Raw genomic sequence first — 54,441 nt, 5'->3', positions numbered from 1 at the left:
CACTGCGCGAGGGACGCGGCGGTGGTCATGCCCTGGTTGCGCTGCGAGAACTCGTCGGTGGCGACCAGTACGTAGTTGACCTCGTCCACGCCCGCCGAAGCGAGCGCGCGGTCGAGGCCGCGCCGGTTGAGCACCAGGCCGATGTAGGAGACGTCCGCGCGCCGGGGGACCGCGTCGAGCACGGCTTCGGCGTCGGCCATCTGCGGCACCCGCGCCGGGTGGGCGAACGCGACGGCCTCGACGCGGCGCACTCCCGCGGCGATCGCGCGCGTGATGTACTCGACCTTCACCTCGGTGGACAGCAGGGTCTTCTCGTTCTGCAGCCCGTCGCGCGGGCCGACCTCCACGATCTCCACGACACCCTCGGTTCCTCTAGCGAAACAGCGTTTCCAAAGCATAGGATGCGGCCGTGACTGGGGCACTATCCGACATCAGGGTGATCGAGACGGGCACGCTGCTGGCCGGCCCGTTCTGCGGCCAGCTTCTCGGCGATTTCGGCGCCGAGGTCATCAAACTCGAAGACCCGGGCAAAGGCGACCCGATGCGCCAGTGGGGCCGGGAGAAGCCGCACGGGCAGTCGCTGTGGTGGCCGGTGGTGGCCCGCAACAAGAAGTCCGTCACCTGCAACCTGCGCGTCAAAGAGGGCCAGGACCTGGTGCGCCGCCTGGTCGCCGACGCGGACGTGCTGCTGGAGAACTTCCGCCCCGGCACCCTGGAGCGCTGGGGGCTGGGCTGGGACGAACTGTCCGCGATCAACCCGCGGCTGATCCTGGTCCGGGTCACCGGCTACGGCCAGACCGGACCGTACGCGCCACGGGCCGGGTTCGGCTCGATCGGCGAGGCGATGGGCGGCATCCGCTACGTCACCGGCGAACCCGACCGGCCACCGTCGCGCTCCGGCATCTCGCTGGGCGACTCCCTCGCCGCCACGTATGCCGCCTACGGCACCCTGGCCGCGCTGCACGCCCGGGAGCGCACCGGCGTCGGTCAGGTCGTCGACTCGGCGATCTACGAGGCGGTGCTGGCCATGATGGAGTCGCTGCTGCCCGAGTGGGCGGTGGCGGGCTACCAGCGCGAGCGCACCGGCGCGGTGCTGCCGAACGTCGCGCCGAGCAACGCCTACCCGACCGCCGACGGCACCGAGGTGCTGGTCGCCGCGAACCAGGACACCGTCTTCGGGCGGCTGTGCGAGGTCATGGGGATGCCGGAGCTGGCCGCCGATCCGCGGTACGCCACGCACGGCTCCCGCGGCGCGCACCAGGCCGAGCTGGACGACCTGATCGCGGCGTGGACGCGTACCCAGCCCGCGGACAAGCTGCTGGCCGCGCTGCACGAGGCCGGGGTGCCCGCGGGCGGCGTCTACACCGCCAAGGACATGCTGGCCGACCCGCACATCGCCGCCCGTGAGGCGATCGTGCGCGTGCCGCACCCCGACTTCGGCGAGCTGCCCATGCAGAACGTCGCCCCGCGGCTGTCCGCCGACCCCGGCTCGGTGCGCTGGGCCGGGCCCGCCCTGGGCCAGCACAACGACGAGGTCTACGGCAACCTGCTGGGGCTGTCCGAGCGGGAGCGGGCCGAGCTGCGGGAGCGGGGCGTCATCTGATGGCGCTGGACGCCGACTACGCGCAGGCCGGATTCGCCCGGCGGCTCGGCTGGGGCGTGCGGCCGGCGGTGCTGCTGGTCGACCCGGTGGCCGCGTACACGGCGGATGGTTCGCCGCTGCGGCTCGACACCGGGCAGGCCGCGCTGGAGGCGATGGCCGCGCTGCTGGCGGCCGCGCGCGCGGCCGGGCTGCCCGTGGTGCTGACCGGCGTGCGGTACGCCGACGCCAGTTGCGCCGAGGCCCCGCTGTTCGCCGCGAAGGTGCCCGCGCTGGCGGCGTTCGCCGCGGGCAGCCCGCTGGGCGAGTTCCCGCCGGAGGTGGCCCCCGCCGCAGGGGAGCACGTCGTGCTCAAGCACTACGCGAGCGCGTTCGCCGGAACCTCGCTGCCGGCCTGGCTGACCGCGAACCGCGTGGACACGTTGGTCATCGGCGGCTTCTCCACCAGCGGCTGCGTGCGCGCCTCCGCGGTCGACGCGCTGCAGCACGGGTTCCGGCCCATGGTGGTGCGCGAGGCCTGCGCCGACCGCGACCCCGGCCCGCACGAGGCCAACCTGTTCGACCTCGACGCCAAGTACGCCGACGTGGTCGGCCTGGCCGAGGCGCTGTCCCGGCTGGTCCGACCGCAGTAGGACGCCCCGGCCCGGTGCGCGGGCCGGGGAGTGTCCAAAGCAGGTCAGGACTGCGGCATCAGCACGGTGTCGACGAGGTACACGGTGCCGTTGCGGGTCTGCACGTTGCCGCAGACCACCTTCGCGCTGTCGTTGACCTTGAAGTCGGCGCCGCTGCCGGACACGGTCAGGTCCTGGCCCTCCAGGGTCTTGTGGGTGCCCGCGAGCTGCTCGGGCGCGGTCTTCCCGGCCACCACGTGGTAGGTCAGGATCTTCGTGAGCAGTTCCTTGTCGGCCAGCACCTTGTCCAGGTCGGCCTTCGGGATCTTCGCGAAGGCGTCGTTGGTCGGCGCGAAGACGGTGACGGCTTCGGCGTTGTTGAGCGTGTCGACCAGGCCGGCCTGCTTGACCGCGGTGACCAGCGTGGACAGCAGCGGGTTGCCCGAGGCGGCGGTCGCCACCGGTTGCTGGGCCATCGCCTCGAAGCTGCCCGGGTTGTTCGGGTCCTTCGGTACGGCCGCGCAGCCGGACCCGAACTCCTCCGCGGCCATCGCGGCGGTGTCCGTGCCCGTGGGCTGGGTGGCCATGGTTTCGGTGCCGCAGGCCGTCAGGGCCAGCGTGAACGCAAAGGTGCCGGCGGCCGCGAGCGCGGTCAGCCTCCTCTTGCCGAGCATGTCGGTGTCCTTCCTCCGGTGAGACTTCAGGAGGGATTCGGCACCGGGCTCGGCATGGTTTGGTCAGATCGCCGGATTTTTTATTTTTCTACTTTCTGAGCACTTTGAGAGATTTTTTCGGGTGCCTGATAAAGCCCGTCGATCACGGACGCGTACTTGCGGACGATCGCCGCGCGGCGCAGCTTCAGCGTCGGCGTCAGCTCGTCCCCGCCCGGCGCCCACACCGCGTCGAGCACCTCGTACCGCTTGATCTGCTCGACCCGGGACAGCTCGGCGTTGCCCGCGGCGACCCCCGCGGCGATCGCGTCCGGCACCGCCGCCGCGCCGTGCCGGGCGGTGAACGACGCCACGGCCTCCGGGTCGGCCACGATCAAAGCCACGTTGTACGGACGCCCGTCACCGACCACGACCAGCGCGCCGATCAGCGGGCACGCCGACTTGACCACGCCCTCGATGTTGGCCGGGGACATGTTCTTGCCCGCCGCGTTGATGATCAGTTCCTTCTTCCGGTCCACGATGGACACGTAGCCGTCGGCGTCGATCGTGGCCACGTCCCCGGTGCGCAGCCAGCCGTCGAGGTCGAACGCGTCGGCGGTGCGGGCGAGGTCGCGGTGGTAGCCCCGGGTCACCAGCGGTCCGCGGATCAGCAGCTCGCCGTCGTCGGCCAGGCGCACCTCGACCCCGGGCGCGGGGATGCCGACGGTGCCGGGACGGATCGCGCCGGGCGGGTTGAGCGTGCTCGCGCCGCAGGTCTCCGACATGCCCCAGATCTCGCACACGGGCAGCCCGAGGGCGAGGAAGAACTCCAGCACCGGTACGGGCAGCGCGGCCGCCCCGCACATCGCCCAGCGCATGCGGTCCATGCCCAGCCGGGCCAGCACCCGGCCGAGCACGAGCCGGTCCGCGACCCGCGCCAGCGCCCGCGAGGCCGGGCCGCCCCGCCTGCCCCGGCCCCAGCGCAGCGCCAGCCGGAACGCCCACCGCCGTGGCGCGGGCGCGTCGAGCAGGGCGTCGGAGATGCGGGCGCGCATCTTCTCGAACACCCGCGGGACCGCCGCCCAGTACGTCGGGCCCACCTGGGCCAGGGCCGCGCCGAGCTGGGTCAGGTCGGCCAGGCAGGTGATGCGCGCGCCGTAGAGCAGCTGCAGGTAATGGCTGGCCAGGCGGTCGGCGACGTGCGCCGCGGGCAGGTAGGACAGCCCGTGGTCGGCGCGGTGCAGCGGGAACAGCGCGGTCACCGCGTCCGCCTCGGCCAGCAGGTTGGCGTGGGTCAGCTCGACGCCCTTCGGCGGGCCGGTGGTGCCCGACGTGTAGATGAGGGTGAGCAGGTCGTCGGGCTGCACGGCACGCCACGCGGCGTCGAAGTCGAAGCCCGGTTCGGCCAGCGCGCACAGCTCGTCCAGGGTCATCGTGCCGTCGGGCCGGCCGTCCACGCAGACCAGGTGGTCGTAACCGGCCCCGCTGGCGGCGATGCGCGCCGCGTACTGCTGCTCGCAGATCACGATCCGAGCCTGCGCGTTGTCGAGCACGTGGGCGATCTGCGACGGTGAAGAGGTGTTGTAGACCGAGAACGGCACCGCGCCGAGATGGATCGCCGCCGTGTCGGCCAGGTGGAACTCGGGCCGGTTGGCCAGCATCAGCGCCACGGTCTGCCCCCGGCGCACCCCCGCACCCGCCAGGCCCGCCGCGATGGCGCGCACCCGCGCGCCGTATTCGCGCCAGGTCAGCTCCACATCAGAGCCGTAGGCCCCGAGCGCGACGGCGTCGGGCTGCACGGCTGCGGTGGCCTGGAACGCCGCACACAGGGTCGTGGGGGTCATGCTGTCCTTTCCGGAACGGGTCAGCGTAGGTGCAGCAACTGCATGGCGCGCACCGCGGCGGTCAGTGCGCGGGCGTAGCGGGCCTGCCCGGGGCCGGCCGGCGGGGCGAGGTTCAGCCGCTGGTGGGCGATGGTCTGCGAGGCGGTGTAGGCGAGCAGCCCGGCCGTCCCGTGGCGGCGGCCGAGCCCGGACGACCTCATGCCGCCCATGGGCGCGTCATGCGAGGCGTACGCGGCCGCGTAGCCCTCGTTGATGTTCACGGTCCCGGCCCGCAGCCGCCGGGCCAGCGCCCGCGCCGCGCCGTTGTCCCGGCTGAACACGGCGGCGTTGAGGCCGTACTCGGTGTCGTTGGCCAGCGCGACCGCGGCATCGTCGCCGGGCACGCCGAACACGGCCACCACCGGCCCGAACGTCTCCTCGCGATACACCGCCATCGCGGGTGTCACCCCGGCCAGCACGGTCGGTTCGTGGAACAGCGGGCCCAGGTCCGGGCGCGCCGCGCCGCCGGCCAGCACGACCGCGCCGCGGGCCGTCGCGTCGTCGAGGTGCCGGCGGACCGTGGCCAGCACCCGGGGCAGGCTCAGCGAGCCCATCTGCGGGCCGTAGTCCAGGTCGGCCGCCAGCCGTAGGCCGCGCACCAGCGGCAGGAAGCGGTCCAGGAACGCGTCGTGCACGCTCTCGTGCACGATGATGCGCTCGGCGGACAGGCACAGCTGCCCGGCGCTGGCGAAGCAGGCCCGTACGGCGGCCTGGGCGGCCTGGTCGAGGTCGGCGTCGGCGCGTACCAGCAGGGAGTTCTTGCCGCCCAACTCCAGCGAGCAGCCGATCAGCCGCCGCCCGGCACGGGTCGCGATCGCCCGGCCCGCGGCCGTGGAACCGGTCAGGCACAGGTGGTCCGCGCCGTCGAGGATCGCGTCGCCGATGTCGGCGGGCTCGCCGGTGACCTGCTGCCACACCCCGTCCGGCAGGCCGGCCTCGGTCATCAGGTCCCGGGTCCAGGCCGCGGTCCGCGCGGTCTGGGTGTCCGGCTTGTGCACCACCGCGTTGCCGGCCAGCAGCGCGGGCACGATGTCGGTGACGGCGAGGGCCAGCGGATAGTTCCACGGCGTGATCACGCCGACGACGCCGAGCGGGTGGCGCACCTCGACCGCGTATGTCAGCAGCGGCAGCGCACCGCCGCGGCGGCGGGGCCGCAGCAGCCGCGGCGCGCGGCGGGCGTAGTAGGTGCTGACCAGCGCCGCGTCGAGCACCTCCTCGTGTGCGTGCAGCCGGGCCTTGCCCGTCTCGCGCTGCACCAGGTCGAGGATCTCGTCCTGGCGGCGCAGCAGCAGCGCGGCGAAGCGGCGCACCGGCCGGGCGCGCTCGAGCGGCGGCAGCGCCGCCCAGCCGACCTGGGCCGCGCGGGCCCGGGCGTAGGCCAGCGCGACGTCGTCGGCAGTGGACTGCCGCACGGGCGGGAGGGGCTCGCCGGTGAGCGGCGCCAGCGGAACGGCGTCGGCCCCACGGCATACAGGGGTGCCCATGCGTGCACGGTAGCCGTTCGCGGCGCAAACGCAAGAGGTCGCCACATTTAGCCAGGTCAACGCAAGATAAATCAAGCGCGCTTGACTTTTATTGACGTGGTGATGAGGGTGGACGCCGTGCTGAACCTCGTGACCTCGACGGTGGAGCGCGGCGTCGCGACGCTGACGCTGGACTCCCCGCACAACCGCAACGCCCTGTCCGCGGCGCTCGTCGCACAACTCGGCGATGCGCTGGCCGCCGCGGCGGCCGATCCCGGCGTGCGCGCCGTGGTGCTCACCCATACCGGCCGGGTCTTCTGCGCCGGCGCGGACCTGACCGAGGCCGCCGGCGGCGGTATCGCCGAGGGCACGGCGCGCCTGCTGGGGTTGTTGCGCGCCATCGTCGAGCTGCCCAAGCCGGTGGTGGCGCGGATCGACGGCCAGGTGCGCGCGGGCGGGCTGGGCCTGCTCGGCGCGTGCGACATCGCGCTGGCCGGGCCCACGGCTGGATTCGCGTTCACCGAGGCCAGGCTCGGGGTCGCCCCTGCCGTGATCTCGCTGACCACGCTCACCCGGATGCCCGAACGCGCCGCCGCCCGCTACTACCTGACCGGCGAGGTGTTCGACGCCGCGGCTGCGGTCGCCTGCGGTCTGGTCACCCAGGCCGGGGACGATGTGGACACGCTGCTGGCAGAGGTGCTGGTGGGGCTGCGTGCCGCCTCACCGCAGGGACTGGCCGCGTCGAAGCTGCTGACCACGGCGGCGGTGCGGCGCGCCCTGGACGAGCACGGGGCGCGGCTGGCCGAGGAGTCGGCGCGGCTGTTCGCCACGGATGAAGCGATCGAGGGCATGACCGCGTTCCTGCAGCGGCGCAAGCCGTCCTGGGCAGCCTGACCTGCGTATCGATATGTTGGCATAAATCATTTCTTGTCCCGTCAGGGGAAACGGTGTTCCACTGTGCGAACCAGATTCCCTCGATGAGAGGAACATCGATGTTCAGACGAGCGATCCTCGTACTGGCAGTGATCACCGCCGCGGTGGCGGGCGTGGGTTCGCCCGCCGCGGCCGACAGCTCCACCCCCGGTGCGTACGCCGTGGGTTATGTCGACGCCTCGGTCAGCGCCTCCGGGCGCTCCTTCAGCGCCCGGATCTACTACCCGGCGGCCGCCGCGGGGCAGAACGCGGCCGTGGCCGCCGGACGCTTCCCGGCCATCGCGTTCGGACACGGCTTCCTGCAGGGCGTCAGCAAGTACTACAGCACCATGCAGCACCTGGCCTCCTGGGGCTTCGTGGTGGCCGCGCCGACCTCGCAGGGCAGCCTGTTCCCGAGCCACAGCGCTTTCGCCGACGACCTCAACGCGCAGCTCACCTGGCTGGTCGCGCAGGACACCACGGCGGGCTCCCGGTTCAACGCGCACATCGTCACCACCAAGCTGGGGCTGTCCGGCCACTCCATGGGCGCGGGCGCGAGCGTGCTGGCCGCAGCCCGCAACCCCGCGGTCACCACGGTGGCCAACCTCGCCGCCGCGGAGACCAACCCGTCGGCGGCCACCGCCGCGGCTTCGGTGCGGGTGCCGATGATGCTGGTCGCGGGGGAGAGGGACGGCACCGCGCCGATCGCGAGCCACCAGCGCCCCATCTACCAGGCCAAGCCCGCCCCCAAGCAGCTGCGCACCATCGTCGGCGGCTTCCACTGCGGCTTCATCGACTCCTCGTCGGTCTTCTGCGACAGCGGCACCATCAGCCGGGCGACCCAGCTGCAGATCACGCGGCGGGTGCTGACCGACTGGTTCCGCTACTACCTGGCGGGGGACACCACGGCCTACAACGCCGTCTGGGGACCCGGCGCGACGAGCGACCCACAGGTCGTCTTCGAGGGCGTCGCCTAGGTGAGCACGGGGGGTGCCGGGTGCGGCCGCCGATCGCGGATCGCACCCGGCACCACCGCCGGTTGTCCGCGCGGCCGGAGCAGGGCGCGGCGGGATTCAGACTCGGCCCGCCGCGTAGACGCGCGCGCCGAGGTCGGCCAGCACAGCGTTCGCCGCACGACGGCCGGAGACCAGGGCGCCCTGGATCGAGCTGGTGTCGCGGTGGTCGCCGCACACGTAGCGCCCGTAGCCGTGGCGCACCGGGCGGCGCATCCGGTGCGGTGCGGGCATCGCCGGCAGCGCGTGCGGGATGCGGTACGCGTCCAGGAACTGCCAGCCGTCGGTCGGCACCTCGTACAGCACGGACAGCCGGGCTCGGATCGCCCGTTCCAGCTCGTCGACCGGTGTGGCGGTGTCCAGGGTGGACGTCGCGATCAGTGCCCGGCCGTCGGTGGCATACCCGGCCGCGGCCGCCGTGAGCACCACGGTGTTGGTCAGCAGGCCGCCGCTCCCGGGGTCCACGGTCAGCATCGGATGGGCGGACGGAGCCCCGAAGCAGGCGTGGTAGAAGGTGGTCACCCCGTGCCAGGCGGGTGCGCGCAGGCCGGGCAGCAGTGCCGCGGCGGCGGCCCCGTCCGTGGCCACCACGACGGCCCGCGCGACGATCTCGTCGCCGCCGTGCACCGCCACGCCGTGCGGGGTCAGCCCGTCGACCCGCGCCCCCGTGTGGATCGTCCCGGCGGGCAGCCGGGCCGCGAGCAGCCGGGGCAGGGCCTGCATGCCCCGGGCGGGCACGGCCGCGCCGCCGCGCAGGAACATGCGCCACATGAGATGGAAGAAGCGGCCCGAGGTGTCGAGCCGGTCCTCGAGGAACACCCCGGCCAGGAACGGGCGCAGCACCCGGTCGACCGTCACCGGCGACAGGTCGGCCGCCTTGAGTTCGTCGAGGGTGGTCAGGTCGGGTTGGCGCAGCACCGCGGCGGTCGAGCCGAGCGTGTCCCGGGCCGCCAGCTCGACCAGCGTCAGCCCGTCGGCGGGCGGCACCAGTCCGGCGGCCAGCGCGAGGGCCGCGGTCGGGCCGGGACGCAGGTGGTGGGTGCGCCCGCCCCAGTGCACCGCGAGTCCGCGGGTGAACGGCCGCAGGTGCAGGTCGGCCAGGTCGCACTCGTCCTGCAGCGCCGGGTACGCCGGGCAAAGGGTCTGGAAGCCGCGGTCCAGCAGGAAGCCGTCGACGGTGTCGGTGCGCACCCGCCCGCCGATGTCGTCGGCCGCCTCCAGCACGGTCACCCGCAGGCCTGCCTCGGTGATCCGCCGGGCGGCGACCAGGCCGGCCAGGCCTGCGCCGACGACGGCCACGTCGCAGTGTTCCGCCATGTCCTCAGGCTAGGCCGCCGCACCTGCGGCGCAGCGGGTTTCGCCGGAGTGCGTCGATCGATCGCAACATGGTTCCTCTAGCGAAACGCCGTTTCCCGTACATAGGATGCACGGCACCGGGCCGGACCGCCCGGTCGAGCCCTGGAGGTCAGGCACATGGCCGCACCCGTCGTCGACGAGCAGGTCCGCGAGATCGCCGCGTATCCGGGGCGGCCACCCGTGCGGGTCACCCGCGGCCGCGCCGCCCCGTTCGGCTGGTGGCCCGCGGTCTGCATCGCCCTGGTCGCGCTGATCGACCGGATCGAGTACAACCTGCTCGCCGGGGCGCTGCCGGCCATCCAGCGCGAATTCGGGTTCGACGACGGTGCGGCGGGCGCCATCGCCACCGCCGGGGCGATCGCCGCGGTGCTCCTGCTGCTGCCCGCCGGGCGGCTGGCCGACACCGGGCGGCGCACCTGGACCGTGGCCGCCGTGGTCGCGGTGTGGGCGCTGCTCACCCTCGGCACCGGCCTGGCCGGCTCCTACGCCATGCTCTTCGGGGTGCGGGTGCTGCTCGGTGCGGCCGGTCAGCTCTACAACCCGCCGTCGTCCAGCCTGCTCGGCGACCTCTACCCGGGGCCGAGCCGGGCCCGCGCCTACGGCCTCGAACGCGCCGCCTACTTCGCCGGCCTGCCGATCGGGGTCATCGCGGGCGGGGCGCTGGCGAAGGCGTACGACTGGCGCACCGGCTTCTTCCTCGTCGCCATCCCCGGCGCGGTCATCGCGGTGCTCATGCTCACCGTGCGCGAGCCGGTCCGCGGCGTCGGCGACCGCCTGAGCTCCTGGTACGCCGACCCCGCCGGGGGCACACCGGCCCAGCGGTCGCCCGCGGTGCCGGACGGCTCGACGGCTGCCGTGGCGGAGGCCACCGGTCCGGCCGGCGGGGCGCCGGAGGCAGGCCCTGCGGTCGCGCCCCGGAGCGCGGGAATGTCGGGACTGGTCACGCAGGTGCGTGAGCTGTGGGGGATCCGCACGCTCCGTTCCGTGGTGAGCGGGCTGAGCATCCTGTTCTTCGGGTTGGGCGGGCTGTTCTTCTGGATGCCGTCGTTCTACCAGCGCGAGTTCGGGCTCGACGAGGCCGCCTCGGCCGCGGTGGGCGGCGGCGCGGGCCTGGTCGGCATCCTCGCCGGCATCGGCCTGGGCAGCTGGCTCGGCGACCGCGGGCACGGCCGCCGTCCAGGCTGGCGGGTGCTGCTGGGCGGCTGGTCGTTGCTGTTCGGCACCGTCGCGCTGGCCGGGGCGGTGGCGGTCGGCCCGTTCGTGCCGCAGGTGGTCTGCTTCGGACTCGCCAACGTCGGCTTCGCCGGGGCGATCGCGAACCTGACGGCGGCCAACGCCGACGTGGTCGCCGCGTCCCGGCGTGGCCTGGGCTTCGCGGTGCTCCAGTCGGTGATCACCCTGGGCGGCGCGCTCGGGCCCTGGCTCATCGGCGAGGCCTCGGACGCCACCGGCTCGCTGCGCCTGGCGTACGCCGTGGTCATCGCGCCGCTCGTGGTGGGCAGCCTGATCGTGCTCCGTGCCTGGCGCAGCTACGACGCGGACGCCGCCGCCGCACTGTCCACACACGACGTGCACTGACCTGGAAGATCGCTCGACTTGCCGGGCAAGGGGGCGTATGGGCGTGCAAGATACGCACACCTGCCGGGCAAGTCGGACGATCAAGGCCAGGGGATCCTGGTGAGATGCGGCGGCCTCTGCTGACCTGACCCCGCCGGGCCCGTCCTTGTCTTCCCCGGTCGGGCCCGGCGGCGTCAGCCGCGTTCGAGGACCAGCAGGTTCTGCGCGGTCACCACGGCGACGGCCAGGGTCTTGTAGCCGACCTGGTCGAACAGGACCGTCATCCGGTCCTTCTCGTAACCGAGCACCATGCCGGTGCCCCAGTCGGCATGGCGCACCGTGCTGTGCAGCGGATACGGCAGGCCGTCGTCGGGCAGCACCTCCGAGGTGCCCTCGTGGCAGCTGTCGCAGTGCCCGCAGGTCTGGTTGAGCTGCTCGCCGAAGTAGCCCAGCAGCGCCTGCACCCGGCAGCCGCGCATCTCCGCGAACCGGCGCATCATGTCGGTGCGCGAGCGCTGGCCCGCCTGGTACCGCCCGTGCTCGGCGATCGCGTCGCGGGCCGCCTGATCGGGCAGCGGTGCGAAGCGCGGCACGCTCAGCTCGCCCTTGTTCCCCGTTGCCACCGCGCCGACCTGCTCCAGCAGGCTGAGGTGCGCGGCGAGCTTGCGGGCGGGGTAGCCGGTGGTCTTGGCCAGGGCCGTCTTGGTGATCGGGCCGCTGTGCAGAGCCGCGGCGACGGTGCGCAGCTCGGCGAGGTCGGGCGCGCCGCCGTTGAAGAAGCGTTGCAGGGCCACGTCCTCGGCCCGGTGCAGCAGCAGCGCGTGGGCGGGGTCGCCGTCGCGGCCGGCCCGGCCGATCTCCTGCAGGTAGCTGTCGGGGGAGTCGGGCAGAGCCATGTGCACCACGAAGCGGATGTTCGGCTTGTCGATGCCCATGCCGAAGGCCGACGTGGCGACCATGATCGGCACCCGGTCGGCGAGGAACGCCTCGTGCGCGCGGGCGCGCACCCCGGCCGCCAGGCCGCCGTGGTATGCCGTGGCCTCGTGACCCGCCTCGTTCAGCCGCTGGGCGAGTTCCTCGGCGGCGCGCCGGGTCGCCACGTACACGATGCCCGGTGGGGTGGCCTCCTCCAGCAGCTTGAGCAGCCGCCGCCAGCGGTAGTCCTCGCTGGGGCAGTGGGTGGCCTCCAGGAACAGGTTGGGCCGGTCCAGCCCGGTCAGCACCACCTTGGGCTTGCGCAGCCCGAGCCGGGCGATGATGTCCTCGCGCATCGGCGGCGAGGCGGTGGCCGTCAGCGCCACCACCGGCGGGCGGCCCAGGGCCCGGATCAGGTGCCCGATGGTCAGGTAGTCGGGCCGGAAGTCGTGGCCCCAGGACGAGATGCAGTGCGCCTCGTCCACCGCGACCAGCGCCGGGCGCAGCGCCTTCACCTCGGCCATCCGCTCCGGTGAGCTGAGCTGCTCGGGCGTGATGAACAGGAAGCGCGCCGTGCCCGCCCGCAGCTCCTGCAGGGCCGCGGCCTGCTTGGCGGGTGTCTCCACGGAGCTGATGCGCACCGCCCGCAGGGCCGGGTTGCCCCGGTCGTTGAGGTTGGCGATCTGGTCCTGCTGCAGTGCCAGCAGCGGCGAGATGACCACCGTCGGTCCCTTCAGGAGGGACGCGGTGACCTGGTAGACGGCCGACTTTCCGCCACCGGTGGGCAGCACCACCACCGCGTCGCGGCCGCGCAGCAGGGCGCGCATGGCGTCCAGCTGCGCGGGCCGCAACCGATTCCAGCCGAAGTGGTCACGGGCGGCGCGACGCAGGCGCAGGGAGCGGAATAAGAACATCATCGCCGCGACTCTAACCAGTTCCGCCGACATGCAAACGTCATCGGGATGCCGTCCGTAGACGCGTATGGATGAAGATCAGCTATCGACAGCGCCCGTGACCAGGTTCGCTATCGCGGCGGCGGCCTCTGGCAGATTTTCGTCACCGGGGCAGTCGGTGAACGTGACGATGACCGTTCCGTCGCCGCCTGTCCGATCCACGGTGACGGAGTACTGAAAGGCGTCGGCGCACTTGGTCGGCGCGGTGGGGCGGGCGGCCTCGGCGTCCAGCCGCGGGTCGGCGGCGAGGGTCTGCAGCTGCTCCCGCTCCGAATTGGTCAGTTCGCCTGATTTGCGGGTTCTGGCGCGGTCCGTTGCGGTCCAGGCGCCCGTCGGGTCGACCGTGATCTGATCGTCGACGCCGGCGATGCCGCCGGTGCGGTGCACGACGACCGAGGCCGGACTGGGCGAGACCTCGGCCCCCGCGCTGGGCGAGGCGCCGGGATCCGGGGGGCCGGGCGCGCAGGCCGTGGTGAGCGACAGCAGTGCCGCCAAAGCGGCGAAACGCAGTGCGGTCATGTGCCCTGAGACGTCCCGGGTCGCGGGTCGGTTGCCTGCCGGCGGTGCTCCATTCATGTGTGCCAGTCTATGCGGCCTGGTGGGCCACCGGGGCCGGCGACCATGGCCTGCACTCCGACCCAGTCCGTCGCATCCATCAGCAGCTGTGCGATGCCCGCGGCCACCGGGGGCGCCGCGGCGTCCGGGCATTCGGCGTATCCGATGGTGACGTTGCGGTCCGGGTGCACCACGTACACCCAGACCCGGAAGGCGTCCGGGCAAACGACCGGCGGGTGGCTCTGCCGACCCTCGTCCCGCAGGCGCGGATCGGCGAGCAGCGCCGTCAGCTGCGCCTGCTGCTGCGAGGTCAGCACGCCGGTCGCCTTGTCCCGGCCGCCCCGGTAGGTGCGCCACGAGCCGTCGGGCAGCACCATCGCACTCTCGTCGCGGAAGGGCCGTCCCCCGTTGCGGACCACGTTGATGAGCGCGCCGTGCTCGACGGGGTCGGGTTCGCGCGCGGCGTGCTCGACGCCGGAGCACGCGGCGAGGACCGGCAGCAGCGCCGCGATCACAACTGCCGGCAGAGACCGGCGGCCGGGACGGAGACCGTGCGGCCGGGTGGATGTCGATGAACGGTGCACACGGGGCAATCTACTCAACCGGGCGACCGGGCGCGCGCCTGCGACACGGCCGAGTCCCGGGCGGGCGGCCGGCAACCGGGCCGATCAACCGGACAGACCGGCGCGTGCCCGCAACGCGGCCAGGTCCAGCACGGTCACCGACATCCGGCTGGTGCGGATCCAGCCGGCGGCCCGCAGCACGCCCAGCGCCTTGCTGACCGCCTCACGGGACGCGCCCACCCAGCCCGCCAGCTCGTCCTGGGACAGCGGCAGCGCGATGGCGATCGCGTCCCCGTCCGGGCGGCCGAACCGCTCGGCCAGCTCGACCAGGCGCGCGGCGACCCGGCCGGTGCTGTCCTGCGCGCCGAACTCGACCCGCTTGCGGTCGGCGTCGCGCAGCCGCTCGGTGAGCAGCCGCATCAGCAGAAACGCCACCCGGCCGTGGGCCTGCAGGTATGCCTCGAACTCCGGCAGCGCCATGACCAGCGCGGTCACCGGCTCCAGCGCGGTCAGCGTGGCAGAACGCGGCGCGCGGTCGACCGCCGACAGCTCGCCGAGCAGCGCGCCGGGTCCGCGTACGGCGAGCACGACCTCGCCGCCCGCGGCGGTGTGCGAGGACGCCTTGACCCGTCCGGCGCGCAGCATGGCGACCCAGTCGGAGCGGTCGGCCTCCCGGCACAGCACCTCGCCCCGGCTCCACCGGCGCAGGGCGCTGCGCCGGGTGAACTGCTCCTGCTCGGCGGGGGTGAGCAGGCTCCAGAAATCACCGCTCACGCCCTCTCCTCGCTGCGCTCGTCGGCGGCATGGGCGGGGGCCCGCACCGCGGTGTGCATCCCCGTGACGGCGTATGCGCGTACCGTGGCGATCCGGCCCTTGACCGGCAGGTCGCCCAGCGGCTGCACGATGATCGCGCGCCCGGCGGCCAGGCGGGTCGCCTCGCCGATGACGACCTGGCCGGGCTCGGCGAGGGTCTGCAGGCGGGCCGCGACGTTGACCGCGTCGCCCATTGCGTTGAAGCCTCGCAGCTGCTCACTGCCGATGTTGCCGACCAGCGCCGGGCCGGTGTTCGCACCGACCCGGAAACGCGGCCAGTCGGGGTGCCCGGCGGCGATCGCGTCGACCCCGCGCTGCATGGCCAGTGCCGCGCGTACGGCCCGCAGCGCGTGGTCGGGCTGCCGGGCCGGGGCGTTGAACAGCGCCAGCAGCGCGTCGCCCACGAACTGCACCACGGTGCCCCCGTTGTCGAGGATCGCCGGCACCGCGACGCCGTGGTAGCGGTTGAGCATCCGTACGATCTCGGCCGGTTCGACGCCTTCGGAGAACGTCGTGAAGCCGCGCAGGTCGGCGAAGAGCGCGGTCACCTGGACCACCTCGCCGCCGAGCGCGGCCTGGTCGGGGTCGGCCAGCAGCGCCGCGGCCACGTCCGGCGACAGGTAGTGCCGGAACAGGGTGCCCAGCGTGCGCGACACCTCCCGCTCGGCCGACAGCGCCGCGGCGGCCCGGTCGAGCACCGCGGTCTGGCCCTCGGTCAGCCCGAAGCGTTCGGCCAGCCGGGCGGAGACCGGCCCGGTGGCCGCCCCGGTGCGCTCGCGCTCCTGCAGCGCGGTGACCAGCTCCTCCAGCGCCGCACCGTATTCGGCGCGGATCGCGCGAGCGGTCTGGTCCAGCGTGATCGCGTCGAACAGGCCTGCGCTGCCGCCCTCGCGGCCGTACTGCACGTAGGCGCTGTACGCGACGAAGCCGAACGCGAACGCCAGCAGCAGGTGCCACTCCCACCAGGACAGCTGCCACTTGTACGCCAGCAGCACCGCCACGCTCGACTCGGCCAGCAGGGTGAACGCGGTGACGATGCTGATCAGCATGGCGGCGGGCTTGCGCCGGTGCATGGCGAAGTAGCGCAGCGCGGCGACCAGGTAGAGCACGACCGTGGCCGCGGTGACCCAGGCCATCGCACCCTGCACGTCGCGTGGGCCGGGCCGGGCGCTCAGCGGCGGCAGGTCCAGCAGCTCGATCACGCCCCAGCCCAGGATCAGCAGCCACAGTCCGAGTTGGAGCCAGGGCCGGGCCCGCAGCACCGCCGCGCCCCGGGCCCCCTCCAGCGGCAGCGACGAGACCAGCGCGAACACCGACGCGACGGCCAGGCCCACGGGCTGTGACATGTCGAAGCCGACGGTGGGGTGATGCACCAGCACGCCGGGCGTGGCCAGTGCGTGCAGCAGCAGGAAGCCGGCGCTGGCCAGGAACGCCAGTGACACCAGCAGCAGCCGCGCGTCGGCCCGCTTGCGTGCCACGGCCGAGATCCGCAGGCCCAGCACCACGTTGACCGCGGCGACCACCAGCACCAGCCAGAAGTGGCTGTGCGCGTCGTGCCAGGAGATGTCGGCGCCCGGCACGGCCAGCAGCAGCCACAGCCCCGCCATCGGCAGCGCCAGATGCAGCAGCCAGACCAGGGCGCGCACCGGCTGGACGGCGGGAGGGAGGAAGGGCCGCGACACGCCGACACCCTACGCCCCGCGACACCGCCGCAGAACTGTCGCGAATCCGCTGTGTGGACTAGTACGCAGACCGCCGCCCGCATCCGCGGTTGGCTGGACCCGTCGCCGGTGCTGTGTCCGGCGGCGTTAGGAGCTGACCATGAAGCGCAACGGACCTCTGCTCACGCTGCTGGCCGGACTCGCGCTCGCGGCCGTGCTGATCACCGTGAACCTGACGGTCACCGCACGCGGCGGCGACGACCCGGACCCGGTCGGGTTCGGCGCCGCGCCGGCCACGACCGCGCCCGCCGAGTCCGCGCCGCCCGCGGCCCCGCCTACGGCGGACGCGTCCCCGGCTGCGCCCGCCGCCAAGGTGAACGCCGTCTGGGCGGGCACCGTCGACGGCGGCGGGGCGACGATCGCGATCTCGGTCACCGACGGCGTCGCGGTGGCATACCTGTGCGACGGCAAGAAGGCCGAGGTGTGGCTGCAGGGCACTGCCGCGGACGGCAAGCTGACGCTCACCGGCAAGAAGGGCGCCACCCTCACCGGCACCTTCGGCGGCGGCAAGGCCACCGGCACGGTCACCGCGAACGGCCGGAAGTGGACCTTCACCGTCAAAGCGGTCGCCAAACCGTCCGGCCTATACCGTGCCACCGCGACCGTACGCAACGCCAAGGTCGTCGGCGGCTGGATCGTGCTGCCCGACGGCAGCCAGGTCGGTGTCGTCACCGTCGACGACGTGCCGCAGCCGGCACCCGCGATCGACCCGGCCACCGGGGCGGTCACCGTCGACGGCGCGGCGCTGACCGCCGAGCCCGTCACCGGCGCGCTGACCACGAACTGACATGGACGAGCGTCGCCGACAACTCGTGGCCGTTCGCGCCACCGGCAAGCAGGAAGGGAAAAGGGCATGAGCGAGCAGTGCGAGCGAATCGGCAGGCTCGGTGATGCCGCCGACGAGCGCAGCGAGGAGAAGGCATGAGCGAGCAGACCAGGCGCACCAGGGTCTCGGCGGCAGGGCTGTACGTGCCGCTGCTGCTCGGCGCGGTGGTGACGGTGACCCTGGGCGTTTACGGCAGCGTGCACACCCCGACCGGGATCGCGGTGAACGTGGCCGGCTTCTCCGGCCCGCAGACGGTGAAGGTGTGGCTGGCCAGCGGGGCGGCGCTGCTCGCGCTGGTACAACTGGTCAGCGCGTTCGCGATGTGGGGCAAGTTCGGGTCGCGGGTGCCGTCCTGGATCGGGACGCTGCACCGCTGGTCGGGCCGGTTCGCCTTCCTGCTGACGGTGCCGGTGGCCGTGCACTGCCTGTATGCGCTGGGCTTCGCCACCTACGACACCCGCACTCTGGTCCACTCGCTGCTGGGCTGCTTCTTCTTCGGCGCGTTCACGGTGAAGATGCTGAGCCTGCCCAAACGCGGGCTGCCCGGGTGGACCCTGCCGCTGCTCGGCGGTGCGGTGTTCACCCTCCTGATAGGACTGTGGCTGACCTCGTCGTTCTGGTACTTCACCACGATCGGGGTGCGTTTCTGATGCGGGAGACCGAGATGCACGACGACACCACCACCACCACCACCACCGGCGGCTGCGCGGCCGGCTGCGCCTCACGCCGGGCCGTGCTGGCGGGCGTGGCCGGGGCGGCCGCCCTGCTGGCAGGCTGCCAGACCTACGGCGAGAACACCGCGGCCGAGCCGCTACCGACCGAGCCCGTCCCCGGCACGACCGGCCCGGCACCGGGCACCACTGGCCCCGGCGCCGCACCGGGCACCACGGGTCCCGGCCCCGCACCGGGCACCACGGGTCCCGGCGCCACCGCTGCGGCCCCGCCGAAGGCCAAGCCGCTGGTCGAGGCGGGCAAGGTGCCGGTGGGCGGCGGCGTGGTGCTCGAAGCCGAGCGTCTGGTCGTCACCCAGCCGCAGCAGGGCGTGTTCAAGGCGTTCTCCGCCGTCTGCACCCACCAGGGCTGCATCGTCACCAGCGTCGCCGACGGCGTCATCGAGTGCGGCTGCCACGGCAGCCGCTTCCGTGCCGCCGACGGCTCCGTGGCCGGGGGCCCCGCCAACCGCCCCCTCCGCGAAATCGCCGTCAAGTCCGACGCCACCGGCGTCTTCCGCGCCTGACCTCAAGAAGGAAGGCACCTTCTTGTCGTTGTCGGTGGGAGGTAGACGGCGCGGGGTGATGTTGAAGGGCTGCTGGTTCGTGCGCCATGATCGTGTGATGGCCGTACCTGATCTGCTGCGCGAGTCTTGGCACGATCCTGTCTTCTGGGCGCGTTATCAGTTCGCGCACGACGACGGACCCGGCTCGGACCGGCTCGGTGACCTCGCGGACCTGCTGGCCGAGCAGGAAGCCGCACTCGACGACGAGGACGACGAGGACGAGCCCGAGATGACCGCCGTATTCGACGTCGGCGGCGGCCACCGGCTGGTGCTGGAACTCAGCCCGGTCCTCGGGTATCACAGTCTCGGCATCCAGGGGCCCGGTGACGCCGAGGACGCCTGCCTCGGCTGGGACGATCAGGCGCACTGGCACCCGTACGCGCTGCGCTGGTCGGAACTGGACCTGACCTGCCGTGCGCTGGCCGCGCGGGATCCACTGCTGCCGCACCCCGGCCCGGCCCTGGCGCTGCTGGCCCGGTTCGCCGCCGTGTTCGACGACGACGCGGCGCAGGCCGAGGCCATGGTCGACGCGGCGTTCGACTCGCTGCGTCCGGACGGCTGGCACGGCTACTGGCCGCGTGCCGCCGACTGGCTCGCGCGCGCCGACTTCCGCGGCGCGGGCGTGGTCTGGCAGCGGGACGAGAACGGAAATCAGTGGGCGCACCAGCCCGGCGGTGGCGAGCCTGAGTTTTACAGCGTCCGCACCACGCCACCCGGCAGCGGAGACTTCCCGCACGACCGGTTGCGCGCCCTGCTCGCCGCGGCCGCGGCGACGGTGGCGGTGGCGGGCAAGGACCCGGCGGGGGAGGACGGTGACGGCCACGCCCGGTAGGGAGCCGGGCGTGGCCGCGGGCCGGTCAGACGCGCGAGCTGGCGCTGACGGTGAAGCCGGTGTTCACGGCCGCGCCGGCGTTGGTGTAGCAGCTGACGTCACGGACGTACAGATCGACGCCGGCGATGGTCCACGGGAAGTTCAGCCCGCAGAAGTTCGAGTTCGAACCGGCCGCGGTGACCTGCACGGTGAGCGGCGCGAAGCCGATCTGGCGGAAGGTGACCAGGGACAGTCCGGGGCCTGCCGAGATGAGGGTGTTCGCGCTGTAGCCGAGCACCGAGTTGAAGTTGGTGAACGCCGGGCCCACCGGTGGCGCGTTCCAGAGGTAGCCGAACTTCTGCGGCGGGAAGCCCGCGCCGTAGAGCGATGCCTTCTGCTGGTACGACACCGTGAAGCGGCTGTTGACCAGCGCGCCCGCCGAGTTGAAGCAGAACACGATGACCTCTTGCTGGGCCGGGATCGAGGTCCAGTTTCGGATCTTGCAGCGGGTGCCCACGGTGCCGACGGCGGTCACCTGCGCGCTGCCGTCGATCGGCCCGCCGGAGCCGATGTTCGGGAACTTCACGCTCCACTGGCCGACACCCAGCGGTGTGACCAGGTTGCCCGCGCCGGACGCGTTGTACTGGCTGATGATCACGCCGGTGGGCTGGGTGTCCACGTAGCCGTAGGGCCCGGACGCGCCGGGGCCCGAGCTGGTGGTGAAGATGGCGCTGAACCCGCTGTTGTCGGGCACCCCGCCCACCCGGTAGCAGCGGATGATCGCGATCTCGTTGGCGCCCGACGGGCCCCAGGCCTCCGCCTGGCACCAGCGGGGTCCGTTGCTGATCGCGGTGACGTGCACGACGCCGCCGCTGAACCCCTGACCCGGGAACGTGACCTGGTAACGGCCGACGGCCAGCGGCACGACGGTGGTGGCCGCCGGGTAGGTTCCCCCGGGCACCACCGCCGCGCCGTTCCACAGGACGAAGCCGAACCGGTTGGGCACGGCAGCCTGCGAGGGCGTGCCGGCGACCAGCAGCGTGCCGAGCATGGCGACGATCCCCACCAGGGTGGAGAGCACGCGAGTCGGTCTTAGCATGTCCGATACCTTTCCGTGACGGGACGGTAACTCGATACATGCAAACATGTGGATCTAACGATCTCAACGAATCTGTCGGAACCCGACTGGCGAATGAATGCCGGCGCGCGGTCGCCGCGGCGCTACAGGTCCTCGGCGCGGTACTGCTCGACGATCCGGTAGCCCATCGAGTCGTAGAGGCGCATGGCGATCGTGTTGTGGCCGAAGACGTTCAGCCCCAGCCGGGCGTCGCCCGCCGCCGCGGTCGCCTGCTCGCCGACGAGCATCGCCGCCCGCCCGTAGCCGCGGCCCCGGTGAGCCGGGTCCACGTCCACGCCGAATACGAAGCTCATCCCGGGCAGGAATGCGTGACGCAGCCAGATCGTGCCCACCACCTCGTCCCCGGCGGCCACGCACCAGAAGGCGTGCCCGGCGGTGCGCAGTCCCTCGGGGAGCAGCTCGTCGTGCTCGGCGACGGACGCGGCCAGCGCGTCGGCGGGGGAGCGGCTGCCCGAGGCGGCCATCTCCTCGGCGTATGTCCGGATCGTCTGCTCCCGCCACGGCCCGAAGTCGGCCGGGGTCATCGGCCGTCCGGCGACCCCGGCGGGCAGGGAGACCTCGGCGGTCACCGTCTTGACCATCTGCTGCGCCCGCAGCGGGTACGCGCCGAAGAGCGCGTCGACGGCGAGGTCGCCGGGCGCGACCACCACGGCCAGGCGGCTGCCGCCGTCCGACGTGGCGCGTTCCCTGGCCCACGCCACCAGCGCGCGGCCCAGCCCTCGGCCGCGGTGCTCGGGTGCCAGCCACAGGTCGTGCAGGCTGCGCTGCTCCGGGCGGCGTGGTCGGGACCCGCCGAGGGCCAGGAAACCGGCCGTCGTGCCGCCGGCTTCGACCGCGTAGACCCGCCCGCCCGCGTCGTCACGCTGGTTGGCGAGGCTGCGTTCGACCTCCCGGTCGACCGTCGCCGGGTCGGTGTAGCACCGGACATACCGCTCCCGCAGCCGCCGCACCCACTCCGCCCGCCACTGCTCGATCTCCGGCCCGGTCGCTTCGCGCACGCTGAACATGCCGCGACCTTACGAGGACGGGCCCCCGGAACCGTCGGCGCGGGTCGACCGTTGACCACCGTGGTGCCGGCGATCATGCCGGGCGACGGCGGAAGGCAGTGGGCGATGACGACGATCGGGTTGATCGGCAGCGGGAACATCGGCGGCACCGTGGCCAGGCTGGCCGTGGCCGCCGGGTATGACGTGGTGCTGAGCAACTCGCGGGGGCCCGAGACGCTGGCCGACCTGGCCGCCGAGCTGGGCCCGCGGGCCCGCGCGGGCACCGTCGCCCAGGCCGCTGCAGCGGGTGACCTGGTGCTGGTCAGCGTGCCGCTGCACGCCTACGACAGCGTTCCGCCGGAACCGCTGACCGGCAAGGTCGTGATGGACACCAACAACTACTACCCCGAGCGCGACGGGCAGATCGAGGTCCTCGACGACGGCAGCGCCACCAGCAGCGAGCTGCTGCAGCGCCACCTGGCGGGCGCGCACGTGGTGAAGGTGTTCAACAACATCTACTTCAAGCACCTGGGTTCGCTGGCCCGCCCGGCCGGTGCGACAGACCGCTCCGCACTGCCCATCGCCTCCGACGACCCCGCTGCCAAGACGGCCGTGACGGCGTTCCTGGACGCGATCGGCTACGACGCCGTCGACGTCGGGCCCCTGGGCGCGGGCGGCCGCATGTACCAGCCAGGCACCCCGGCCTACGGCACCCCCTACGGCCCGTTCAGCGACGACCACGGCACCCCCGCCCCCGCGGCCGCCGTCCGCGCCGCCGTCAACCCCGCCTGAGAAAGGAAGGGCACCTTCACATCGCCATACGTTGTAGAAGGTGCCCTTCCCAACGCGCGGTAGGCGGTGCCTGCGGAAATCTCGGTGCGGTCGGGTTCGGCCCGTGGCAGGATCGGCCGCGTGCCCGCGCCCCACGGATTCGACTTCGCCGTACGCGCCGACGGAACCGTCGCCGTGTCACACCACCGTGCCGTGGTGACGCTGCTGCGCGGGGAGCGCGCCAAGCGTTTCCTGGACGAGGTGCGGGCCGGTGACCCGCAGGAGGTCATGGCCCGCTGGACCGGCAACTACCGGCACGGCAACGAGCGCACCGCGCGCAACCACCCGCGCAACGCGGGCCGCTGAACGCCTCGCCGGACGTGCAGCGCCAGCCGGCCGGCGGACGCCACGGCGGCCGATTCACGCGTCGCGGGTCGAACGGTTCAGGCTTGCACGCCCACGCTCTGTTCGTCGCTGTCCGCGCTGACGGTGACGGCGTCCGGCACGGCCGGCCGCGGTTCGGGGTCCGCCGTCCTGCGCCGCTTCACCAGCAGCACCGACAGAGCCGCGAAGCCGAGCACGATCAGGGGCAGGACCATGGTCGACTTCATCGCCGCGGTGAAGCCCTCGTGGAACGTGGTCAACGCGAGCTGCGCGATCTCCGGCGGGGCGCCCGCGGGCAGGTGCGCTCCGCTCTGACCTGCGCCGACCTCGATACCGCGTGATCCGGCCTCGTCGAACGCGGCGACGAACCGGTCGCGGAACGGCTCGGGCAGTGCGGCCGCGTCGGTCCGGGCCTGTGCGGCCAGGTCGACGGCGAGCCGGGCCTGGAGCAGCGCGCCCACCGCGGCGGCGCCGATGACCGCGCCGAGCTGGCGGGTGGTGTTGAAGACGCCCGAGGCGGCGCCTGCGAAGCGCGGCTCGATGTCGCGCATGGCGATGGTCTGCAGCGGCGCGAATACGCCGCCGAGGCCGAGGCCCGCGACGAGCAGGCCGGGCAGGAGGTCGCCGCGGTCAGAGCCGGCCTGCGCGGCGAGCACGACCCAGGTGAGGCCGACCGTCCACAGGGTCATGCCGGCCAGCAGCACGTACTTGCCGTGGCGGTCGGCCAGGCGGCCGGCGACGGGCGCGACGAACATGGAGATCAGTGACATGGGTGCGGTGGTGAGCCCGGCCTGCAGCGCGGTGAGGTCGAGGACCGACTGCAGGTAGATGGTGAGCGGCAGGAACAGTCCGAGCATGCCGAAGGAGACCGCGGCGACCACGGCGTTCATCACGGAGAAGTTGCGGTCGGCGAACAGCCGCAGCGGGATCAGCGGCTCCTGGTCGCGCCGGGTGTGCGACTGCCAGACGAACAGGGCCAGGATCAGCACTCCGGCGGCGATGACCATCGGGATGGTGACCGGGCCCCACACCCGTCCCCAGTCGTGCGACTCGCCCTCGATGAGGCCGTAGCAGATGCCGAACAGTCCCGCGGTGACCAGCGCGGTTCCGGGCAGATCGAGCCGGTGGCGGCGGTTGAAGCGCAGGTCGGGCATGATGACCGCGGCCATGACGAGGGCGATCACGCCGACGGGCACGTTGACGAAGAAGATCCAGCGCCAGCCCCACTCGGAGACCAGCCAGCCGCCCAGGGTCGGCCCGGCGACCGTGGCCAGGCCGGCCACGCCGCCCCAGACGCCGAACGCGGCGCCGCGCCGCTCGGCGGGGAAGATGGTGGTGATGACGGCGAGCGTCTGCGGGGTCAGCAGCGCCCCGCCGAGGCCCTGCGCGATGCGGAACACGACGAGCTGGGCCGGGTCCTGGGCCAGCCCGCAGGCTATCGACGCGACGGTGAACAGGGCGAGGCCGATCATGAACAGCCGCTTGGGGCCGTGGATGTCGCCGAGCCGTCCGGCGGTGATCAGCAGGACGGCGTACACCAGGATGTAGGCGTTGAGGATCCACAGGATCTGGTTCAGCGTCGCGCCGAGGTCGTCGATGAGGTCGGGGATCGCGATGTTCACGATCGTCGTATCCAGAAGGATCATGAAGAAGCCCAGGCAGAGCACCGACAGGATGAGCCAGGGGTTGCGCGGCGGGGCGTCGTCAGCCGGTGTCTCACCGGCCGTGCGCTGAGTGATCATGGCGCGTCTCCTGTCTGCGTCCGAGCGGGTGGAGCATAGTCCTCGAGCGATGACTTCCGCCGTACCGTCCGCCTGTCGGGGTGGCGCTGCGGATTGGTCACCGAACAGTGCGATCAGGTGTACGCAGAGTGATAAATTGACATATTCAAGGTAATGCGTAAGGTCTGATTCGACCGCTACGGGAGCCACGTAGCAGCGCGGGAGTGGGGCAGCCTGCCGCGGCTGAAGTCGAAGTCCGACCATGCGTGCGTTCGCGTGCGGTGCGACGGCCCCGGGCTCCCTCGGTATCCGCCCACGCGTGCATGGCACTCCGTACGAAGGAGTTCCCATGTCCACCACACTCGCCTCTCGGCGGCGGGCCGCACTCTACGGGCTGATCGTGGCCGTAGCCTCGGTCCTGCTGCTCACCACGGCGCTGGCGAAGATCGCCGACGCGCACGGCAACATCGTCAGCCCGGCCTCGCGCAACTACGGGTGCTGGCAGCGCTGGGGCAGCGACTTCCAGAACCCGGCGATGGCCACCCAGGACCCGATGTGCTGGCAGGCCTGGCAGGCCAACCCGAACGCCATGTGGAACTGGAACGGCCTGTTCCGCGAGGGCGTGGCCGGCAACCACCAGGGCGCCATCCCGGACGGCCAGCTGTGCAGCGCCGGCCGCACCGAGGGCGGCCGCTACAACGCCATGGACACGGTCGGCGACTGGAAGGCCCAGTCGATCGGCACCAACTTCAGCGTCAAGCTCTACGACCAGGCCAGTCACGGCGCGGACTACATCCGCGTGTACGTGACCAAGCAGGGGTACAACCCGATCACACAACCGCTGGGCTGGGGCAACCTGGAACTGGTCGGCCAGATCGGCAACACCCCCGCGTCGCAGTGGACCCCGGAGAGCGCGGGCGGCGTGTCGATCCAGGTCGGCGGCTCCGCCAGCGGGCGCTCCGGCCGGCACATCGTGTACACCATCTGGCAGGCCAGCCACCTGGACCAGTCGTACTACTTCTGCAGCGACGTGACCTTCGGCGGCGTCACGCCCAGCCAGTCGGCGTCCCCGTCGGCTTCGCCGAGCCGCCCGCCGTCGGCTTCACCGTCGCCGAGCCGTCCGCCGTCGGCCAGCCCGTCGGCCTCGCCCAGTGCGCCGTCGTCCCCGCCGCCGCCCGGTGGTTGCTCGGCGACGTACTCGCTGACCGGCCAGTGGCCGGGCGGCTTCCAGGGTGAGGTCAAGGTGACCGCGGGCTCGTCCGCGATCACCAAGTGGACGGTCACCGTAGCCTGGACCAACGGCCAGCAGATCACCAACGCCTGGAACGCTACGGTAACGACCAGCGGGTCGACGGCCACAGCCAAGAGCGTCGCCCACAACAGTGCACTGTCCGCGGGAGCCAGCACCACCTTCGGCTTCCTCGGCAGCTACACCGGCTCCGCCAACGGCGCCCCCACCCTCACCTGCTCACCCACGTGACAGAAGGAAGGGCGTCGTCGGCTCGCGTCAGCGAGACGAGCAGCAGCTCGGCACATCGCCATGTGTTGTAGAAGGTGCCCTTCCCGACCTCGCACACCGTGCGGGCAGCGCCCCCGTGGCGCTGCCCGCACGGGGTCCGGTCAGGACGTCGCGGCCGCCTGCTTGAGCCGTGCCTCGCGCTCGGCGGTCCGGCCCAGCTCGATCAGGTAGGCATGCCGCTCGCCGCGCGCCACCAGCAGCGCCCCGGCGATGAAGAGCGCCAGTGGGAATGCGATCAGGAACACCCACTGCCCGGGCACGAGCAGCACGGGCGGATCGAACCGCTGAGTCGAAACGAGGAATCCGTTGAACACCGGTGGCACGACGACGTACAGCGCCAGCGCGGGCGCGAACATCGCCACCAGCCGGCGGCACACCGGCGCGCTGGCCCGCAGCAGGCAGTACAGGATCACCAGCGCGCAGATCATGCCCGGCACCAGCGTGATGACGCCGCTGACGTGGTGGCCGCCGAGCCAGCCGGGTGCGTTGTAACCGCCCAGCGCGCCGATCGAATAGCCGCCGTCGCCAAAGCGGGTCACCACCGCGAGCATCGCGTCGACCGAGGGCAGGATCGCCAGCACGGCGAAGGCCGACGACATGACGACGGCACGGCGGACGCCCAGCGCCCCCTGCGGGCGGGCCCTGCCCCGCGCGGTGAGAGCCAGCGCGGCGCCGCCGCTCAGCACCAGCATCCACCAGACCTCCACCAGGTGGCTGGGCCAGGTCGGGTAGTCGACGACCTCCACCGCCACCTCGCTGAGCCCCGCGGCCCAGGCGCCTGCGGCCGCGACGAGACGGAACCTGGTGAACGCGAAAGCAACGGCCACCGTCCAGCCGGCCATGGCGAACCACCACTGCCCGGGCAGGATGAGCAGACGCCCGTCGACGCGCCAGCCGCCGAGCACCTCCGCGCCCACGACGCCCAGCCGGTAGGTGAGCAGCATGAAGCACACGACCAGTCCGAACACCGCGGCGGCGGGGGCCCAGTGCCGGTCCGTGGAGCCCGCGCCGCGCCCGCCCACCCGAAGCCAGACCGCGCAGCGGACCAGGTTCGCCGTCTCGCGCAGGCCGGGGTAGCGCTGCTGCGGTGCCGACCCGGCCATGAGCACGCCCATCATCTCGTCCTCGTACTCCCGCCGGTGCGCGACCGGGAACAGGGCGAGCAGGCGTTCGTAACGCCGTTCGAGCCGCGGATCGTGGCCGGTCATGCCACTCCCGTCCCCGGGCGCAGGGAGAAGCCGGACAGCCGGGCGGCGGCCGCGTCGGCGTTGCGGCGCAGGCGCACCGTCTCGGCGGCCAGGCGCTCCTGCCCGACACCGGTGAGCCGGTAGTAGCGGCGGAGCCGGGACGCGACGATCTCCTCGCGGTCGACCTCGATCAGGCCTCCCTCGCGCAGCCGGTCCAGTACGGAGTAGAGGGTGCCGGTGTGCAGGCGGACCTGCCCGCCGGAGATGTCGAGCACGTCCTCGATCACGGCGTAGCCGTGTTTGGGCTCGGCCACCAGCGCCGTGAGGATGAGGAAGGCGGGCTCCCCCATGGATAACTCAGCCATGCCGGGAGCATATACGTCTTGCAAACATATGCAATGGACGAAGATATGAGCAGGTCGTGTCCGGACAGTCGTGATCGGAGGCGATCGCGTCGCGGGACGTCAGATGCGCGGCCGCACCGTCGTGGCACGCGCCGAGCGGGAGCTTCCGGGCCGCTGGCGGGTTACGCGACCTGGTACCGCGGGCCGTCGTGACCCTACGTCCCTGGTGTCGCGTATGAGATGTTTTGTCCCGTTGCTCCTGATCGGGGTTGTACAACCGTGCGGGCCGCCGGTCGCATTCCGGCAGCGGCAGGTGATCTATCCGATAACCCGGATGCTGGGGATCCGGGTCGCCCCGAAGGTACCGTTCCGCCCATGTTGATCCAGGATCAGGCCGTGGCGTCCGCGCCCTGGACCGGCCTCACCGTCGGGCAGTCCACCGGGATCGCCCCGCTGCGCCGTCCGGCGGCCCCCACCGTGCCCGGCACCCGTGCGGTCGTCGAGGAGTACCTGGCCAGGCTGGCGGATGGCGACGCGGAGCACATCGCGGAGCTGTTCGCGGAAGAGGTCGAGTGCTACGTGGCCGCGGCCGAGGCGGCGCCGTGGATGGCCAGCCGCGGGCTGGCCGCCGACTTCCTGCGGCTGACCATGCCGCGGTTCGAGCTCGGCCGCAGCGCGGTCGAGGCGGACAGGCTGCTGGTCGACGGTGCCGACGCGGTGGTGCTCGGCCACTTCATCCACGTGATCAAGCCGACCGGCCGCAGGCTGTCCACGCCGGTCGCGATCCACCTGAGCGTGTCGGCCGGGCGCATCCGCTCGATGCACCTCTACGAGGACAACGTCGCGCTCGTCTCGCGTATCCGTGGCAAGCGCCCCATCACCTCCTCGGCCTGTGCCGCGGCCAAGAACGCCCTGAGCTGACCGCCCGCCGCGGCCCGGTGTGCCGCGCTCCCGGCCCGATCCGTGATTCGCGGGACGGGCCGGTCCGTCGTGTGGACCAATGGGGGAGTCGGTCGAGACCCCGGCCGGCACCGGTCAGCACGAGGGGGCGTCGTGGGTCGGCTCGACGGCAAGACGGCGGTGGTGACGGGCGGGACCACCGGTATCGGGCTGGCGGCCGCCCGGCGGCTGGCCGCCGAGGGCGCGCACGTGTTCCTCATCGGCCGCCGCGAGCAGCAGGTCGCCGAAGCGGTGGCCGGGATCGGCGCGAACGCCACCGGGGTCACCGGGGACGTCACCTCCGACGCGGACCTGGACCGGCTCTACGCCGCGGTCCGGCGGCGCGGCAAGGGCCTGGACGTGGTGCTGGCCAACGCCGGCGGCGGCGAGTTCATGCCGCTGGACCAGGTGACGCCGGAGCACTTCGACGGCACCTTCGACCTGAACGTCAAGGCGCTGCTGTTCACCGTGCAGAAGGCCCTCCCGCTGCTCGGCGAGGGCTCCTCGATCATCCTGACCGCGTCGACGGCGGGTTCCAACGGCGAGGCGGCGTTCAGCGTGTACGGGGCCTCGAAGGCGGCGGTCCGCTCGTTCGCCCGTTCCTGGGCGATGGAGCTGAAGGACCGCGGCATCCGCGTCAACGCGTTGAGCCCCGGCCCCGTGGAGACGCCCGGCATCAACGGCCTGTTCGCCGACGAGCAGCAGGCGCGGCAGCTCAAGCAGACGTTGATCGACCGGGTGCCGATGGGCCGCATGGGCCGCCCCGAGGAGGTCGCCGAAGCGGTGCTCTTCCTCGCCTCCGATCAGAGCAGCTTCATCACCGGCATCGAGCTCTTCGTCGACGGCGGCATGAACCAGGTCTGACCCGGGCGGGCCGCCGGTCGGGCCAGGGGGGACCGCAGGTGACGGCAGGACGCTCGAGCGCGAGGATGGCGGTATGACCAACGAGACGACGGTGAAGCTCACGCACGGCGCGGTGATGCCGCGCATCGGGCTGGGCACCTGGCCGATGGACGACGCCCAGGCCGCGAGCTGCGTGGTGCAGGCCGTCGAGGCGGGTTACCGGCTCTTCGACACGGCGGAGAACTACGGCAACGAGCGTGGCGTCGGGCAGGGCATGCGGAACGCCGGCCTTCCCCGGGAGGAGCTGTTCGTCACCAGCAAGTTCAATGCCCGCTGGCATGGCCGCGACCTGGTGCGCCGGGCGTTCGACGCGTCCGCCGGCCGGCTCGGCGTCGACTACGTCGACCTGCTGATGATCCACTGGCCCAACCCCGAGCAGGACCGCTACGTCGATGCCTGGAAGGGTATGGTCGCGCTGTTGGCGGAGGGCCGGTTGCGCGCCGTGGGCGTGTCGAACTTCAAGCCGGCCCACCTGGAACGGCTGCGCGCCGAGACCGGGGTGCTGCCTGACGTCAACCAGGTGCAGCTCAGCCCGCGTATCGCCCGCAAGCTGCCGCGCGCCTACCACGCCGAACACGGCATCGTCACGCAGTCGTGGAGCCCGCTCGGCCAGGGGCGGGAACTGCTGGCCGATCCGGTGATCGGAGAGGTCGCGGCCGGTCACGGGCGCAGCCCGGCGCAGATCGTGCTGCGCTGGCACCTTCAGCTGGGGCTGACCGCGGTGCCGAAGTCGGCCGATCCGCAGCGGATGCGCGACAACCTGGCCGTCTTCGACTTCGCGCTGAGCGAGCCGGAGATGGACCGGATCTCGGGCCTCGACCAGGGAGAGCGGGCGGCGGTGGACTCCGACCTCGTCGGACACTGAGCGCCGCCGTGGGCCGGGACCTGCTGATCGGCCTCGGCGTGGCGCTGCTGGCGTCGTGGCTGCTGCTGGTCGTGGGCCTGCTGCTGGCCCGGCCGAAGGGGCCGCTGCTGGCCGAGGCGGTGCGGCTGCTGCCGGACCTGCTGCGGCTGCTGCGCCGGCTGGCCGCCGACCGCACCCTGCCGCGGGGCGTGCGCGTCCGGCTGGCGCTGCTGATGGCGTATCTGGCCGTGCCGTTCGACCTGATCCCCGACTTTGTGCCGATCATCGGGTACGCCGACGACGCGATCATCGTCGCGCTGGTGCTGCGCTCGGTGGTGCGCCGCGCGGGGCTGGACGCGGTCCGCCGGCACTGGCCGGGCACCGACGACGGCTTCACGGCGCTCACCCGGCTGGCCGGGCTGGGCAGGCGGCCCGGCTGATCCGGCGCCTGCACTTCGAGGTCGCGGTGCCGGACAGCACCGCCGACCCGATCAGCGGCGGCGGCTTCATCAAGGGTCTCGACCACATCCCGCAGATCTGCGGCGTGCCCGGCAACGTCTTCCTGCAGGGACAGACGTACACCGCGGCGCCCTGCTGACGCAGGCATGACGACGGTGGCCGGCGCGTCGCCGGCCCCCGTTCCGGTCAGCCCAGCGGGCCGCGCTCGACGCAGAACTCGTTGCCCTCCGGGTCGGCCAGCACGACCCAGCCGCGCCCGTCGGGGCGGCGCTGGTCGGAGACGATCGTCGCGCCGATGCCGACCAGGCGCTCGACCTCCTCGTCGCGGCTGCGCTCCTGCGGTTGCAGGTCCAGGTGCACGCGGTTCTTGCCGGTCTTGCCCTCCGGCACCGGGATGAACAGCAGATTGACGCCGTGCGGGCCGACCAGGCGGCCGTTGGGGTCGCCGGGGCTGTTCGGGTCTTCGGGGTCCTCCTGCCAGCCGGTGACCTTCGTCCAGAACAGGGACTGGGCGTAGCAGTCGTGGCAGTCGACGGTGATGCTGTGCAGAGCCATGGTCATGCCGCCCATGATCACATGCCGAGACCCGGTCCCGGGGGCGTCGCCTGGAGCGCCCGCGTCCCGGCCGATCAGTAGCAGGAGCCCGCCGGCTGACGGCTACTCCGGCTTGGTCTGCCTGCTCATCAGCGTGGCCAGGGCGACCTTCGGGTCGACGCCCTCGTGGCAGATCCGCTCGACCTGCTCGGTGATCGGCATCTCCACCCCGTGCGCGTGCGCCAGGTCCCGGATGGCCAGGCAGCTCTTCACACCCTCGGCGGTGTACCGGGTGGCCGCCTGCGCCTGCTCCAGGGTCAGCCCTCGGCCCAGGTGCTCGCCGAAGGTGCGGTTGCGGGTCAGCGGCGAGCAGCAGGTGGCGACCAGGTCGCCCAGCCCCGACAGACCGGCGAAGGTGAGCGGGTCGGCGCCCAGCGCCACCCCGAGCCGGGTCGTCTCGGCCAGGCCGCGCGTGATCAGGGTCGCTTTGATGTTCTCGCCCAGGTCCATCGACGTGGCGATGCCGTAAGCCAGCGCGATCACGTTCTTGACCGCCCCGCCCAGCTCACACCCGATGACGTCGTCGTTGGTGTACGGCCGGAAGTAGGGCGTGGTGATCGCCTCCTGTACCGCGGTCGCCCGGGCCAGGTCCGTGCAGGCGACCACGGCCGCGGCAGGCTGGCGGACGACGAGTTCGGGGGCGATGTTGGGGCCGGTGACCACGGCGACCCGGCTCGGGTCGATCCCGGTGGTCTCCACGATGACCTCGCTCATCCGCTTCGTCGTGCCCAGCTCGATCCCCTTCATCAGGGAGACCAGCGTCGCGTCGGCGGGGATCAGTCCGGACCACGCGGCGAGGTTGGCGCGCAGTGTCTGCGAGGTCACCGCGAGCACGACCAGGTCGGCTCCGGCCATGGCCGACGCCGGGTCTGCGGTCGCCGTGACATTTCGCGGCAGCGCGGCCTCGGGGAAGTAGTCGGGGTTGCGGCCGGTGGTGCGGATCGCCTCGGCGATGGACTCACGGCGGGCCCACATGGTCACCTCGCCGCCGGCCTCGGCCAGGATCTTGGCGAAGACACTGCCCCAGGAACCCGCTCCCATTACCGCGGTCCGCACGCCGTCGCCGCCTCTCCCGCCGCGGCAGCCGCCGGGCCCGATCCTCGCCGCCGGGCGGATCCCGGCCGTCGTCGCAGGGAATCATGCCATGTGGGCCTGGCCGGGCGATGCGGTCGACGTCAGGGTGGCTTCGCGGCGCCGCGCGCCGCGCGCGAGGTCCTGCCCGGTCGTCCTGTCGGTCGCCGAGCGCGCCGACCGGCTGACCCCCGACGCTCGGCCGGTGCACAGGCGGCGGCCGCCGGTCAGGCGGGGCGGGGTCCGTCGGACGCGCCGCGGCTGTCCCGCAGCGCCTGCTGCACCCGCAGTTCCATCTCGTGCAGCGCCTCGATGGCCCGCAACTGTCCCGCGATCTCCGGGTCGGTGGTCGCGGGGCCCAGCCCGATGAGGCCGCACCGGTCGCACTCGACCCGCGCGGCCGTGGCCGGGCAGGGGGTGTGCGTCGCGCAGTCGACGCAGGTGTGCGTGGCGTCGAGAGCGAGCACCTGATCCGAGGCGATCGAGTCCAGGAAGCCGCATTCGGCGCACTGCCAGGTCACCTGCTGGCCCCAGTCGACGTCGCCGGTGTCGCTGAGCTCGTAGTCGAGGCGCTCGGCCGGCCCGACGAGGTCGCAGCCGCGGCAGCGCACGTATGGACGTGGTCTCATGGCGCGCTCTCCCGTGATCGCCCGACAGTGCGATGTGGACGTTAAACCGGTAACGGTTTCAGTGCGCCCACCGATCGGACATCGTTGCGGAGCGAACAACCAAGGCGTTCGGTCGATGGCGGCCCGGCCGTGTCCGTGCGGTGGCAGGTCCAGCCATGCCAGATGAACAGCGGGCGAACAGTGGAAGGCCGGTCGGCGACATCGGTTGAGCAGAGTGGCGTACCGGCCTACCGTCACGGACGTGCCGCTGATCATCATCGATCGTCTCGTGCCCGCCCGGGCCATGTGCCTGGCCGACGAGCTGCTGGTCGATCTGCCGCAGCGGTGGTCGCACACCGCCGGGGTGGCCGGTCGCGCGGCCGACCTCGCCGCCGCCGTCGACCCGGCCGACCGGGACCTGCTGCTGTGCGCGGCGTGGCTGCACGACATCGGCTATGCCGCCACGGCTCGCGACACCGGGTTCCATCCGCTGGACGGGGCCCGCCTGCTGCGGCGCAGGGGCTGGCCGGTGCGGCTGTGCGCGCTGGTGGCGCACCACTCCGGCGCTTCCTTCCTGGCTGCCGCGCAGGGCGTCGCCGGCATGGCCGAGTTCGGCGACGAGCGCTCGGCGGTGACCGATGCGCTGGCCTGCGCCGACCAGACCACGGGGGTACGCGGGGAGCCGGTGTTCCTGGAGGACCGGTTGGCCGAGGTGCTGCGGCGCCACGGGGCGTTCTCGCCGCACGGGGCCGCCCACGTGGGCCGGGCGCCGTACCTGCGGGCCGCGGCGAGCCGGGTGCAGGCCCGCCTGCTGACCGCCGCGGAGGCCTGATCCGATCGGGCGGAGCCCGCCCCTGGGCCCGCCCGGTGGACCGTTACCCAACAGCAATCGAAGCCGGTCGCGTCGTGGACGGCTGCTTCCTTAGGTTCGCTGAATGCCCGCAGAGACCCGAGAGCAGACCACGACCGCACCGGCCGCACTCCCGGGCAGCGATCCGGTCTCGCCGCCGTGCGGCCGCGCCCGGGCCGTGGAATGGGCGCTGTTCTGGATCGGCATGCTGTCGCTGGTCTTCGCCAACCACAAGGTGACCTGGGACGCCCGTCGCCGCTACGACGCGCTGGACCAGCTGCTCAGCGGCGAAGGGCTGTCCGAGGACCGGTACTCGCTGCTCGGGCCGCTGTTCGCGACGCCGATGTGGCTGGCGGGGCAGGTGGCCGGCCGCCCGGACGGCTGGCTGGCGTACTTCAACCTGGCGGTCTTCGCCCTCGGCCTGCTCGCGCTGCACCTGCTACTGCGGGGGCGGATCGATGCCGGGCTGCTCCGGCGGTTCCTGCTGCTGCTGGTCGTCGGGAGCATGATCCCCGCGCACATCTCGAACTTCTACGCCGAGACGTTCTCGGCGACGACCGTCGGCGTCGGCGTGCTGGCCGCCTGTCTCGCCGCCACGCACCCCTGGCAGCGGCGGCTCGGCTGGGCCGGCATGGCGTTCGGCACGGCCAACATCGCGGCGACGATCCCGGCGCTCGCGCTGACCGCCGCCGACCGCGCGGTGCGGCTGCGCCGGCTGCGGTATGCCGTGCCGGTCGTGGCGGCGGTGCTGCTGGTGCTCGGGGAGGCGTGGCTGCGCCGCGGCGACCCGCTGGACCAGGGGTACACCGGCGAGCGCTTCGACTACCCGATGGCGCTGGGCGTGCTGGCGATCCTCTTCTCGTTCGGCAAGGGCCTCGTCTGGTTCGTGCCGGGCCTGTTCCTGCCGATCGGGCGCAGGCTGCGCGGGCTCTACGACCCGGACGCGATCGACCTGTGGGGCGCCTACCGGTCGTGGCTGATCTACGTCGGAGCCATGATCGCGGTGTACGCCAACTGGTGGGCGTGGAGCGGCGATCTGTACTGGGGGCCGCGCTTCTTCCTGCTCGCCGTCCTGCCCGCGGCGCTGGCCCTGGCGGTCTGGCTGAGCCGCCCCGAGACCCGCGCCTGGGCGAACCTGGTGCTGCTGGGCGCGCTGTCGCTGTCGGTGTGGGTCGGCGCGAACAGCAGCGTATTCGAGTCCAGCGGCGCGCCGCGCTGCTACGACAAGGCGAACCTGCAGGAGGACTACTGCCGCTTCGGTGTCGTCGAGAGCGACCTGTGGTACCCGCTGACCGACTGGCCGGGCCACCTGGCCGCAGGCCGGTACGCGCAGCTGGCCTTCTTCGGCGTCGTCTGGGCCTGGCTCGCCGCCCCGGTGCTGGCCCGCCTGGCCCGGTCGGCGGCCGGGTGGCTACGCGCCCACCCGATGCCGGCTCCCGCCCAGTGGCGCTGGTGACCGCGAGCGCAGCGGCTCGACCGCGACGGCCGCGGTGAGCGCGGCGACCAGCGCCGCAGTGGCGGGCAGCAGGCCACGTCCGTCCGGCTCGGACAGGCTCGCGGTGGACTCCAGCCGGGCCAGGATCGCACCCGCCAGCAGCGTCACACCGAGCGCCGGCAGTCCGGTGACCTGGACCCCGGCATACGAGTCGGGCCGTGGCACCGACCGCACCACGCCGCCCGGCCCGGTCCAGCGGACCAGCAGGTGGCTGCCCGAGGTGGCGAGCACCGGCCGTGCCGCGTCGGCCGGATCGAGCGGTTCGCCGAGCAGCGCCTGCAGGTGCTGCCTCAGGCAGGGCTGGAGACCGTGCCGCTCCTGCAACCGGCTCAGCAGCCACGACGAGCCCTGGATGCGCGGGTTGACCTCCAGAAACGCCACGTCGCCGCCGCACACGGCGATGTCGGCGCCGAACAGGCCGCGGTGTCCCTGCGCGGCCAGCCACTGTCCGATGCGCTCGGTGTGCAGGTATGCCTGCGCCAGCGCGCCGGGGTCGACGCGCGGCACGGCGAAGTCGCTGCCGCAGTAGCCGCCGAACGCGTAGCCTAGCTGCGCGATGCCGCTGATCTGCAACGATGCGGGCAGCAGGCGGACGCCGTCGGCGTGCACCACCCCGGCCACGTTGATCGTCACGTCCCCGGCGTAGCGGGACAGCAGCCACCGGGTGACGTGCGGGTACGCGTGCCGTGCGGCGGCCAGCTCGGCGGCGTCGCGTACCAGATAGGTACCCTGCCCGCCTGCGCCGTTGGGCGTCTGTGCGATGAACGGCGCGTCCAGCCGCCGGGCCACCGCGGTGAAGTCGAGCTCGTCCCGGTCGAGCGCCAGTGCCTCGGGCACCGGCACGCCGAGATCCTGCAATGCCGCGCGGACATGGACCTTGTCCTCGGCGAGCCGTTCCACCACCTCGAGCGGCCCGGCCGCCAGCCGCACCCGGCCCGGCCAGGCCGCCGCGGCGTTCTCCCAGGCGGTGCTGGCGCGCGGTGGCACCAGCAGGATCGGCCGATCGTCGGCCGGGGTCTCGGCCAGCACCTTGGGGACGAAGTCGGCCAGCCGGGCCACGTCGCCGAAACGCCAGCGGCGGCGTACGCGGTCCAGCTTCTCCAGCGACAGCGCCCGGGTGCCGGGCAGGTCGCCGTCGGCGTCACCGGACAGCACACAGACGCATGAGGGGTGTTCGGTCAGCGGCGCCATCATGCCGGGGTACGCGCTGGCGGTCACCAGGCGGTAGTCGTGCAGGTCCCATGCCATGGCGGCAACTGTGGCCGATCGCGGGCGGCGGCGCGGCGCGCAACGGGCGTACTTCCGGCGAACGGTACGGGAACTCTTCGGCACGGCCCGGTGCGCTGGGGCGACGCCTCGGCACGGACGGTGCGCCGCGACTTCGCCTCGGTGCGAACGTCCCGCCGGGCGTCGTCAACGCTCGACGGGCGACGGCGCGTGGCCGGCAGCGCGTGTGATGCCGGCGGATGGCCCTGCGGCAGCGACGCGCAGCGTGGGGGAGTAGGCCAGCAGCGCCACCCCGGCCGCGATGGCGGCACCCGCCAGGGTCAGCGTCCACAGCGCGCTCAGTCCGGCCGGCGGGGCCTCGTCGAACAGCAGCGCGCCCCACAACCAGCTCAGCACCGGATCGGCGACGGTCATCGCGGTGAGCGCCGCGGGGAGCGAGCCGCTGCCGAACGCCTCCTGTGCCAGCACCGCCGCGACCAGTCCGGACAGGCCGAGCGCGTACACCGGCCAGTCCAGCGCGGTCGTCACCGGGCCGCGGACGGCGAGCTGGTCGGCGACGACGACGGTGAGCACGGCGGTCGTGCTGAACCCGGTGCCCGCGGCGACACCCGTCAGCGCGGTGCGCGCGGTGCGGCCGAGGCGGCTGCGGGCGACCGTCAGCAGCACGCCGATCAGGACGATCGCGGCCAGCAGCACGGCGGGCAGCGGCTCACGGCGTACCGTCTGCGCGACGCCGCCCCGGGTCAGCACCAGCACCGCCAGACCCGCGCAGACCGCGGCCGTGCCCAGCCAGTCCCGGGCCGCGGGCGGCCGGCCGGTGCGGGTGTACGACATCGGCAGCGCGAACATCAGCTGCACCGCCAGCAGCGCCTGCACGATCGCGATGGAACCGGTGTGCAGCGCCGAGGCGTGCGCGGCGAAGCCCAGCACGTTGCAGCCGAGCCCGGCCAGCCACACCGGGCTGCGCAGCAGCCTGGCGACCGTGCCCAGCACCGGCAGCCAGTGCCCGGCGGTGTCGCCGCGGGCCTGCGCCACGGTCCGGGTCACCCGGTGCTGCAAGGCCGCCGCCGCCGCGAACAGGGCGGCCGCGAGCAGACCCAGGATGGTGCTGAGAATGGTCATGGATCCGCTCCGCCCGTCCGCACGTCGCCGTGACCGGACGGCGTGCGGGCATCATGACCGGACGGCGCGTACGGTGATCGACTCTTGCGCCGCCGCTCGGTGAACGGTGGGCGTCGGCGAGCGCAGCGGCAGGAGGACGAGCAGGCCGAGCGTGATCCAGACGTACGCGCTCCCGCCCAGGAAGCCCCCGGGGCCGGAGAAGTCGTACCACCACAGCCACACCACGCTGCTGCACAGGATCACGTACGCGGCCCCGGCCGACCACAGCAGCCGCCGACGGCGCGCCGGGTCCGGCTCGCGCAGCCCCGCGCCGATCACGAGGACCAGCGCGGGCACCACCCAGACCAGGTGGTGCACCCAGGTGACCGGGCTGACCAGGCAGGCGGCGAGACCGGTGAGCGCGAACCCGCCCCAGACGTCGCCGGCGCGGGCGGCCCGGCGCACCCGCCAAGCCCACAGCGCCAGCACACCCACCACCGTGAGCAGCCAGAACACCGGATGCGGCGAATCGGGGTCCAGGCGGGCGATCACCCCGCGCAGCGACTGGTTCGAGATGTAGAACAGGTCGCCGACCCGGCTGGTGTCGCCGAGCGTCTCGGTCCAGAACCGCCACGACGGACCCGGCGCGATCAGCGCCGCCAGCAGCGTCGCGGCCGCTGCGGTTCCGGTCGCGATCACGGCGGCTCGCCGCCGCCCGGCCAGCAGCAGATACCCGATGAAGATCGCAGGGGTGAGCTTGATCGCGGCGGCGATCCCGATGCCGACGCCCGCCCAGCGGCTCCGACCGCTCGTCAGCAGCCGGGCGTCGGCGAGCACCAGCGCGACGAGCAGCAGGTTGACCTGCCCGAAGCTGACCGTGTCGCGAGCCGGTTGCAACGCCGCGAGCAGGCACGCGGCGATCCCGAAGGCGAACAGCCGCGGCCACCGCTGCTCCCGGGCGATCGGATCGACCAACCAGTACAGCAGGAACGCGCAGGCCACGGCCGTCAGCGCCACGTTCACCGCGATGACCGTGTGCCAGCCGAGCAGGCTCATCGGCAGCATCGCCACGGCCGCGAACGGCGGGTACGTGAAGCCGTAGTGGGTGCCCGGCACCAGGTAGTCGTAGATCACGCCGCCCTCGTGCACCCAGTCGTCGACGGTGCCGTAGTAGACCAGCACGTCGAACCAGCCACGGTGCCCCGGGATCAGCGCGATGAACAGGCCGACGGCGGTGGCCAGCAGGAGCACGCAGAGCAGGCGGGCGCGGGAGGTCTTCACCATGCGGCGGGTTCCGTTCCTCGGTAGGGGCGCACCGCTGCGGGGACGATGTCGCTGGTGAACAGGAAGACCACCGGCACGGCCAGCAGCGCCCCGGCCACCGCCGCGGCCAGCTCGTCCGCGGACGGGGTGAAACCGCTCGGGAACACGGTCACGGTCAGGGCCAGGCAGGCGAGCGCGGTCCAGCGGCGCACCCGCCCGTTCGGCGGCGCGGCCGCGGCGATCGGCACCAGGCCCCACAGCAGGTACCAGGGGCGCAGGGCCGGGCCGAGCAGGGCCAGCGCGGCCAGGCTCAAACCGAGCGCGTACACCAGGCCGAGCCGTCGGCGGTGATGCCAGGCGAGCAGCGTCGCCGCGGCCGCGGCGACCAGCCCGGTCCACCGCCACGCCGGAATCGCCGACGCGGCCAGGTCGCTGCCCGCCGCCTCCAGCAGGTTCCGGGTGATCCTGCCGACGGTGCTGCTCAGCGACCAGTTGTGCGCCGAGATCGGCGTCGAAAGCGAGCGCACCCACCCGTAGCCCGTACCCGTCACGGCGGTCACCAGCGCCGTAGTCGCCGCCGCCAGCCCGGCCGTCAGCGCCAGCGCCCGCAGCGTGGCCGTCCGACGGCCGAAAGCCGGGCGGCCCGGCGGCGGCTCCGCCGGTGCGCTGGGCGACGACGGCCGGTTCGGCGGACGGGAGGGCTCCACCGGGGACGGCCGCGGGCCTGACGGTTGTCGCAGCGAGTGTTGCCAGAGCCAGACCACGACCACCAGGCCGAGTGCGGCCGGGGCCTTCACGAGGCAGGCGAGGGTGACCGCGACGGTGGCCAGGGCGAAGCGGCTCGCTGCCGCGGCGGTCAGCCCTGCGATGAGCAGGCCCAGCATGACGGCGTCATTGTGCGCACCGCTGACCAGGTGCAGCAGCACCAGCGGGTTCAGCGCGCCCAGCCACAGCGCCGCGGCCGGGTCCACCCCGCAGGCCAGGGCCAACCGGGGCAGGCAGACGATGAGCAACACGATCCCGGCCAGCGCGACGGCCCGCATGCCGAACACGCCCAACGGCACGTCGGTCGCGGCGAACCCGGACACCCCGGCGGCCAGGGACAGGAACGCCGGCCCGTACGGCGTCGGGGTGTGCTGCCAGATCGCGGGCACCTCGGCCGGCAGCGGCCCGCCCATCGCCGCCGGGCCCGCCTCGTAGACGTCGAGCCCGGCCGTGACCATCGCGCCCTGCGCCAGGTAGCTGTACACGTCGCGGCTGAACAGCGGCGGCATCGCCACCAGCGGCAGCGCCCAGGCCGCGAGGACGAGCAGCAGGCCGCGGGGCGCGGGCGGGTCGCCGCCGCGTACCGCCCCGCCCAGCCGCCACCAGGCGGCGACCAGCAGCGCCAGGCCGAAGTAGGCGCAGACCAGGCCGATGCCCTGGTGCTGGCGCAGCTCGCCCAGACCCAGCGCGGGCGCGAGGGTGTCACGCACCGGCAGCGCGCCCGCCGCGAGGCCGCCGCCCGCCAGCGCCGTGGAACCGGCGAAGCCCAGCACGAGGCAGCGGCGGGTCTCGTCGGGCAACCGGATGGCGGACAGCACCCAGGCAGGGTGCCAGCAGGCGGTGTACGGCAGACGACGGCACCGCCAACCAGCCGTGGCCGCAGGGTTGCCGCTCGCGTCCGGCAGCCGGTCAGCCCTCGTCGATGGTGATGTCCAGCGCCGCGGCGAGGGTGTGCGCCAGGCCGGCCAGGTCGTGCGCGCTCACCACGGCTCCCTTGAGGCTCGTCACACTGCCGATGCCGCCCAGCTCGCAGCGGATGAACCGGGCTCCGGCGCAGTCGGCCTGCGCGAACTGCGCGCCCGACAGGTCGCAGCCGGTGAACGACGCCCCGCGCAGGTCGGCGCTGGTGAAGTCGGCCCGGGTCAGGTTGCAGTCGGTGAAGGCGACGTCCTTGAACGAGGTGAACCGGAACGTCGCCAGGTCCATCCGGCACTCCCGGAACGTCACGTCGCGCAGCGAGCCGTCGATCCACTGCAGGCCGGTCAGCCGGGCCAGCGACACCTCGACGCGCAGGAGACCCGACTTGGTCGCCTTGAGGTTCGCCCAGTCCGAGGTCTCCACCAGGCAGTCGGTGAACATCGCCCGTTCCAGCACGGTGCGGGCGAGGCCGGTGCGGGTGAAGCGGCACTGCTCGAACTCGGCCGAGTCGGCGGCCTGCCCGTTCAGGTCGAGGTCGAGGAACGCGAGCCGCCGGAACGTGGCCTCGTCCTCCAGGTCGTGATCCGGCGACAGCGCCGTGTCCATGGCTGACGGCGGCTTCGGCCTCGCCGGCACCCGGGGTGCGCGGTTGGCGTCTCTGCTGCTGGCTGACCGAGGTGGCACGGTTACGACTCTAACGTCGACCACCCATGCGAACCCGACCGCCGCGGCTCGAACGCAGGTCGCTGAGGCCGCGTTTACGGCCCGCATGCAGACTGACCACATCCGGCGCACGCCCGGTATGGACCGCAGCATCTTCCGATGGATCCTCCCAGACCTTGGAGCAGCCGGGTCGTTGGCGTTCTCGGCCTCGACCGGGCCTGCTCCTCCTCTGGTCAACCGCGAGTGCCATTTGCGTTCTGCTACGATCCCGATCCCCGGTGGAGGAGGTAATGCAGCGTGAGCGTGCTGAGTATGCGGTCGCTCCGAGATCGATGGTCCGGTCACGTATGCCTGGCGGCATTGCCTGTCGCGACGGTTGAACACCTGATCGCCATCGATCGACAGGCTTCAGCGGCCGGCATGACGACGTGTTACCTGACCTTCGGGAATTCGAACTTCGATCTTGATGCCCGGGCCATTGAAGGAATCGCCAAGGCGACCGTGGTCCAGGACGCAGAGCAATTGCGCCGGCATGTCGCAGACTCAAGGTCAGCCGCCGTGTTCCTCCAGTCGCCATATCCCGAGCACTATCCCGCCTGGTTCTTCGACTGCGCGGACAGCTTCTCGCTGGCTTATGCGGGCTATGGTCTCCCGCTCTCGACGTGGACGCACGGCCATTTCCGCACTGATCCGATCTTGGCATCGTCTTACCTGTTGGCTGCGGGCAAGTATGAACTCGATGGTTACGCGGCCAACAGCCCGAACGCAGATGTGCTGCTGTCCGGCAACCCATTGCTATGGGAACTGCGGGATCGTTTGAGTCATGCCGGCCCCGCCCGGGATGATGGTGCGAAATTACTTTGGGCTCCGCACTGGACGAAGACATTGTGGGACGGCAGCCGTGGTTACAGCCGCTGGCAGGAATCAGCTGGCGCCATGCTGGACTGGAAGAAATCCCGGCCGTCCGATCACCTGGTGTTCCGGCCGCACCCGATCTTCAAGATGGCTCTTGAGTCCTATCTGGACGGCGCGACGTCTGTTGCGCACCGGGAAGCGGCGAAGAGCATTGACATGGCAACGGACGGATGGGCCGTCGAGGTCATTCGCGAGCTCCTCGCACTACCCAATGTGGAGGTGTCGACAAGCAGCATGGTCGACGACATCCTCCGCTGCGACGCGCTCGTGACGGATGGCATCTCCATTATCGCCTACTGGTCCGCGACAGGAAAACCCCTGGTGGTCATCAGGGATTCCGCCTCTCCTCGATTCAACGATGACGGAGAGGCGCTGGTGTCCGTGGCGGAGGTTGCCGCAAACGGCTCGGAAATATCCGAGTGGTTGCAAAAATGGTCAGCCGGAGCTGTGACCGCGAGCCCGGGGAGAGCGGAAGCCTCGCGGCGGATTCACCCCACACTCGCGAGCAGCCCGGTCGACATCTGGAAGGCAGCCCTGCCGGCTGACACGATCGTTTCGCGAGCCAGGCGGTGTTGGCAGCCGACCCGGACACCGGCTCAGGCCAGGCATTGAATGATTTGATGGGTGAGGGTGCCGGCAGACCACGAATTCCCCGGCTCCGCGCAGTCGGATATCCATCATCTTTTGCATCGAATAGTCGACGCGGGCCGCTTCCGGGCGTCCCGGACTGTTCTTCTACGTCAGAGGTAGGCTGTGTCGGTTCCCACAACCATAGTCATCAGTGCCGGAGGCCGCGGAAGTCGTCTCGGGATGGGTCGGAACAAGGCACTTGTCGAGGTCGACGGGAAGTCGTTGATCAGGTGGCAATTGGAGTTGCTCCCGCGTGACACGCCCGTGGTCGTCGGACTGGGATACCAGTCTGAACAGGTCATGGCTGAGGCGCGCGCGGTGAGGTCAGACGTTGCCTTTGTGGTGAATTCCACATACGAGACCACGGGTGCGGCCGCCACCCTCATCAAGGGCGCCGCTCTTGCATTCGGACGCGTGCTGTCGCTTCCAGCGGATCTCATTGTTCATCCGGCAGACATCCGGATGATGCTGTGCCGCGAAGTCGACACGGCGGGAATCGTGCCGCTGACGAGCGTTGATCCTGTGAGCGTCAGGACTACTCAACTCGGCGATCATTTGATGGCGACCGGAGCCGTGCGCTATACCGCGCAAGACCGGCAGGGCATGTACGAATGGTCTGGCCTCGTCAACTATGACCCGCTCACCACTCGTCTAGGACACAGCCAGGGACACGTATTCGAGTACATCACACCGGGATTTCCCATGGCGGCCAAGGTCATCCGCGCTCGAGAACTCGACTTCGCCGAGGAATTGCCGGCAATGGTCTCCTGGCTCCGTCAACTGAGTGTGCTCGGCCACGAACGACGCGATGCGGTTCACGCCGACACCTGACCGAGTTCAGCCCGGGTGAACGGCGGCTGGGTCGAGGGCGGTGTGCACGTCGAGGAAGGCGCGTACGGCGGCGTCCCAGCCGAAGTGTTCGGCGCGGGCGCGGGCGGCGTCGCGGCGGTGCTGCTCGTCGCGGTCGAGTAGTTGCAACACCCCGTCGGCGAGGTCCTCGCCCGCGACCGCGACGCCGGCGTCGCCGACAACCGCGGGCAGCGCGCTGGATACGCTCACCACAGCCGGGGTCCCGCAGGCCAGGGCCTCCAGAGCGGCAAGTCCGAACGTCTCCATCGGACCGGGCGCCAGCACCAGGTCCGCGCCGGCCAGCAGGGCCGCCAGTTCCTGCCGGTCGCTGATCCAGCCGCTGAACGAGACGGGCAGTCCCGCGGCTGCGGTCTGCAACCGGGACCGCAGCGGTCCGTCGCCCGCGATCACGAGCCGGGCGGCGACCCCGCGGTCGAGCAGCGTGCGCAGCGTCGTCAGCGCACGTTCGGGCCGCTTCTCCGGCGACAGGCGTACGCAGCAGACCAGCAGCAACTCCCCGGACGACACGTGCACGCCGCGCACCAGGGGGTCGCGGCGGTCGGGGCGGAACAGGTCGAGGTCGACGCCGAGCGGCACCTGCGTGACGTTGTGCGCGCCGACGCCGGTGAACTCGCCGACAGCCCAGGCGGTCGTGCAGACGATCCGGTCGTACGCTGCGGCGCTGGCGCGGTTGAGCCCGGCGGCGATACGCGAGCGCACCGCGGCGGGCAGCTTCACGACGCCGAGCAGGCCGTCGACGCTCTCGTGCGACACCATCACCGACGGCACACCGTGGCGGCGGGCCCAGGCGCCGGTCCAGCGCAGCGTGGTGCGGTCGGACACCTCGATCCGGTCCGGGGCCAGGTCCGTCAGCAGGTCGGCCAGCGGCCTGCGGCGCACCAGCATCCGGTAGCCGCCGCCCAGGCCGGGCGCGATCGGGCCGGGCAGGGTGATCACGCGGCCCTGCTCGGTCAGCTCGTCGGCGTGTCCGGGGCCGGGGATGATCAGCACCGGCTCGTGCCCGGCTGCGGCGTACCCGCGACCCAGCTCGCGCAGCGCGGTGCGCAGGCCGCCGGAGCTGGGCGTGACGAAGTTGGCCAGCCGGACGATGCGCAGCCCGGTCACGGGGCGTGCACCGGCACGGCGACGGGTGCGGCGAGGCGGCCGGGGGAGCGCACCGCGGCGGCCGCGGTGGCGTAGTGGCCGATCAGCTCGTCGCCCAGCGCGGACCAGGTCCGGCTGGACACCGCAGCGCGGGCCGCCTGCCCGTAGGCGCGGCGCACGGCCGGGTCGGCGAGTGCACCGACCGCCGCGGCGAACCCGTCGGCGTCGTTCGGGGTCACCAGCAGCCCGTCGACGCCGTGGCGGACCAGGTCGAGCGGGCCGCCGATCGCGGGGGCGACCACGGGCACGCCGCTGGCCTGGGCCTCCTGCACGGTCTGGCAGAACGTCTCGTGCGGTCCGGTGTGGACGAACACGTCGAGGCTGGCATACAGCCGGGCCAGGTCGGTGCCGCGGCGGGTGCCCAGAAACGCGGCCTGGGGCACGGCGCGGCGCACGGCTCCGCGGGTCGGGCCGTCCCCGACCACGACCACCCGCACCCCGGGCAGTGCGGCGGTCTGCGCGAGCAGGTCCACCCGCTTCTCCCGGGCGAGCCGGCCGACGTAGCCGACGATCAGCTCGCCGCCGGGGGCGAGTTCGGCGCGCAGCGCGTCGTCGCGGCGTGACGGGTGGAACAGCTCGGCGTCGACGCCGCGGCCCCACCGGCCGACGTTGGGCACGCCGTGCGCGACGAGCTCGGCGGCGGTCGTCGACGACGGGGCGAGGGTGAGCGCGGCGCGGCCGTGCACGTGGCGGATCCAGCGCCAGGCCAGCGCCTCCCCGGTGGTCACCCGGTAGGCGCGGGCGTAGCCGGGCACGTCGGTCTGGTAGATCGCGACGACGGGGATGCCGAGGTCGGCGGCGGCTTTCGCGCCCCAGGCGCCGAGCACGAACGGGCTGGCCAGGTGCACCACGTCCGCCTGGTGCTCGGCGAGCGCCTCCCGGATCCGGCGGGTCGGCCAGGCCAGCCGCACGTTGCCGTACCCGGGCATCGGCAGCGAGCCCAGCCGTACCACGGGGTAGGGCTTGGCGGTGCTGGTGCGGCTCGGCCTCGGCGCCGGCTTCGGCGCGACGACCAGCGGCTCATGACCGCGCGCGAGCAGGTGCTCCGCGACGCGGGCGACGGAGTTCGCGACGCCGTTGACGTCCGGGGAGAACGACTCGGTGATGATCGCCACGCGCATGGCCGCCACGCTAGGTCCGCCGCCGGGAGTCGAGACGAAGAGCGGGAGTCGCCGCGGCGAAGCCCAGGGGAACTGTTGCCTGCCGCGGGCCGGTGACCGGCCGCGTCGTGCCGACGACGGACACGGGGCGCGCGTGAGCGCGGACGGCGTCCCTGCCGGCGGCGTACGCCGTTCCGCTGCACGGAGCCCGCGTGGGCGCGACCGCCTAGGATCGGGCCATGCTCGCTGAACTGCAGTGCGTGGTGTTGGACTGCCGTGACCCGAAGCGGCTCGCCGAGTTCTACCGGTCGCTGCTCGGCGGCGTGGTCAACCAGCCGGACCGGCGCTGGTCACTGGGTGACGACTGGTCGACGCTGCACGCCCCCAACGGATTGGTGCTCGCGTTCCAGCGGGTCGCCGAATACCAGGCTCCGCAGTGGCCGGACCCCAGCAAGCCGCAGCAGTTCCACCTGGACTTCGGTGTGCCGGATCTGGACACCGCCGAGGAGGAGGTGCTGGCGTGCGGCGCGGCCGTGCTCGACGCGGGCTCGCCGGGGCAGAGCTGGCGCGTGTACGCCGACCCCGCCGGCCACCCGTTCTGCCTCGTCCGGCACTGAGCCCGCTCAGCGAGTGACCGCGGCGGCGAGTTCGCGCAGCAGGTCGCCCAGGCGGCGGGCGTCGGCGGGATCCAGCCGGCTCAGCGCCTCGCGCTGCACGGCCAGCCCGGCCGCGACCGCCTCGTCGATCAGCTCGCGGCCCGCCGGGGTGAGCTGGGCGCGCAGCGAGCGCCGGTCGCCCGGATCGGGCGTACGAGAGATGAGCCCGGCCTTCTCCAGCTTGTCCAGCCGCCCGGTCATGCCGCCGGTGGTGAGCATCAGGGTGTCGGACAGCTGCTTGGGGGAGAGGTTGAAGGGCTCCCCGGCGCGGCGCAGCGTGGCCAGCACGTCGAACTCGCCCCGGCCGATGCCGAGGCGCTGGTAGGCGCGCTCCATGCGGTCGCCGATCGCCGCGGCGACCCGGTAGACCCGCCCGAAGACCTCCATGGGCAGCAGATCGTCGAGGTCGGGGCGCTCGGCGCGCCACTGGTCGATGATCGCGTCGACGGCGTCCCTGCTCATGGCGGGAATGATAGCTTGACGGAAACTAGCTTAGTGGTAAGTTACATATAAGCTAATTTCGAGGGAGAGGCAGCCATGACCTACACGGGCGACTCCGGCGCGATCAGCGCCGCGTACCACCCCTCCGCCGATGCGGAGCAGGCCGTCATGGGCTCCGGCTCGACCGCCCGGTTCCTGGCGCCGGGCAGCGTCACCCAGGGCCGATTCGGCCTCTACGAATGGCAGATGCCGGCCGGCGCGGGCGGGGCCGACGCGCACTTCCACCGCACCTTCTCGGAGTCCTTCTACGTCATGACCGGCACGGTCAGCCTGTTCGACGGCGCGCGCTGGGTGGCCGCCTCGGCAGGCGACTTCCTGCATGTGCCGGAGGGCGGCTTGCACGGCTTCCGCAATGACAGCGGCGCCGCCGCCTCGATGCTCATCCTGTTCGCGCCCGGCATCCCGAGAGAGAAGTACTTCCGCGAGCTCGCCGACATCTCCGCCACCGGGCGGCAACTGTCGGAGGAGGAGTGGACCGACCTGTTCGCCCGCCACGACCAGTACCGGGCCTGAGGTCCCGGCAACCCGCCGGATATGCGGGGCACCGCGTTGACGCGGCGCGCGGCAGGATGGCGACATGGCCGACAGCGCCGCTCGCGCGGCATCGCAGACCCGGTACCCGACCGGTGTGAGCCGGTTGCGGCTCGCCATCGAGCCGTTCGGGCGGGTCGGGTTCCAGGTGGACGTCTACGCCGACGAGGTCGAGCTGACCTCGCTGGCTGCCGGCCGCGGCGTCGACCCGCACCACCTGCTGATTCCGGACAACCTGCTGCTGCCAGGGACGGAGCCGCGCACCGTGCCGTTCGCCGTGTGCCCCGGCTGCGGGCGCGGCTGCGCCGACACCCAGGTGACCGTGAGCCGCGAGGCGGACCTGGTGCACTGGGACTTCTCCGGCCGCGGCGGGGTGCCCGGGGGCCGGGTGTCGTTCGCCGCGGACCAGTATCACGCCGAGGCCGTCCGCGCGGCGGCCGACCATTCCTGGGAGACGCCGGTGCGTACGGCATGTCGGCTGGTGCTGACCGGGACGGACCGCGACCACCTGCGGGCGTACGGCCTGCGCTTCGACCAGCTCTACGGCGGTTCCGACGAGCTGGAATGCGCGCTCCTCCTCGGTGAGGAGCGCTACCAGGTGTTCGTCAGCACGCCGTGGCAGGGCCGCAGTCCGCAGGAGGTGGCGGCCGAGATGTGCGCGACATTGCACCAGGCGCCGCAGCAATGGACGGCGGCCTGGTGGCCGATACGTCACGGCCTGCGGCGCCCGAAGATCGCCGGGCCTGCGTGGACCCGCATGCGTTTGTAGGGCGGAACGCGGTCAGTAGTCCTCGTCGTCGTCGAACGGCGCGAAGTCCTCGACCGCGCCCAGGTCGATGGTGTCGTCGGGCGAGGACACGAACTCCTCGAGCTCGTCGTCGTCGATCAGGGACGGGTTGTCTGCCTGCTGCGGTTCGCTCACGGTACGGCCTGCACTTTCACGGTCAGTGAACAGTGGTGTCAGCTCGATTAGAGCGCTGCGGTCCGGCCCGTGCGCGATGACACTCCGGGCGTCGGCCGTGGTGGACGGCCGCCCACCGGCTCAGCCGACGTTCACGTCCGCGTCCGCGCGGTTGAGTTCGGTGGTGTGCGCGATGAGCACGTCGTCGGCCTGGCGGGCCAGTTCCTTCACCCGCGGGTCGAAGCCGTAGTTCAGCTCCGTGCGGGCCGCCTGCAGGCTCTCGCCCTGCGTCTCGATCTCCCTTGTGATCCACATCTGATCGAAGGTGGCCCCGGCCGGCGTCGCGGCCAGCTCCTTGAGCAGGTCCTGCTGCTCCTGGGCGGGCTGGTTCGGCAGGGCCACCTTGACCTGGTCGGCGACCGCGACAACCGCTGCGTCGAGCTGCGTGTGGTCATTGGTGATCAGCTGGCCGAGCCGCCGTACCTCGTCGGAGGCGCCCTTCTGCGCCGCGAGCTTCCCGGACGCGATCTCGTAGAGGTTCGCCTGGTGGATACCGATCAGGAAGGACGCGTCCTGCGGTGACGGCACCGCCGCGGCCGGTGCGGCCGCGCCGACGGCGAGCACCACCGCGGCGAGCACGACGAGCAGCCCTCTGCGCCTGTTCATGACGAAGCCTCCGTCCCCCGACCGCCCGGCGCAGCCTGATGCCGCGCCGCGGCACGGCCGCCTGCGCCCTGATCAATACCCACGATCGCGCTCGTCGACACGTGCCCCGGCCGGGACGAACAGTCTGTCCGGGTACGCGGCGGCGAGCCGGCCGCACTAAACTGCCCGGCGAGCGGGGCCGTAGCGCAGAAGTCGTCGCGCCCGTCCAACAAGCGGGATGACGCCGGTGCGAATCCGGTCGGCCCCGCTCCCCAAGAACCGGCGCGCGGGGAGGACGTCGTCCATGGCAGAGGTGGGGGGCGACCTTCTCGGCCGGATGCTGCTGCACCATCCGGCCCGGTCGACGGTCGCCGAGTGCGCCCGGCTGCGGGAGGCGGGCGACTGGGCAGGGGCGTGCCGGGTTGCCGGGCTGACTCCCGACGTCGACCTCGTCGAGGTGGAGGTGGCCTACGGTGCGGCGGCCGCGCTCCGGATCAGGGCCGCGCTGGCCCAGCTCGCTCCCGACCTGCTGCGGAGCTACCTCCCGACGGACTTTCGCAACTCGCCCTCGTGGCCCGGCTATGTCGTGCTGACCGACCTGGCCGCCGCCCCGGACAGGGTCGAGGCCAGTCCGGTGCGGCTGCCGGCCGAGCCGGTGCTCGCGCTCACCCCGCCGGGGTCGGCGCAGGAGCGGCGCGGCGCGCACCTGGCCGTCGTCGCCCCGGACCGCCTGCCCGTTTACTGGCGGGCGCTGCCCGTGTGGTGCTGGCGCGCCGACGCGGTCACGGCCCGGGCCGAGGCGTACGCGAGCGAGCAGCCACAGACCGAGGCCGACAGGTGGGCCCTGCGCACGGGTGCCGTGACCGCACACGACCTGCACCCGCTGGTCTTCGCGGCGCTGCACCCCGGCACGGTCCAGGTGCCCGCCGAGCAGGCCTGGGAGTTCCCCGCGGTGCGGGTGCGCTGCGCGAGCGTGTGGCACGAGATGCAGGTGCGCGACGGCCGCCTGGTCGCCATGGCGCACACCGAGGCGGAGATCCAGCGGGAACTGGCACTCGGCGCGCTGGGCGGTCCGGTGCAGGGCTGCGCGGCGGTGCTGCGCGGCTGGCACACCGGCCACGGCCGCCTGCCCAGGGCGCTGCGCCCGCAGCGGGACCGCCTGTTCCGCTGTGCGCGGGCGGGGCGCACCGACCTGGTGCTGTCGATGCTGGACGCCGGGTTCGACCCCGCCGTGGTCGGCACCGGCGGGGTGACCCTGCTGCACCTGCTGGCCCGGCTCGACCACGAGCGGCTGCTGCCCCGGCTGCTCGCCGCGGGCCTGCCCGTGAACGGCCGGGACAAGGAAGGCGGCACGCCGCTGCACCACGCCGAGCGGGCCCAGGCCGACGACGTGGTGGCGGCGCTGCACGAGGCGGGCGCGGACCCCGGTCTGACCGACCGGTTCGGGCGGCTGCCCTCGGCGCTGCGCCCGACTCCGCGGTACGACCAGGTGGCGGAGGTGCGTGCCACGCCCCTGCCTTCGTTCTTCCGCAGGCTTCGCGCCCTGCGCCGGACCCGCGCTGAGGAGAGGTCCACTACACTCACCCGGCGAGCGGGGCCGTAGCGCAGAAGTCGTCGCGCCCGTCGTCAAACGGGATGACGCCGGTGCGAATCCGGCCGGCCCCGCTCTCCAGCACCCGGTACGCAGGAGGAGCCCGGCGATGGCCGAAGCAGGACCGGCCCTGGGCGGCTGGTGGGTGCCGCTGCACCACCCGGCCCCGTCGACGGTCGCCGAGTGCACCCGGCTGCGGGAGTCCGGCGACTGGACGGGCGCCTGCCGGGCCGCCGGGGTGAGCCCTCGCGTCGACCTCGCCGCGGTCGCGGCGGAGCACGGTGCGACCGCCGCGCGGCGTGTCCGGGACGACCTGGCACAGTTTGCTCCCGACCTGTTGCGTTGCCATCTGGGCGACGGGCTTCGCCTTCGTCGGGGATGGCCCGGTGCGGTCCTTACCGACCTGGCCAAGACGTCGGCCGAGTCGGCGTACGGTCCGGTGCGGCTGCCGGACGGGCCGGTTCTCGCGCTCGTCCCGCCGGAAACGGACCAGGCCGTTGACAATCGCGCGCGGCTCGTGGTGCTCGCCCCGGATCAGGTGACGCCCATCTGGACGGCCGTGCCGGTGTGGTGCTGGCGCGCCGACGCCCACGCCGCGCGCCGCTACGCCTACCGGGTGGGGCATCCGCAGGCCGCCCGTGACACGACGGCGCTGCGCAACGGCGTGATGACCCGGCACCAGCTGCACCCGCTGACCTTCGCCTCGCTGTACCCCGGCGAGGTCCGGACGCCGCCCGCACCGGGCCGGGAGTTTCCCGCGGTGCGGGTGCGCTGCGCGACCGTGTGGCACGAGGTGCAGGTCGTCGGCGGCACGCTGGTCGCCAGGGAGCACACCGGCCAGGAGATCCAGCGGGAGCTGGCGCTGGGCGCGCTGGGCGGGCCGGTCGCGGGGTGCGCGGCGGCGTTGCGCACGTGGCGGACCGGGTGGGGGCGGCTGCCCAAGCGGCTGCGGTGGCAGCGGGAGTTCTTCTTCCGCTGCGCCCGGGAGGGGCGCGGTGACGTGGTGCTCGCCATGCTCGACGCCGGATTCGATCCGGCGGTCGTGGACGGCGGCGGGGCGACGCTGCTGCATCTGCTGTCCGGGCTCGACCACGGCCGGTTGCTGCCCCGCCTGCTCGCCGCCGGGCTGCCGGTCGACGGCCGGGACAAGCTCGGCGAGACACCGCTGCACCACGCCTGGCAGGCCGGTGCCGACGACGTGATCGCGGCCCTGCTCGCCGCCGGGGCGGATGCCGGCCTGGCCGATCGGCACGGCAGACTGCCGGTGTAGCCGCGCGCGGGTCGGCGGCATCGATGGGCGGCGCGGTGCGACCGAGGCGGTTCAGGGACGGGGAGTGCACGATGAGCAGCGGCGTCGAGGTGCGGCCGGCGGTGGCGGACGATTGGGCGGCCGTGGCCGATCTGGTCAACTTCTACATCGACACCACGACGGTGAACTTCCGCACCCGGCGGCAGACGGCGCAGGAGTGGGCCGAGGACTGGGCCCGCGGGCGGGAACGGTATCCCTGGCTGGTGGCCACGGTCGAGGGCGAGGTGGCCGGGGTCGCCTACGCGGGCCAGTGGAAGGCACGCGCCGCCTATGACTGGTGCGCCGAGGTCACCGGCTACGTCGCCGACGGCAGGCGGGGGCAGCGCGTCGGGCACGCGCTCTACCGGGCGCTGCTGGCCGCACTGGACGCCCAGGGCTACCGGACCATGATCGGCGTCATCGGCCTGCCCAACGATCCCAGCGCCCGGTTCCACGAGGCGTTCGGCTTCCGCCACACCGGCACCCTGCAGGGCGTCGGCTACAAGCACGGCCGCTGGTGCGACATCGGGTTCTGGCAGCGCACGCCCGGCGCGGCGGACGCGCCGCCCGGCGAGATCCGTCCTTTCGCGACCGTATGGCCGCAGGTCAGCGCCACCCTGAGCGAGGACGGCGCGGCCAGTTCGTGACCGGCCATGGCGGGACGGGCGACGCACGCCGGCGCCGGTCCTCCAGGCACGGCTGCTGGGAGGACCGACGCCGGCGCGACTCAGGTGGACGGTTCCGCGAGCGGCGGGGAGACCGCTAGGGCGTCCACCGCCCAGGTGGTGTCGGGGGCGTGGTTCGTCGGGCTGTCGTAGGCGTGCGGGCCGCCGTTGTCGGCCACCCACACCTCCGCCGCGTAGTGCCGCACGCTCAGGCTGGGCAGGTTCGAACTGGCCAGGCTCACGTTGCCCGTCCCGGAGCGGTCCGGCTGGGCGCAGCACGTCGCGTCGGCGTCGAACAGTGCGGTGCCGTCGCGGGCGTCCTTGCGTACCCGGAAGCCGGCGTGCCGCAGGTAGTTGGTGGTGTGCCCGGCGGTGGTGACGCGCAGCGAGGCGCTCCTACGGGTGGGCGGACCGGGGGCGGTGAGATCTGCTGTCACCGATGTTTCATAACGGTGCAGACACGACTTCTTGTCGTCATCGGACTCGGTCTGTATAACGTTATAGAGCGAAGGCGGTTGATCGCAATCGGACCGAACCGATTGCGGGTCAACATTTTCGGCGGCCTATTCGCGCTGTAAGAATGCCCTCCTTTATTGACGTAGGTCAATCCCACCGCAGGGAGAGTCCCATGTTCCAGCGCAACAAGGCAATGACCATCACAGCTACCCTCGTCCTGGGCGGAGCACTGCTCGGCGCCTGCACCAAGGGCGAGGACACCGGCACCCCCACCGACGGCGGCAGCGCCGGCGCGCAGGTCGTGGCCTCGGCCAGTGCCGGCGGCGACGGCTGCACGCTGCAGGCGTACGGCGCGACAAAGATCGAGCTCAAGGACGCGATCGTCGGCTTCTCCCAGTCGGAGAAGGAGGCCAACCCGTTCCGCATCGCCGAGACGCAGTCCATCAAGGACGAGGCGGCCAAGGTCGGGGTGAAGAAGCTGCTCGTCACCAACGCGCAGTCGCAGCTGTCCAAGCAGGTCAGTGACATCCAGGACATGCTGGCCCAGGGCGCGCAGTTCCTCATCGTGGCGCCGCTGAACTCCGACGGTCTGGAGCCCGCCCTCAAGGCCGCGGCCGACAAGAAGGTCCCGGTGCTCACCATCGACCGCAAGGTCAACGCCACCGCCTGCAAGGACTACCTCGCGTTCCTCGGCTCGAACTTCGTCGAGCAGGGCAAGCGCGCGGCCGACGCGATGGTCAAGGCCACCGGCGGCAAGGGCAAGGTCGCGATCCTGCTCGGCTCGTCGGGCAACAACGTGACCACCGACCGCACCAGCGGCTTCGTCGACCAGATCAAGGCCACCGCGCCCGGCATCGAGATCGTCGCCCAGCAGACCGGCGAGTTCGCCCGGGACAAGGGCCAGCAGGTCACCGAGCAGCTGCTGCTGAGCAACCCGGGCATCACCGCGATCTACGCCGAGAACGACGAGATGGCGCTGGGCGCGGTCACCGCGATCAAGGGCGCGGGCAAGAAGCCCGGCACCGACATCAAGATCGTGTCGATCGACGGCACCCGCAACGCCGTCGAGGCCATCACCAAGGGCGAGATCAACGCCGTGATCGAGTCCAACCCCCGCTTCGGCCCGCTGGCCTTCGCCACCGCGCAGAAGTTCCTCAACGGCGAGTCCATCCCCGCCAACGTCATCATCTCCGACCGCGAGTACGACTCGGCCAACGCCGCCGTGTCGTTGAGCAGCGCCTACTGAGGCTGCCGCAGTGCCGGAAGTGGGGGCCCCCCCCGCCCCCCCCCGCGCCCCAACCAACCACCCCACGACCAACGC

General features: G+C 72.5%; 57 protein-coding genes and 2 tRNA genes (1 of these 59 only partly in view). 30 read left to right on the top strand and 29 right to left on the bottom strand.

All coding sequences use genetic code 11. The features are described from left to right. Positions 1-356, bottom strand: the start of a protein-coding gene (locus tag FLL47_RS12655) for a hydroxymethylglutaryl-CoA lyase (protein WP_222106047.1). The gene continues 532 nt to the left of window position 1, outside the view; the window shows 356 of its 888 coding nt (coding positions 1-356); the start codon lies at positions 354-356; the stop codon falls past the left edge of the window. Positions 357-409: 53 nt separating this feature from the next. Between FLL47_RS12655 and FLL47_RS12650 the strand changes: the two genes are divergently transcribed. After that, the gene (locus tag FLL47_RS12650) at positions 410-1,603 is read left to right on the top strand and encodes a CaiB/BaiF CoA transferase family protein (RefSeq protein ID WP_144120686.1); all 1,194 of its coding nucleotides are present in this window, start codon (positions 410-412) and stop codon (positions 1,601-1,603) included. Continuing rightward, positions 1,603-2,232 carry an isochorismatase family protein gene (locus FLL47_RS12645; RefSeq protein WP_144120685.1) on the top strand — a complete coding sequence of 210 codons (630 nt, stop codon included), beginning with the start codon at positions 1,603-1,605 and terminating at the stop codon, positions 2,230-2,232. The genes FLL47_RS12650 and FLL47_RS12645 overlap by 1 nt, the downstream gene beginning before the upstream one ends. Positions 2,233-2,276: 44 nt before the next feature. Here the strand turns inward: FLL47_RS12645 and FLL47_RS12640 are convergent, their stop codons facing one another. The 3 genes from FLL47_RS12640 to FLL47_RS12630 form a co-directional block, all read right to left on the bottom strand. Further along, entirely contained in the window at positions 2,277-2,885 is a 609-nt protein-coding gene (locus FLL47_RS12640) for a fasciclin domain-containing protein (protein ID WP_144120684.1), read from the bottom strand. 80 nt (positions 2,886-2,965) lie between these two features. Continuing rightward, positions 2,966-4,705: an AMP-binding protein gene (locus FLL47_RS12635; RefSeq protein ID WP_144120683.1), complete on the bottom strand. Its 1,740-nt coding sequence runs from the start codon at positions 4,703-4,705 to the stop codon at positions 2,966-2,968. Positions 4,706-4,725: 20 nt separating this feature from the next. Then, on the bottom strand, positions 4,726-6,228 hold the full coding sequence (locus FLL47_RS12630) for a succinic semialdehyde dehydrogenase (protein WP_144120682.1): 1,503 nt from the start codon (positions 6,226-6,228) through the stop codon (positions 4,726-4,728). Between the two features lie 102 nt (positions 6,229-6,330). On the opposite strand from FLL47_RS12630, the gene FLL47_RS12625 reads away from it, so the two are divergent. Both FLL47_RS12625 and FLL47_RS12620 read left to right on the top strand, forming a co-directional pair. After that, complete coding sequence (locus tag FLL47_RS12625; protein WP_144120681.1) at positions 6,331-7,101, top strand: enoyl-CoA hydratase family protein; 771 nt, start codon at positions 6,331-6,333, stop codon at positions 7,099-7,101. 98 nt (positions 7,102-7,199) lie between these two features. Further along, positions 7,200-8,096 (top strand): alpha/beta hydrolase family protein, encoded by an 897-nt coding sequence (locus FLL47_RS12620; protein ID WP_222106046.1) that lies wholly within the window; start codon positions 7,200-7,202, stop codon positions 8,094-8,096. 96 nt (positions 8,097-8,192) lie between these two features. Here FLL47_RS12620 and FLL47_RS12615 read toward each other — a convergent pair whose 3' ends face one another. Beyond that, entirely contained in the window at positions 8,193-9,449 is a 1,257-nt protein-coding gene (locus tag FLL47_RS12615; protein ID WP_144120679.1) for an NAD(P)/FAD-dependent oxidoreductase, read from the bottom strand. A gap of 156 nt (positions 9,450-9,605) precedes the next feature. Between FLL47_RS12615 and FLL47_RS12610 the strand changes: the two genes are divergently transcribed. Further along, entirely contained in the window at positions 9,606-11,066 is a 1,461-nt protein-coding gene (locus FLL47_RS12610) for an MFS transporter (protein ID WP_144120678.1), read from the top strand. A 173-nt stretch (positions 11,067-11,239) separates the two neighbouring features. Here the strand turns inward: FLL47_RS12610 and FLL47_RS12605 are convergent, their stop codons facing one another. From FLL47_RS12605 to FLL47_RS12585, 5 genes are all read right to left on the bottom strand, one after another. Further along, complete coding sequence (locus FLL47_RS12605) at positions 11,240-12,877, bottom strand: RecQ family ATP-dependent DNA helicase (protein WP_144120677.1); 1,638 nt, start codon at positions 12,875-12,877, stop codon at positions 11,240-11,242. Positions 12,878-12,952: 75 nt separating this feature from the next. Beyond that, positions 12,953-13,408 carry a protealysin inhibitor emfourin gene (locus tag FLL47_RS12600; protein WP_144120676.1) on the bottom strand — a complete coding sequence of 152 codons (456 nt, stop codon included), beginning with the start codon at positions 13,406-13,408 and terminating at the stop codon, positions 12,953-12,955. Positions 13,409-13,485: 77 nt separating this feature from the next. Continuing rightward, complete coding sequence (locus FLL47_RS12595; protein ID WP_144120675.1) at positions 13,486-13,983, bottom strand: hypothetical protein; 498 nt, start codon at positions 13,981-13,983, stop codon at positions 13,486-13,488. Positions 13,984-14,136: 153 nt separating this feature from the next. After that, on the bottom strand, positions 14,137-14,805 hold the full coding sequence (locus FLL47_RS12590) for a Crp/Fnr family transcriptional regulator (protein WP_144120674.1): 669 nt from the start codon (positions 14,803-14,805) through the stop codon (positions 14,137-14,139). After that, complete coding sequence (locus FLL47_RS12585) at positions 14,802-16,451, bottom strand: adenylate/guanylate cyclase domain-containing protein (RefSeq protein ID WP_144120720.1); 1,650 nt, start codon at positions 16,449-16,451, stop codon at positions 14,802-14,804. The genes FLL47_RS12590 and FLL47_RS12585 overlap by 4 nt, the downstream gene beginning before the upstream one ends. 214 nt (positions 16,452-16,665) lie before the next feature. Between FLL47_RS12585 and FLL47_RS12580 the strand changes: the two genes are divergently transcribed. From FLL47_RS12580 to FLL47_RS12565, 4 genes are all read left to right on the top strand, one after another. Further along, on the top strand, positions 16,666-17,352 hold the full coding sequence (locus tag FLL47_RS12580) for a hypothetical protein (protein ID WP_144120673.1): 687 nt from the start codon (positions 16,666-16,668) through the stop codon (positions 17,350-17,352). Positions 17,353-17,486: 134 nt separating this feature from the next. Continuing rightward, positions 17,487-18,041 carry a DUF6529 family protein gene (locus FLL47_RS12575; protein WP_144120672.1) on the top strand — a complete coding sequence of 185 codons (555 nt, stop codon included), beginning with the start codon at positions 17,487-17,489 and terminating at the stop codon, positions 18,039-18,041. After that, a complete protein-coding gene (locus tag FLL47_RS12570) occupies positions 18,041-18,628 on the top strand; it encodes a Rieske (2Fe-2S) protein (RefSeq protein WP_246157853.1) in 588 nt (195 codons plus the stop codon). Before FLL47_RS12575 ends, FLL47_RS12570 begins: the two co-directional genes overlap by 1 nt. Before the next feature lie 97 nt (positions 18,629-18,725). Then, positions 18,726-19,499 carry a hypothetical protein gene (locus FLL47_RS12565; protein WP_144120671.1) on the top strand — a complete coding sequence of 258 codons (774 nt, stop codon included), beginning with the start codon at positions 18,726-18,728 and terminating at the stop codon, positions 19,497-19,499. A 25-nt stretch (positions 19,500-19,524) separates the two neighbouring features. Here FLL47_RS12565 and FLL47_RS12560 read toward each other — a convergent pair whose 3' ends face one another. After that, positions 19,525-20,577, bottom strand: a complete 1,053-nt coding sequence (locus FLL47_RS12560; RefSeq protein WP_144120670.1) for a hypothetical protein — start codon at positions 20,575-20,577, stop codon at positions 19,525-19,527. A gap of 122 nt (positions 20,578-20,699) precedes the next feature. Continuing rightward, the gene (locus FLL47_RS12555) at positions 20,700-21,623 is read right to left on the bottom strand and encodes a GNAT family N-acetyltransferase (RefSeq protein ID WP_144120669.1); all 924 of its coding nucleotides are present in this window, start codon (positions 21,621-21,623) and stop codon (positions 20,700-20,702) included. A gap of 105 nt (positions 21,624-21,728) precedes the next feature. On the opposite strand from FLL47_RS12555, the gene FLL47_RS12550 reads away from it, so the two are divergent. Continuing rightward, positions 21,729-22,394, top strand: a complete 666-nt coding sequence (locus tag FLL47_RS12550; protein ID WP_144120718.1) for an NADPH-dependent F420 reductase — start codon at positions 21,729-21,731, stop codon at positions 22,392-22,394. Between the two features lie 120 nt (positions 22,395-22,514). Next, positions 22,515-22,739, top strand: coding sequence for a hypothetical protein (locus FLL47_RS12545; protein WP_144120668.1), 225 nt, complete (start codon positions 22,515-22,517; stop codon positions 22,737-22,739). A gap of 77 nt (positions 22,740-22,816) precedes the next feature. On the opposite strand, the gene FLL47_RS12540 is transcribed toward FLL47_RS12545, so the two are convergent. After that, complete coding sequence (locus FLL47_RS12540) at positions 22,817-24,499, bottom strand: DHA2 family efflux MFS transporter permease subunit (protein WP_144120667.1); 1,683 nt, start codon at positions 24,497-24,499, stop codon at positions 22,817-22,819. Positions 24,500-24,827: 328 nt separating this feature from the next. Here FLL47_RS12540 and FLL47_RS12535 point away from each other — a divergent pair, with 328 nt between their 5' ends. Then, the gene (locus FLL47_RS12535) at positions 24,828-25,958 is read left to right on the top strand and encodes a lytic polysaccharide monooxygenase auxiliary activity family 9 protein (protein ID WP_144120666.1); all 1,131 of its coding nucleotides are present in this window, start codon (positions 24,828-24,830) and stop codon (positions 25,956-25,958) included. Between the two features lie 140 nt (positions 25,959-26,098). On the opposite strand, the gene FLL47_RS12530 is transcribed toward FLL47_RS12535, so the two are convergent. Both FLL47_RS12530 and FLL47_RS12525 read right to left on the bottom strand, forming a co-directional pair. After that, complete coding sequence (locus tag FLL47_RS12530; RefSeq protein WP_144120665.1) at positions 26,099-27,205, bottom strand: hypothetical protein; 1,107 nt, start codon at positions 27,203-27,205, stop codon at positions 26,099-26,101. Continuing rightward, entirely contained in the window at positions 27,202-27,549 is a 348-nt protein-coding gene (locus FLL47_RS12525; RefSeq protein WP_144120664.1) for a PadR family transcriptional regulator, read from the bottom strand. The genes FLL47_RS12530 and FLL47_RS12525 overlap by 4 nt, the downstream gene beginning before the upstream one ends. A 354-nt stretch (positions 27,550-27,903) precedes the next feature. Here FLL47_RS12525 and FLL47_RS12520 point away from each other — a divergent pair, with 354 nt between their 5' ends. The 5 genes from FLL47_RS12520 to FLL47_RS44710 all read left to right on the top strand — a co-directional run bounded on the left by FLL47_RS12520 (position 27,904) and on the right by FLL47_RS44710 (position 30,812). Beyond that, positions 27,904-28,449, top strand: a complete 546-nt coding sequence (locus tag FLL47_RS12520) for a nuclear transport factor 2 family protein (protein ID WP_186315692.1) — start codon at positions 27,904-27,906, stop codon at positions 28,447-28,449. 132 nt (positions 28,450-28,581) lie between these two features. Continuing rightward, the gene (locus tag FLL47_RS12515; RefSeq protein ID WP_144120662.1) at positions 28,582-29,331 is read left to right on the top strand and encodes an SDR family NAD(P)-dependent oxidoreductase; all 750 of its coding nucleotides are present in this window, start codon (positions 28,582-28,584) and stop codon (positions 29,329-29,331) included. Between the two features lie 73 nt (positions 29,332-29,404). Beyond that, positions 29,405-30,235, top strand: coding sequence for an aldo/keto reductase (locus FLL47_RS12510; RefSeq protein WP_144120661.1), 831 nt, complete (start codon positions 29,405-29,407; stop codon positions 30,233-30,235). 8 nt (positions 30,236-30,243) lie between these two features. Further along, positions 30,244-30,654 (top strand): YkvA family protein, encoded by a 411-nt coding sequence (locus tag FLL47_RS12505; protein WP_222106045.1) that lies wholly within the window; start codon positions 30,244-30,246, stop codon positions 30,652-30,654. 26 nt (positions 30,655-30,680) lie between these two features. Further along, positions 30,681-30,812, top strand: a complete 132-nt coding sequence (locus tag FLL47_RS44710) for a hypothetical protein (protein WP_281286697.1) — start codon at positions 30,681-30,683, stop codon at positions 30,810-30,812. Between the two features lie 47 nt (positions 30,813-30,859). On the opposite strand, the gene FLL47_RS12500 is transcribed toward FLL47_RS44710, so the two are convergent. The 3 genes from FLL47_RS12500 to FLL47_RS12490 form a co-directional block, all read right to left on the bottom strand. Continuing rightward, positions 30,860-31,234 carry a VOC family protein gene (locus FLL47_RS12500; protein ID WP_144120660.1) on the bottom strand — a complete coding sequence of 125 codons (375 nt, stop codon included), beginning with the start codon at positions 31,232-31,234 and terminating at the stop codon, positions 30,860-30,862. A gap of 96 nt (positions 31,235-31,330) precedes the next feature. Then, the gene (locus FLL47_RS12495) at positions 31,331-32,308 is read right to left on the bottom strand and encodes an NAD(P)H-dependent glycerol-3-phosphate dehydrogenase (RefSeq protein WP_144120716.1); all 978 of its coding nucleotides are present in this window, start codon (positions 32,306-32,308) and stop codon (positions 31,331-31,333) included. Between the two features lie 257 nt (positions 32,309-32,565). After that, positions 32,566-32,967 carry a hypothetical protein gene (locus FLL47_RS12490; RefSeq protein ID WP_144120659.1) on the bottom strand — a complete coding sequence of 134 codons (402 nt, stop codon included), beginning with the start codon at positions 32,965-32,967 and terminating at the stop codon, positions 32,566-32,568. Between the two features lie 241 nt (positions 32,968-33,208). Here FLL47_RS12490 and FLL47_RS12485 point away from each other — a divergent pair, with 241 nt between their 5' ends. Beyond that, positions 33,209-33,778, top strand: a complete 570-nt coding sequence (locus tag FLL47_RS12485) for an HD domain-containing protein (RefSeq protein WP_246157851.1) — start codon at positions 33,209-33,211, stop codon at positions 33,776-33,778. A 103-nt stretch (positions 33,779-33,881) separates the two neighbouring features. Continuing rightward, positions 33,882-35,252: a hypothetical protein gene (locus FLL47_RS12480; protein WP_144120658.1), complete on the top strand. Its 1,371-nt coding sequence runs from the start codon at positions 33,882-33,884 to the stop codon at positions 35,250-35,252. Here FLL47_RS12480 and FLL47_RS12475 read toward each other — a convergent pair. The 5 genes from FLL47_RS12475 to FLL47_RS12460 all read right to left on the bottom strand — a co-directional run bounded on the left by FLL47_RS12475 (position 35,208) and on the right by FLL47_RS12460 (position 41,171). Beyond that, positions 35,208-36,539 carry an ATP-grasp domain-containing protein gene (locus FLL47_RS12475; RefSeq protein WP_144120657.1) on the bottom strand — a complete coding sequence of 444 codons (1,332 nt, stop codon included), beginning with the start codon at positions 36,537-36,539 and terminating at the stop codon, positions 35,208-35,210. The two genes, FLL47_RS12480 and FLL47_RS12475, sit on opposite strands and share 45 nt — an antisense overlap. 165 nt (positions 36,540-36,704) lie before the next feature. Beyond that, complete coding sequence (locus FLL47_RS42860; protein WP_186315691.1) at positions 36,705-37,640, bottom strand: DMT family transporter; 936 nt, start codon at positions 37,638-37,640, stop codon at positions 36,705-36,707. A gap of 51 nt (positions 37,641-37,691) precedes the next feature. Continuing rightward, on the bottom strand, positions 37,692-38,903 hold the full coding sequence (locus tag FLL47_RS12470) for a glycosyltransferase 87 family protein (RefSeq protein WP_186315690.1): 1,212 nt from the start codon (positions 38,901-38,903) through the stop codon (positions 37,692-37,694). Next, entirely contained in the window at positions 38,897-40,465 is a 1,569-nt protein-coding gene (mptB, locus tag FLL47_RS12465) for a polyprenol phosphomannose-dependent alpha 1,6 mannosyltransferase MptB (RefSeq protein ID WP_222106044.1), read from the bottom strand. The genes FLL47_RS12470 and mptB overlap by 7 nt, the downstream gene beginning before the upstream one ends. Before the next feature lie 91 nt (positions 40,466-40,556). Further along, positions 40,557-41,171, bottom strand: coding sequence for a pentapeptide repeat-containing protein (locus tag FLL47_RS12460; RefSeq protein ID WP_186315689.1), 615 nt, complete (start codon positions 41,169-41,171; stop codon positions 40,557-40,559). A gap of 354 nt (positions 41,172-41,525) precedes the next feature. On the opposite strand from FLL47_RS12460, the gene FLL47_RS12455 reads away from it, so the two are divergent. Continuing rightward, the gene (locus FLL47_RS12455) at positions 41,526-42,755 is read left to right on the top strand and encodes a hypothetical protein (protein ID WP_144120655.1); all 1,230 of its coding nucleotides are present in this window, start codon (positions 41,526-41,528) and stop codon (positions 42,753-42,755) included. A gap of 141 nt (positions 42,756-42,896) precedes the next feature. Then, positions 42,897-43,604, top strand: a complete 708-nt coding sequence (locus FLL47_RS12450) for an NTP transferase domain-containing protein (protein WP_281286696.1) — start codon at positions 42,897-42,899, stop codon at positions 43,602-43,604. A 6-nt stretch (positions 43,605-43,610) separates the two neighbouring features. Here FLL47_RS12450 and FLL47_RS12445 read toward each other — a convergent pair whose 3' ends face one another. Next, the gene (locus FLL47_RS12445; protein ID WP_144120652.1) at positions 43,611-44,747 is read right to left on the bottom strand and encodes a glycosyltransferase; all 1,137 of its coding nucleotides are present in this window, start codon (positions 44,745-44,747) and stop codon (positions 43,611-43,613) included. After that, positions 44,744-45,907: a glycosyltransferase family 4 protein gene (locus tag FLL47_RS12440; protein ID WP_144120651.1), complete on the bottom strand. Its 1,164-nt coding sequence runs from the start codon at positions 45,905-45,907 to the stop codon at positions 44,744-44,746. Before FLL47_RS12440 ends, FLL47_RS12445 begins: the two co-directional genes overlap by 4 nt. Before the next feature lie 218 nt (positions 45,908-46,125). Between FLL47_RS12440 and FLL47_RS12435 the strand changes: the two genes are divergently transcribed. After that, a complete protein-coding gene (locus FLL47_RS12435) occupies positions 46,126-46,503 on the top strand; it encodes a VOC family protein (protein ID WP_144120650.1) in 378 nt (125 codons plus the stop codon). Between the two features lie 6 nt (positions 46,504-46,509). On the opposite strand, the gene FLL47_RS12430 is transcribed toward FLL47_RS12435, so the two are convergent. Beyond that, complete coding sequence (locus FLL47_RS12430; RefSeq protein WP_144120649.1) at positions 46,510-47,004, bottom strand: MarR family winged helix-turn-helix transcriptional regulator; 495 nt, start codon at positions 47,002-47,004, stop codon at positions 46,510-46,512. 75 nt (positions 47,005-47,079) lie between these two features. Here FLL47_RS12430 and FLL47_RS12425 point away from each other — a divergent pair, with 75 nt between their 5' ends. Together FLL47_RS12425 and FLL47_RS12420 are read left to right on the top strand one after the other, a co-directional pair. Continuing rightward, positions 47,080-47,556, top strand: a complete 477-nt coding sequence (locus FLL47_RS12425; RefSeq protein WP_144120648.1) for a cupin domain-containing protein — start codon at positions 47,080-47,082, stop codon at positions 47,554-47,556. Between the two features lie 64 nt (positions 47,557-47,620). Next, positions 47,621-48,343, top strand: a complete 723-nt coding sequence (locus tag FLL47_RS12420; RefSeq protein WP_144120647.1) for a hypothetical protein — start codon at positions 47,621-47,623, stop codon at positions 48,341-48,343. Between the two features lie 12 nt (positions 48,344-48,355). On the opposite strand, the gene FLL47_RS42855 is transcribed toward FLL47_RS12420, so the two are convergent. Further along, positions 48,356-48,496, bottom strand: coding sequence for a hypothetical protein (locus FLL47_RS42855; protein WP_186315688.1), 141 nt, complete (start codon positions 48,494-48,496; stop codon positions 48,356-48,358). A 120-nt stretch (positions 48,497-48,616) separates the two neighbouring features. Next, positions 48,617-49,141, bottom strand: a complete 525-nt coding sequence (locus FLL47_RS12415) for a DUF4142 domain-containing protein (RefSeq protein WP_144120646.1) — start codon at positions 49,139-49,141, stop codon at positions 48,617-48,619. Positions 49,142-49,315: 174 nt separating this feature from the next. Between FLL47_RS12415 and FLL47_RS12410 the strand changes: the two genes are divergently transcribed. From FLL47_RS12410 to FLL47_RS12390, 5 genes are all read left to right on the top strand, one after another. Then, a tRNA-Val gene (locus FLL47_RS12410) sits at positions 49,316-49,388 on the top strand. Between the two features lie 36 nt (positions 49,389-49,424). Beyond that, a complete protein-coding gene (locus FLL47_RS12405) occupies positions 49,425-50,723 on the top strand; it encodes an ankyrin repeat domain-containing protein (RefSeq protein ID WP_186315687.1) in 1,299 nt (432 codons plus the stop codon). Beyond that, positions 50,714-50,785, top strand: a tRNA-OTHER gene (locus tag FLL47_RS12400). The genes FLL47_RS12405 and FLL47_RS12400 overlap by 10 nt, the downstream gene beginning before the upstream one ends. A 35-nt stretch (positions 50,786-50,820) precedes the next feature. Beyond that, positions 50,821-51,981, top strand: coding sequence for an ankyrin repeat domain-containing protein (locus FLL47_RS12395; RefSeq protein WP_144120643.1), 1,161 nt, complete (start codon positions 50,821-50,823; stop codon positions 51,979-51,981). A gap of 71 nt (positions 51,982-52,052) precedes the next feature. Further along, positions 52,053-52,646 (top strand): GNAT family N-acetyltransferase, encoded by a 594-nt coding sequence (locus tag FLL47_RS12390; protein ID WP_144120642.1) that lies wholly within the window; start codon positions 52,053-52,055, stop codon positions 52,644-52,646. An 80-nt stretch (positions 52,647-52,726) separates the two neighbouring features. Here FLL47_RS12390 and FLL47_RS12385 read toward each other — a convergent pair whose 3' ends face one another. Beyond that, positions 52,727-53,101, bottom strand: a complete 375-nt coding sequence (locus FLL47_RS12385) for an AbfB domain-containing protein (RefSeq protein WP_222106043.1) — start codon at positions 53,099-53,101, stop codon at positions 52,727-52,729. Between the two features lie 191 nt (positions 53,102-53,292). Between FLL47_RS12385 and FLL47_RS12380 the strand changes: the two genes are divergently transcribed. Then, entirely contained in the window at positions 53,293-54,366 is a 1,074-nt protein-coding gene (locus FLL47_RS12380; RefSeq protein WP_144120640.1) for an ABC transporter substrate-binding protein, read from the top strand. Positions 54,367-54,441 lie beyond the last annotated feature (75 nt).

The sequence above is a fragment of the Catellatospora sichuanensis genome (assembly GCF_007483665.1).
Taxonomy (GTDB): Bacteria; Actinomycetota; Actinomycetes; order Mycobacteriales; family Micromonosporaceae; genus Catellatospora; species Catellatospora sichuanensis.
This window is presented reverse-complemented; position numbering and strand designations above follow the sequence as displayed.

Bases quoted from the DNA above. Each gene is read 5' to 3' on its own strand.
- FLL47_RS12645 (WP_144120685.1), top strand. From the start codon at position 1,603: ATGGCGCTGGACGCCGACTACGCGCAGGCCGGATTCGCCCGGCGGCTC.
- FLL47_RS12640 (WP_144120684.1), bottom strand. From the start codon at position 2,885: ATGCTCGGCAAGAGGAGGCTGACCGCGCTCGCGGCCGCCGGCACCTTT.
- FLL47_RS12635 (WP_144120683.1), bottom strand. From the start codon at position 4,705: ATGACCCCCACGACCCTGTGTGCGGCGTTCCAGGCCACCGCAGCCGTG.
- FLL47_RS12630 (WP_144120682.1), bottom strand. From the start codon at position 6,228: ATGGGCACCCCTGTATGCCGTGGGGCCGACGCCGTTCCGCTGGCGCCG.
- FLL47_RS12625 (WP_144120681.1), top strand. From the start codon at position 6,331: ATGAGGGTGGACGCCGTGCTGAACCTCGTGACCTCGACGGTGGAGCGC.
- FLL47_RS12620 (WP_222106046.1), top strand. From the start codon at position 7,200: ATGTTCAGACGAGCGATCCTCGTACTGGCAGTGATCACCGCCGCGGTG.
- FLL47_RS12615 (WP_144120679.1), bottom strand. From the start codon at position 9,449: ATGGCGGAACACTGCGACGTGGCCGTCGTCGGCGCAGGCCTGGCCGGC.
- FLL47_RS12610 (WP_144120678.1), top strand. From the start codon at position 9,606: ATGGCCGCACCCGTCGTCGACGAGCAGGTCCGCGAGATCGCCGCGTAT.
- FLL47_RS12605 (WP_144120677.1), bottom strand. From the start codon at position 12,877: ATGATGTTCTTATTCCGCTCCCTGCGCCTGCGTCGCGCCGCCCGTGAC.
- FLL47_RS12585 (WP_144120720.1), bottom strand. From the start codon at position 16,451: ATGGCGGGGCTGTGGCTGCTGCTGGCCGTGCCGGGCGCCGACATCTCC.
- FLL47_RS12580 (WP_144120673.1), top strand. From the start codon at position 16,666: ATGAAGCGCAACGGACCTCTGCTCACGCTGCTGGCCGGACTCGCGCTC.
- FLL47_RS12575 (WP_144120672.1), top strand. From the start codon at position 17,487: ATGAGCGAGCAGACCAGGCGCACCAGGGTCTCGGCGGCAGGGCTGTAC.
- FLL47_RS12570 (WP_246157853.1), top strand. From the start codon at position 18,041: ATGCGGGAGACCGAGATGCACGACGACACCACCACCACCACCACCACC.
- FLL47_RS12565 (WP_144120671.1), top strand. From the start codon at position 18,726: ATGGCCGTACCTGATCTGCTGCGCGAGTCTTGGCACGATCCTGTCTTC.
- FLL47_RS12560 (WP_144120670.1), bottom strand. From the start codon at position 20,577: ATGCTAAGACCGACTCGCGTGCTCTCCACCCTGGTGGGGATCGTCGCC.
- FLL47_RS12555 (WP_144120669.1), bottom strand. From the start codon at position 21,623: ATGTTCAGCGTGCGCGAAGCGACCGGGCCGGAGATCGAGCAGTGGCGG.
- FLL47_RS12550 (WP_144120718.1), top strand. From the start codon at position 21,729: ATGACGACGATCGGGTTGATCGGCAGCGGGAACATCGGCGGCACCGTG.
- FLL47_RS12540 (WP_144120667.1), bottom strand. From the start codon at position 24,499: ATGATCACTCAGCGCACGGCCGGTGAGACACCGGCTGACGACGCCCCG.
- FLL47_RS12535 (WP_144120666.1), top strand. From the start codon at position 24,828: ATGTCCACCACACTCGCCTCTCGGCGGCGGGCCGCACTCTACGGGCTG.
- FLL47_RS12530 (WP_144120665.1), bottom strand. From the start codon at position 27,205: ATGACCGGCCACGATCCGCGGCTCGAACGGCGTTACGAACGCCTGCTC.
- FLL47_RS12525 (WP_144120664.1), bottom strand. From the start codon at position 27,549: ATGGCTGAGTTATCCATGGGGGAGCCCGCCTTCCTCATCCTCACGGCG.
- FLL47_RS12520 (WP_186315692.1), top strand. From the start codon at position 27,904: ATGTTGATCCAGGATCAGGCCGTGGCGTCCGCGCCCTGGACCGGCCTC.
- FLL47_RS12510 (WP_144120661.1), top strand. From the start codon at position 29,405: ATGACCAACGAGACGACGGTGAAGCTCACGCACGGCGCGGTGATGCCG.
- FLL47_RS12500 (WP_144120660.1), bottom strand. From the start codon at position 31,234: ATGACCATGGCTCTGCACAGCATCACCGTCGACTGCCACGACTGCTAC.
- FLL47_RS12495 (WP_144120716.1), bottom strand. From the start codon at position 32,308: ATGGGAGCGGGTTCCTGGGGCAGTGTCTTCGCCAAGATCCTGGCCGAG.
- FLL47_RS12490 (WP_144120659.1), bottom strand. From the start codon at position 32,967: ATGAGACCACGTCCATACGTGCGCTGCCGCGGCTGCGACCTCGTCGGG.
- FLL47_RS12480 (WP_144120658.1), top strand. From the start codon at position 33,882: ATGCCCGCAGAGACCCGAGAGCAGACCACGACCGCACCGGCCGCACTC.
- FLL47_RS12475 (WP_144120657.1), bottom strand. From the start codon at position 36,539: ATGGCATGGGACCTGCACGACTACCGCCTGGTGACCGCCAGCGCGTAC.
- FLL47_RS42860 (WP_186315691.1), bottom strand. From the start codon at position 37,640: ATGACCATTCTCAGCACCATCCTGGGTCTGCTCGCGGCCGCCCTGTTC.
- FLL47_RS12470 (WP_186315690.1), bottom strand. From the start codon at position 38,903: ATGGTGAAGACCTCCCGCGCCCGCCTGCTCTGCGTGCTCCTGCTGGCC.
- FLL47_RS12460 (WP_186315689.1), bottom strand. From the start codon at position 41,171: ATGGACACGGCGCTGTCGCCGGATCACGACCTGGAGGACGAGGCCACG.
- FLL47_RS12440 (WP_144120651.1), bottom strand. From the start codon at position 45,907: ATGCGCGTGGCGATCATCACCGAGTCGTTCTCCCCGGACGTCAACGGC.
- FLL47_RS12435 (WP_144120650.1), top strand. From the start codon at position 46,126: ATGCTCGCTGAACTGCAGTGCGTGGTGTTGGACTGCCGTGACCCGAAG.
- FLL47_RS12430 (WP_144120649.1), bottom strand. From the start codon at position 47,004: ATGAGCAGGGACGCCGTCGACGCGATCATCGACCAGTGGCGCGCCGAG.
- FLL47_RS12425 (WP_144120648.1), top strand. From the start codon at position 47,080: ATGACCTACACGGGCGACTCCGGCGCGATCAGCGCCGCGTACCACCCC.
- FLL47_RS12420 (WP_144120647.1), top strand. From the start codon at position 47,621: ATGGCCGACAGCGCCGCTCGCGCGGCATCGCAGACCCGGTACCCGACC.
- FLL47_RS12415 (WP_144120646.1), bottom strand. From the start codon at position 49,141: ATGAACAGGCGCAGAGGGCTGCTCGTCGTGCTCGCCGCGGTGGTGCTC.
- FLL47_RS12405 (WP_186315687.1), top strand. From the start codon at position 49,425: ATGGCAGAGGTGGGGGGCGACCTTCTCGGCCGGATGCTGCTGCACCAT.
- FLL47_RS12395 (WP_144120643.1), top strand. From the start codon at position 50,821: ATGGCCGAAGCAGGACCGGCCCTGGGCGGCTGGTGGGTGCCGCTGCAC.
- FLL47_RS12390 (WP_144120642.1), top strand. From the start codon at position 52,053: ATGAGCAGCGGCGTCGAGGTGCGGCCGGCGGTGGCGGACGATTGGGCG.
- FLL47_RS12380 (WP_144120640.1), top strand. From the start codon at position 53,293: ATGTTCCAGCGCAACAAGGCAATGACCATCACAGCTACCCTCGTCCTG.